Genomic DNA, 56,595 nt, shown 5'->3' with positions numbered 1-56,595 from the left:
GGCCGCAGCCTGGGCGGCACGCTGTACGCGCCGCTGCGCGACTCGGGCCTGGCGCCGGTCAATGCCTCGCTGCTGTACGCCCTCGCCTTCGTGCTCGTCATGTACGCGGTGGCCTGGGTCATGCACCGCCAACACTGGTTCGTGAAAGTCTGATGCCATGAAACGCCGCGATCTGCTCAGTCTCGCCAGCGCGCCGCTGCTCGCTGCCTGCGCCACGCCGCCCGCGCCTGCGCCCGTGCCGGCCCCCGTCCCGCCCTCCGAGGCGGCGCTGGCTCCCACGCCGGCGGCCAGCGCGCCGGCTCCATCGACGGCGCTGCCCGCACCGCCGCCACGCGAATGGCGGGCCGCGTGGATCGCCACCGTCGCCAACATCGACTGGCCCAGCAAGCCCGGCCTCAGCGCCGAAACCCAGCAAGCCGAGATCCGCACACTGTGCGACACCGCCGTTCGCACGGGCCTGAACGCGCTGATCCTGCAGGTGCGCACGGCCACCGACGCGCTGTACGAGTCCAAGCTGGAGCCCTGGAGCGAATACCTCACCGGCACGCAGGGCAAGCATCCCGGCTACGACCCGCTGGCCGTCTGGCTGGCCGAGTGCCGCGCGCGCAAGCTGGAGCTGCACGCCTGGTTCAACCCCTACCGCTCGCGGCACAGCTCGGCCAAGTCGCCGGTGGCCGACAGCCATGTCAGCCGCAGCCACCCCGACTGGGTCAGGCGCTATGGCGACCAGCTGTGGATGGACCCCGGCGAAGCTGGCGCCGCCGAGCACACGCTGGCCGTCGTGCGCGACGTGCTGACGCGCTACGCCATCGACGGCGTGCACATCGACGACTACTTCTACCCCTACCCCGTCACGGACCCGGCCACCAAGCAAGAGGTCGACTTTCCCGACGAGCCCAGCTGGCAGCGCTACGTGGCCAAGGGCGGCAGCCTCGCCCGCGCCGACTGGCGCCGCTACAACGTCAACACGCTGGTGCAGCGCCTGTACACGCTGGCCCACGAGGTGCGCCCCGGCACCCGCGTGGGTGTAAGCCCCTTCGGCATGCCCAAGCCCGGCATGCGCCCGGCTGGCATCAGCGGCTTCAGCCAGTACGACAAGCTGTATGCCGATGTGGAGCTGTGGCTGCGCGAGGGCTGGATGGACTACCTCGCGCCGCAGCTCTACTGGCCGCGTGCGCAGACCGCCCAGGCCTTCGAGCCGCTGCTGCAGGCCTGGCGCGCGCTGAACCCGCTGGGCCGGCCCATCCACCCGGGCCTGTTCACCAGCCGCATCAACGACACGCCGCAGAGCTGGCAGCCCGACGAGGTGCTGGCGCAGATCGACATCATCCGGCGCCAGTCTCCGGGCAGCGGCCACATCCACTTCAGCATGGCCGCGCTGTCGCAGAACCGCAAGGGCATTGCCGACGCGCTGCGCGCCGGGCCCTACGCGGCGCCCTGATTCACAGCGACGTGGACGTGCGGTAGAGCTTGAGCTCGTAGGGGCGGTCGCCCGTGGCAAACATCTGCGACGTCTTGCCCTTGACGCGCACATACAAGGCCATGGTCTTGCCGGAGCTGTTGTTGTAGTTGATCTCAGGCTTGCCATTGACCATGCTGGACGTGCGTAGCACCTTGCCGGTCGCGTCCAGCAGTTCCAGCGACGCGCTGAAGTAGAAGTCCATCGTCAGCACGGCGATGCTGCTCGACAGGTGGGTGGCGTTGGGCAGGTTCAGCGAGAAGACGTCGACCTTCTCCGGGTAGGCAGCCTGCAACGTGCCGATCACGCGACCGGGGAACACGTTCAGGTATTGCGCCGTCGCCACCGTGTCGTTGGGTTCGACCTCGGCGCGAAAGCCCTTGGCCGCGATGACGGCCGCCTCGGCGTCGACAATGCCCTTGCCGCAGCCGCTGCAGCTGCCTGGGAAGGCGCGGGCGGTGGCCTTCATCAGATAGGCCGTGTCGGCGCCCATCATGAACGCGTTGCTCGCCATCATCAGCGCGGCCACGCCCGCCACGTGCGGCGCGGCCATCGACGTGCCCTGCAGCCCGGCCACCGTGTCGGCCACCGGCCCCATCGTGCCAGTGTTGGACAGCGACTGCACGAAGCCGTTGGCCACGTCGCCACCCGGCGCCGCGATGTCCACCTTGCTGCCGTAGTTGGAGTAGCCGGCGCGTGCGCCCAGCTTGTTGGTGGCCGCCACGACCATCACGCCGCTGCAGTTCGCGGGCGCCTGCTCGCTGGCGTCCTGGTTGTCGTTGCCGGCCGCGACGACGACGAGAGCGCCCTGCTTGCGGGCGTAGTCGATCGCGTCCTGGTAGGTGCTGCCGCAGCTGTGCTCGCCGCCCAACGACAGGTTCAGGATGGACGCCGGGTTGGCGTTCTTCGGCACGCTGCCCACCGTGCCTCCCACGGCCCAGACGATGCCGTCGGCGATGTCCGATTCAGCGCCACCGCACTTGCCCAGCACTCGCACCGGCACGATCTTGGCCTTGGGCGCCACGCCGCTGATGCCGGCCGCGTTATTGCCGACGGCGGCGATGGTGCCGGCCACATGCGTGCCGTGCCAGTTGCTGTTCTTGCCCGGCTCGAACCAGCCGCAGTCGCCCGCAGCCACGCCGTTGCCCGGGTCCCGCGCGTCGCTGTCGCGGCCGCCACCGTCGCCGGCGCGGTCCGTGTCGGTGATGAAGTCATAGCCCGGCAGCAGGTTGGCCACCAGGTCGGCATGCGGACGCACGCCGGTGTCCAGCACCGCCACGCGCACGCCGAAGCCGCTGCTCAGGTCCCAGGCCTTGGGTGCGTTGACGCCGCCGGTCGGGTCCGACATGTCCCACTGGCTGCTCCAGTTCGTGTCGTTGGGCGTCAGCGTGGGTTGCACGACGTGGTCGATCTCCACCGACTCGATGCTGGCGTCGGACGCCTGGATGTCGCGCGCCAACTGTGCCAGCGCGCGTGCCGGCACGCGCTGCGACAGGCGGATCACGCGGCGACCGAAGGCCCCTTCGCGGTCGAAGGCGACGCGCTGGCCGCGCGCCTCGCTCATCGCCCGGAAGCCCTGCAGCGCCGCCTTGGCGGCCACCGGCGTGCGGCTGCCCTCCTTGAACTTGATGATGAGGCCGGCCGCCTGCGGCTCCGGGCGGGCCTGGGTCTGGGTCTGGCTTGAGGCCGGGTTCATCGTGCTGAACAGTGCGGCAGCGATGAAACCGAGGGCGAAGGGCTTGCGGGTCGAGTGCATGGAATGTCTCCGTGTCAAAGAACCCTCATGCTCTGCAGCGCTCGTTGCAGTCCCGCTTCAGGGGCACGTGCGCCTGGTTTCGTTTGTTGCGCGAGCCCCCTAGCTTGCGCACCCGAAGGCCGTTGTCATGCCGGCTTCACGGCGCTTGCCTAGCCTGCCGTGGTTGAACACAAGGAGACCTGATGCGCAGCACCCTCACCCGCCTCGCGCTGCTCGCCCTGGCCGCCGCCAGCCTGCCCGCCGTCGCCCACGACAACGACGGCGACCGCCACGGCCGCGACGGCATTGCCAGCGTGCAGCTGGGCCCACGCCCCTTCTTCCTGGCCAACGAGATGGCCGACAGCCCGCTGAAGAAGCGCCTGCAGCATTGCGCGGCGACGCGCGAGCAGTACCGGCCGACGCTGTTCTCCATTGGCCACCGCGGCGCGCCGCTGCAATTCCCCGAGCACACCAAGGAAAGCTACGAGGCCGCCGCGCGCATGGGCGCCGGCATCGTCGAGTGCGACGTGACCTTCACGAAGGACAAGGAGCTGGTCTGCCGCCACGCGCAGAACGACCTGCACACGACCACCAACATCCTCGCCACGCCGCTGGCGAGCAAGTGCGTCAAGCCCTTCACGCCGGCCGCCTTCGACGCCGCCGGCACGCTGATTGCGCCGGCCGCCGCCGAGTGCCGCACCAGCGAGCTGACGCTGGCCGAGTTCAAGACGCTGCGCGGCAAGATGGACGCCTTCAACCCGCGCGGCCGCACGGTGGCCGAGTACATGGCCGGCACGCCCAACTGGCGCACCGACCTCTACGCCGGCCCCACCAGCGGTTCGCTGCTGACGCTGAAGGAAGCCATCGCGTTGTTCAAGAAGCTGGGCGTGAAGATGACGCCCGAGCTGAAGTCGCCCAGCGTGCCCATGCCCTTCGACGGCTTCACGCAGGCCGCCTACGCGCAAAAGATGATCGACGAGCACAAGGCCGCCGGCGTGCCGGCGCGCGACGTCTGGGCGCAGAGCTTCGACATCAACGACGTGCTGTACTGGGTCAGGAACGAGCCCGCCTTCGGCCGCCAGGCGGTCTACCTGGACGACGCCAACGTGCCGGCCGACGTGCCGACCTTCGAGCAGCTCAAGGCCTACCGTACCGCCGGCATCCGCATCGTCGCGCCGCCGCTGTGGGTGCTGCTGACGGCCGACACCAGCGGCAACCTCCTGCCCTCGCCGTACGCCCGCAACGCCCGCGCCGCGGGGCTGGACATCATCACCTGGTCGCTGGAGCGCAGCGGCATCCTCGCCGACGGCAGCAACGGCTCGTACTACCAGAGCTACGACAGTGCCATCACCCGCGAGGGCGACATGTTCCGCATGCTGGACGTGCTGGCCGAGCAGATTGGCGTCATCGGCGTGTTCTCGGACTGGCCGGCCACCGTCAGCTTCTACGCCAACTGCACCGGGCAGAAGTAAGCCGCTTCAGCGCGGCCGCGGTGCCACCATCAGGTGGTAGCTGCCGCGCAGCCCGGCTTCCTGGAAGCCGCAGGCCGCGTACAGGCGCCTTGCCGGGTTCTCGGGGTGGACGGTCAGCGCCACCTGCCTGTGGCCGGCCGTCCAGGCCGCGACCAACGCCGCCAGCATCAAGGCCTTGCCGATGCCCTGGCGCTGGAAGGCGGGCCACAGCGCGATGCCCAGCTGCGGCGTGAGGGCGTCCACGGACGCGAGGCCCACGCCTTCGGGCAGCTGGCGCATCCAGCAGGCGCCGGCGTCCGCGCCGTCGTGGACGGCCACCAGGCCGATGTCGGTGGGCCGCCCCCAGCCCTCGGCGTAGATGCGAACGCCGGCGTTGTCCAGCACCTCGCGCGGGCGCGGCGGCGCGGGCGGCGGGTCCCACAGCGCGATGTGCAGCCAGTCCCACAGCGTGGGCTGGTCCTGCGGGAACAGCGGTCGGAAATTCAGCATGGCGCCAGCCTACGGGCGGCCGGGGCCAACGCCGTTGGTCACGGCGTCGGTCCGCCACGAGGCGGGCTGCATCACGCAGCCCCTTGTTGCGGGAGGCGCGTCCGGCGGCCGGTGGAATGCCGGCCCCTGCATCCGGGGGGAAGCCCCCAAACCCTTGGGGTGGGCGCCGGTCGGGCCCGGGTAGCCAATGGCGGCACAACATCAGGAGACCCCATGCGCCCCATCCTCACCGCCCTGGCCTTGTCTGCCGCCGCCATGGCCGCCCAGGCCGCCACCGTGTCCGTCTACGGCAACCTCGCCAGCTGGGAGGCAGCGATCAGCGGCTCCGCGCAAGTGCAGGACTTCGGCAGCTTCAACAATGGCGACCCGCTGGCCGGCGTGGCCGTGCTGCCTGGCCTCACCCTCAGCAGCAACATGAGCAACCTCAGGGTCTTCAGCGCGGACAACGTGGCCTTCGCCAGCGGCGGCACCGCGAGGCAGGACGGCAACGCCTACTACGAAGGCAGCTACGCCCTCCCCTTCCTGGCCGCGGCGATGGACGTCACGGCCTTCGAGTCCGACCCGGCCAATCCGAGCACGGCGGTCGACCAGGGCCTGATGCGGTTCTGGTTCAGCGACGGCACGACGCAGGACATCCTGCTGTCCGGCACCCTGGACGGCTCGCCGGTGTTCGTGGGCGTGGTCTCGGACCGCGCCATCACATCCTTCCGCTGGAGCGAGGCCCACGAGGCCGGCCAGGTCAACGAGGAGACCTCGCTGGACAACTTGCGCGTGGCCATGCGCGCGCCCAACGAGCTGCCGCTGCCTGGCTCGCTGCCGCTGGCGCTGCTGGCGCTGGGCGTGCTGCCGCTGGTGCGCCGCCGTGGCGCACCGGTCAGCCCAAGGGCGTGATCGGCGCCAGCAGCGGGACCTCCGCGTCCGTCCATAGGCGGAACTGCGCGACGAAGTGCTGGCCGGAGCCGTCCTCCAGCCCGAAGCTGCCGCTGTTGCCGGGCGCCACGTCCAGCGTCATCTGCAGGCCGGCGAGGTAGTCGCACTGCGCCTGGCTGGCGTAGACCGGCACCTCACCGACGACGCCCAGCCGGCGGTCGTCGGCGTTCAGCTTCAACTCGTGCACGGCAAAACACATCGGCGCGCTGCCGGCGCAGCAGCCGTGCGACTGGTAGAACAGCAGCGCGCCGTGGTCGCGCTGCAGCTGATGGATCAGCGCCTGAGCGGCCGGCGTGGCCTGCACGCGGGGAAGGGATTGGTCCATGGCGTTGGAGCGGCCGAGGCCGCCCCGACTCCGATCAGAAGAATCCCAGCGCGTTCGGCGAGTAGCTGACCAGCAGGTTCTTGGTCTGCTGGTAATGGTCCAGCATGGCCTTGTGCGTCTCGCGGCCGATGCCCGACTCCTTGTAGCCGCCAAACGCCGCGTGCGCCGGGTAGGCGTGGTAGCAGTTGGTCCACACACGGCCGGCCTGGATGGCGCGGCCCATGCGGTAGGCGCGGCTGCCGTCGCGGCTCCACACGCCGGCACCCAGGCCGTAGACGGTGTCGTTGGCGATCTGCAGCGCCTCGGCCTCGGTCTTGAAGGTGGTCACCGCCAGCACCGGGCCGAAGATCTCCTCGCGGAAGATGCGCATGTTGTTGTGGCCCTCGAACAGCGTCGGCTGGATGTAGTAGCCGCCGGCCAGGTCGCCGCCCATCTGCGCGCGGTCGCCGCCGATCAGCACCTTGGCGCCCTCCTCCTTGCCCAGCGCGAGGTAGGTCTGGATCTTGTCCATCTGCATGGCCGAGGCCTGCGCGCCCATCATGGTGTCGGTGTCCAGCGGGTTGCCCTGCTTGATGGCGGCCACGCGCTTGAGCGCGCGTTCGATGAACTTGTCGTAGATGGACTCCTGGATCAGCGCGCGGCTGGGGCAGGTGCAGACCTCGCCCTGGTTGAACGCGAACAGCACCAGGCCCTCGATGGCCTTGTCCAGGAAGGCATCGTCCTCGGCCATCACATCCTCGAAGAAGACGTTGGGGCTCTTGCCGCCCAGCTCCAGCGTGGCCGGGATCAGGTTGCTGGCCGCCGCCTGGGCGATGACCTTGCCGGTGGCCGTGGAGCCGGTGAAGGCGATCTTGGCGATGCGCTTGCTGTTGGCCAGCGGCATGCCGGCCTCGCGGCCGAAGCCGTTGACGATGTTCAGCACGCCGGGCGGCAGCAGGTCGGCGATCAGCTCCACCAGCACCAGCAGGCTGATGGGCGTGCTCTCGGCCGGCTTGAGCACGACGCAGTTGCCGGCACCCAGCGCCGGCGCCAGCTTCCAGGCCGCCATCAGGATGGGGAAGTTCCAAGGAATGATCTGGCCCACGACGCCCAGCGGTTCCTGGAAGTGGTACGCGATGGTGTGGCCGTCGATCTCGGAGAGCGCCCCTTCCTGCGCCCGCACGCAGCCGGCGAAGTAGCGGAAGTGGTCCACGCACAGCGGGATGTCGGCGTTCAGCGTCTCGCGGATGGGCTTGCCGTTGTCCACGGTCTCGGCATAGGCCAGCAGCTCCAGGTTCTGCTCGATGCGGTCGGCGATGCGCAGCAACACGTTGGCGCGCTCGGCCGGCGGCGTGGCACCCCACTTGGCGGCAGCGGCATGCGCGGCGTCCAGCGCCAGCTCGATGTCGGCGGCGCCCGAGCGCGCGGCCTGCGTGAAGACCTTGCCGTTGATCGGCGAGATCACGTCGAAGTACTGGCCCTCCACGGGCGGCACGAACTTGCCGCCGATGAAGTTGTCGTAGCGGGGCTTGAAGGCAAGCTTGGCGCCGGGGGTACCGGGGGCAGCGTAGATCATGGTTTGTCTCCTGCGAGTGGGGGTGATGGCCCACCGAACAACGCAGAACCCGTGCCAGGCGGCAAGTGCGGGCCGCGAGGGCCTCGCTTGCGGGAAAGCACTCGCCGGCTGTTGCAGGCTGGAGCAGTGGGCCGCTGCGCGCTGCGCGCCGGCGGGCGGCGCGCAGCGGCCGAGTGCTCCATCTCGCCGCGATTTCTTCTGGCATGGATGTTGCGCCGTTGCTGGCCATCCGCACCGCACTTGAACGGCCGCGGACAGCCATCAACACAGGAGACATCCCATGCAACTCAAACCTCTCGCCGCCCTGCTGTCCTCGGCCTTCGGTCTGCTGGCCGTCGGCAGCGCGCCAGCCGCCGTGACCCAGCAGATGATCGATGAATCGCCCAAGGCGGGTCAGGAGGTCTTGTCGTGGGGCCTGGGCACGCAGGGCCAGCGCCACTCGACGCTCAAGCAGGTCAACGTCGGCAACGCAGCCAAGCTGGTGCCGGCCTGGGCCTTCTCCTTCGGCGGCGAGAAGCAGCGCGGCCAGGAGTCGCAGCCGCTGATCCACAACGGCAAGATGTTCGTGACGGCCTCGTACTCGCGCCTGTTCGCGCTGGACGCCGCCACCGGCGCCAAGCTCTGGAAGTACGAGCACCGCCTGCCCGAGGGCATCATGCCCTGCTGCGACGTCGTCAACCGCGGCGCGGCGCTGTTCGACAACCTCGTCATCTTCGCGACGCTGGACGCGCAGATAGTGGCGCTGGACCAGAACACCGGCGACGTGGTCTGGAAGGAAAAGATCGACGACTACGCCGCCGGCTACTCGGCCACGGCTGCGCCCATCGTCGTCAACGGCATGATCCTGACCGGCGTGTCGGGCGGCGAGTTCGGTGTGGTCGGCCGCGTCGAGGCGCGCGATGCCAAGACCGGCAAGATGGTCTGGGTGCGCCCCACCGTCGAAGGCCACATGGGCTACACCTGGGACAAGGACGGCAACAAGCGCGAGAACGGCGTGTCGGGCACGACGGGCAAGAGCTGGCCCGGCGACCTGTGGAAGACCGGCGGCGCGGCCACCTGGCTGGGCGGCACCTACGACGCCAAGACGGGCCTCGCCTACTTCGGCACCGGCAACCCGGCGCCGTGGAACAGTCACCTGCGCCAGGGTGACAACCTGTTCTCCTGCGCCACCGTGGCCATCGACGTGAAGACCGGCCAGATCAAGTGGCACTACCAGGGCACGCCCAACGACGGCTGGGACTTCGACGGCGTCAACGAGTTCATCACCTTCGACATGGACGGCAAGCGCATGGGCGCCAAGGCCGACCGCAACGGCTACTTCTACGTGCTGGACGCCGCCAACGGCCAGCTCAACAACGCCTTCCCATTCGTCAAGAAGATCACCTGGGCCACCGGTATCGACCTGAAGACCGGCCGGCCCAACTTCGTGCCCGAGAACCGCCCCGGCGACCCGACCGCCGGGGCCGACGGCAAGAAGGGCAACTCGGTGTTCTCGGCGCCCTCGTTCCTGGGCGGCAAGAACCAGATGCCCATGGCCTACAGCCCCGACACCAAGCTCTTCTACGTGCCCGCCAATGAATGGGGCATGGAGATCTGGAACGAGCCCATCGCCTACAAGAAGGGTGCGGCCTACCTGGGCGCGGGCTTCACGATCAGGACGCTGAACGACGACTACATCGGCGCGCTGCGCGCGATGGACCCCAAGACGGGCAAGATCGTCTGGGAGGTGAAGAACAACGCGCCGCTGTGGGGCGGCGTGCTGACCACCGCGGGCAACCTCGTGTTCTGGGGCACGCCGGAAGGCTGGCTCAAGGCGGCGGACGCCAAGACCGGCAAGGTCGTCTGGCAGTTCCAGACCGGCTCGGGCGTCGTCGCGCCACCGGTGACCTGGCAGCACAACGGCGAGCAGTACGTCGGCGTCGTGTCCGGCTGGGGCGGTGCCGTGCCGCTGTGGGGTGGCGACGTGGCCAAGAAGGTCAGCTACCTCGAGCAAGGCGGCATGGTCTGGGCCTTCAAGATCGCCAAGTAAGTCGCCTCATCTCCCGTCGCGATGGCGCCGGCCTGCGCAGGCCGGCGCCTGACCCAAGCCCTGAACACCATGCCATCCATCCACCCCACCCGCCGCATCTTCATGCTCCAGGCCACCACGGCCTGCCTGGCCTGCCCGGCCGTCGCGCAGACGAGCACGCCCGTCGACGAGGCCAGCGAGACCGCCGTGGCCCTGGGCTACAAGCACGACACGAGCAAGGTCGACGCCGCCAAATACCCCAAGCACCAGGCCAGCCAGCACTGCGCCAACTGCCAGTTCTGGCAGGCCAAGCCCACGGACCCGTGGAGCAACTGCGCGATGTTCGGCCGCAAGGCCCAGGTGGCCAAGGCCGGCTGGTGCGCGGCCTGGGTCAAGGCGCCAGGCTGAACCCCATGCCAATCGGCGCGCGCCCGCCAGGGCCACGCCGCGCTACTGCCAGGCCTCCAGCTCCAGCGTGCGCGAGCCGCCGACCAGCATGGGTGAATTGGACGGCTCGCTGCGCTCCAGCTTCACCAGGCCCACGCCGCGGCAATACCACTCCAGCGTCGTCAACGGCTGGTCGCGCCAGCCGCTGATCGGGTCGACGAAGACCCGCACCACGGCACTGCCGCGCACGCGCAGGCAGGGTGAGAAGCGACCTGCCGGCGTCTGCACCGCGTCGGCCACCGCCTCGATCTGATAGTTCATCGGGATGCTCGGGTGGCTGTTCTTGATCTCGCGCGGGTACTCGGCGGTGCGCATCAGCAAATAGGCCGTCGTCGGCGCCTGCCATTGCGTGCCCACCACGTAGGGCGCCTTCAGCACGAAGCGGCCCGGCGCGTCGGCCACCGGGTCCACCTGCATGTCGCTCTTGCTGGCCACGCGGTAGACGCCACCGGCGTCGGCGCGCAGCCAGTAGTTCACGCCGCTGTCGCTGCGGCGCTGCCAGGCAGGCTGGTCGTCCAGCGCCAGCGTGGCCGCGCCCAGCGTGCGCAGCGTCAGGCTCTCACGCTCGGAGGTGTCGGCGCCGCTGCGCGTCGTGACGGCATAGGTCCATTGGTGGCCGGCCTCCAGCGGGAACCAGGCCTGGCCGTCGGCGTCGGGCGGGCGGCTGCAACTGCTCAGGGCTAATGCCATCGCAGCGAACAAAGCGGTGCGGGCCATGGTCACTTCTCCGGCAGCTGGGGCAGCGGCATGTCGCGCAGCTTGACCTTCTGCTCATCGCTGCCCGGCCGCAACCAGGCCAGGCCCTTGCGGCCGACCTTGGGCTCGGCCGTGCCCAGCTGGCTGATGCCGTTGCGCACCTTCTTCAAGCCGTCGTTCAGCAGCGCATGCAAGTCCTTGCTGTAAGGCAGCTGGTAGGCGCGCGGCTGCGCGGCGGGCTTGCCGTCCTCCACCGCGTTGACCCACACGTACAGCGCGCCGTCGCGCTTGGCGGCGGGCTCCTCGATGACGGCGGCCAGCAGCACGAAGCGCTCGGGCAGCGGGTCGCCGCTGGGCCAGCCCCACAGCGTGTGGATGGCCGCCTCGCCGTAGAAGTAGAAGCAGGTCACGCCGACCACCAGCAGCCCGCGCAGCCACGCGGGCCAGCGTGACTGCAGCAGGGCCAAGGCGCACAGCAGCAGCAGCGCGGCAAAACTGAGGATGATGGGCAGGGTCATGACGGTCTTTGCATCAGACTTTTGGGGAGCGTGTTGACGTTGACCACACTGCCGTCGGCCAGCAGCGTGAAGCGCACGGCGGTGGCCTCGTCGCCCTGGCGGGCGAGCTTGACGGTGCCGTAGAACACGACGTCCGCGCGCGGGTTGACCTTGATGACCGTGACGGTCACCGGCACCGGCTGGCCGTCGTGCGACTGGTAGTACTGGGCGTTGACGACGAACTCGCCCGGCACCAGGCCTCGGATCGTCACCACCTCCTGGCGGAACGGGCTCTGGATCTTCTGGCCGTTGATGATGGTCGACGCATTGCCCTCGCCGCGGTCGTCGCGGTCCAGGTACATCAGCCCGGCCTCGCGCTGACGGAACCAGACCAGGTTGCCGCCCGGGTCCTGCACCCAGGTGTCGATGTCGTCGGGGCTGTTGTCGGGCCAGGCCACGTTGATCAGGTACTCGGCCTTGGACGGCACGTCACCGGCCTTGGTGGCGCGCGGGTTCATGGCCAGCAGCGCGACGATGAAGCAGAAGACGAAGCCGATCAGCAGGTTGAACAGCATGTCGTAGAAGGGGTCGACCTCCGCGTCCCGCAAGCCTCGACGGCGGGTGCGAGCCATGTCAGTCAGCCCTCGGGCCGAGCGCCGGGCCGCCCCAAGCATCGCCGTCCCCTCGGGGGACCGGCCAAGGCTGGCCTTGGACGAGGGGCTCCAAGCCTTTTTGCTGGATGTCGGCGACAAGTACATCGGCGAAGCGGTCCAGCCGGGTCAGCTGCAGGCCCAGCAGGATGTTGCCCACCAGGCCCACCATGGTCGTCAGCAGCGCCACGCCCAGGCCTGCGGTGAGGCTGCGCAGCAGCTCCTGCGACTGCGACGGGTCGAAGCTCTGCACCTTGCCGATGGTCAGCGCCAGCATGGAGAAGCCGATGACCTTGCCCAGCAGCCCCAGCTTGAGCTGGATGCCGTTGACCCACCAGGCCGTGCCATGCGGGCCGTGGCTGTGTTCCAGCAGCACGTCGGCGGCGGTGGCCGCATCGTGGCGCAGCGCCGCCTGGTAGTCGGCGGCCCAGCAGCGTTCATCGGCGCGGGCCTGTTGCGGCTGGGCCAGCAGCGCTCGCTGGCGCTGCAGCTCGCGCGAGCGCTGGCCGCACCACAGCGTCGAGCACAGGAAGACCGCGATGATGACCAGCGTCAGGCCGGTGGGGTCGGCGCTGAGCAGCAGGCCCCAGACGCCCCGCACACCCAGCAGCCAGGTGCAGAAGGCCAGGCCGCCGCACAGGGTGAGCCACTCCAGCCAGAGCGGTTCGGGCGTGCGCACGGCAGCGGTGACGGACGCGGCCTTCACAGCTCGATCACCATGCCGTCATGCGCCACCTCGATGCCCTGCTCGGTCAGCGCGCGGCGCTGTTCGCCGCCGCGGTCGAGGATGGGGTTGCTGTGGTGGACGTGGGTGAGGATCTTGCGCGGCACGCCGCTGTCGCGCAGCACGTCGATCATGCCCGGCCGCTCGCCATGGCGGCTCTGCGGCAGGTGGCCCTTGTCGCTGGCGCTCATCGAACCCACGCCGGCCTCCTGCATGCCGTGTTCATGCCAGAAGCTGCCGTCGACGACGGCGCAGTCGGCCTGGCGCAGCCAGGCCAGCTCGGGCTCGCCCACGCCGGCCAGCGCGGGCGACAGGAACAGCCGCCGGCCGCTGCGCAGGTCGCACACCTCCAGCGCGATGCATTCGCCCGCGGCCTCGCTGCGCAGCCTCGCGTGGCGCGGCGCCTGCGCCGGCACCGCGACGGCGGTGAAGCTCAGCGCCGGGAAGCCGGGGATCTCGAAGACCGCGGTGTGCCGGTCGCCGGCAATGGGCAGCATGCGCCAGCGCACGCGGCAGTAGCTCTCCAGCACATGCAGCAGCGGCAGCTCCTGCGTCAGGTCCTCGAACACCAGCGGCGTCGCGTAGACCTCCAGCTCGCGGCTCTCGCGCAGGCTCAGCAGGCCCGCCACGTGGTGCAGCCGCGAGTCCAGCAGCACGACCGCGCGGATGGGCGCGTCGCCCGGCAACGCCGGCTGCAACGCCGGGTTAGCGCGGATCTGCTGCGGCAGGTCCGGCGAGGCGTTGATGAGCAGCCAGCCTTCACCGGGCCGGCCGTCCTGCGAGATCGCGAGCGAGCTCTGCGTGCGCGCGCTCGCATCCAGTTCGCCGCGGCGGAAGTCGCGGCACAGGCGGCAATGGCAGTTCCACAGCGGAAAGCCGCCGCCCGCGCCGGAGCCAAGCACCAGGAGCTTCATGCGAAGCCCCGCAAGGGAAGACGGGCCATGTGAGCAGGGAGTCGGGTCGATGCGCCGAGTTCTGCAAGACCCGTGCCTTGCGAAAAGCCCGCCCCGGGCTGCGTCAATGCGGGTTTCTGCTCCAGTTCGGCACAGCGCCGGGCAGCCGCTCCCCCGGGAAAGTCCCGGGCCCTCGCCGCGGCGCCGGAACAACGATCAGTCGACGGTTTCGCCCGTGTTCCAGCGCAGCCGGCGGTAGATGGTGTTGCGGCTGATGCCCAGCTGCTTGGAGGCCAGCGAGATGTTGCCGCCCACCGCGTCCAGCGTGGCGCGGATCATGTCGATCTCGGCCTGCTCCAGCGTGCGCGCGGCGGCCGGCTCGGCGACGGCCGCCACCGCCGGCAGGCGCGCCGGAGCCGCGTCGAAGGGCGGCCAGGCCGGCGACGCCACGGCCTCCTGTGCCGGCCGCGGCAGCGCCGGCGCCGCCAGCATGCCGCCGACCGCGCGCATGTCCTCCAGGAAGTCGTCCGACAGGTGGGCCGTCGTGACCAGGCGCTCGCCCGCCGACATGACCGCCGCCGTGCGCAGCACATTGGCCAGCTGGCGGATGTTGCCGGGCCACTGGTAGCGGCGGAACATGCCCAGCACCTGTGGGCTCAGCTCGGGCGTGTCCTGCGGCCGCTCGGCCTGCAGGATGCGGCGCACGATGGCTTCGAGGTCGGTGCGCTCGCGCAGCGCCGGCAGCCGCAGCGCCAGGCCGTTCAGCCGGTAGTAGAGGTCTTCGCGGAAGGTCTGCGCGGCGATCATCTCGCGCAGGTTGCGATGGGTGGCGCCGATGACGGCGATGTCCACCGCGATGGACTTGGTGCTGCCCAGCGGCGTCACGCTGCGCTCCTGCAGCGCGCGCAGCAGGCGCGCCTGCAGCGGCAGCGGCATGTCGCCGATCTCGTCCAGGAACAGCGTGCCGCCGTTGGCCTGCACCAGCCGCCCGGGCGCGCCCTTGCGCCGCGCGCCGGTGAAGGCACCTTCCTCGTAGCCGAACAGCTCGGCCTCGATCAGGCTCTCGGGGATGGACGCGCAGTTGACGGCCACGAAGGGCTGGCGCGCGCGGGCCGAGTCGTGGTGCACGGCCCGGGCCAGCAGCTCCTTGCCGGTGCCGGTCTCGCCGAGGATGAGCAGCGGAATGCCGCGGTCCAGCACGCGGCGCACCTTCTGGATCACGGTGTCCAGCTGGGGGTCGCCGGTGCGCAGGTACTGCAGGCCGGAGAAGCGCTGCGCGCCGCTGCCGACGATGGTGTTGGCGGCGGCGCCGTTCCATTCGCCGTCGCGCACTAGCGGGGCGGCCGGCGCGGCCTCGTGGGCGTCGGGCACATCCGTCGCGTCGCTGCCGCGCAGGCCCGACACGACGGGCCGCGACGGCCAGTCGAAACGCGCCCTGACGTAGAAGCTCTGCCCGGTGGGCAGGCACAGCTGCATGGGCGGCGACATCGGCATGCGGAAGTGGTCGTAGACGGCGGCCGGCGTCGTGCCGAACAGGCTGCTCAAGCTGCGCGACCGCAGCTCGGCACCGCTGACGCCGAGTTGGTCCAGCGCGGCGCGGTTGCCGCCCAGCACGCGACCCTCCGGCGACACGACCAGGATGCCCTCCAGCAGCGTGCCGATGAACTCGGGCCGGCTGTGGAAGTGCAGGCGCAGCCGGTTGTTGTAGTCGTCCGAGAGCCAGTGGTTCTCGATCATGCGCGCCGACATGCGCACCAGGCCCATGGTGTGCTGGTGGTAGCCGCGGTGGTCGCCGGTCACGTCCAGCACGCCCAGCATGTTGCCGCGCGGGTCGAAGATGGGCGACGCCGAGCAGGTGAGGAAGCTGTTGGCATGCATGAAGTGCTCGCCGCCGTGGACCAGCGTGGGCACCTCCTCAAACAGCGCCGTGCCGATGGCATTGGTGCCCTTGGCATGCTCGGCCCAGTTCTCGCCGGGGGCCAGCGCCACGCGCTGCGCGCGGGCCAGGAAGGCGTCGTCGCCCACCGCGTGCAGGATGGTGCCCTGCGCGTCGGTCAGCAGGATCATGCTTTCCGTGTTGACGATCTGCTCGTAGAGCAGCTGCATGACCGGCGCGGCATGCGTGTACAGGCGCTGGTTGCGTTCCCGCGCCAGGTTCAGGTCGCTGCGCACCAGCGGGTCCAGGCCGCATTTCTCGTGGCGCTTCAGGCCCAGGGCTTCGCTGCGCTGGTGGCTGCGCTCGATGAAGGCCTGTCGCGGCGGCGCCAACGGTGCGGCGCCGCCCGGCTCTTCGGTCTCAATGGCCATGAGGCTTTCCTTTTGGCCTGCCTCCACAGGCTTGTCTCCGGGTGCGGCGTGGTCTGCGCCACGCTCGTCTTGGTCTGTTGTGGATCATCCTGTCCCAAACCGGTGGGGCTGTCCATGACAGCGATCAAGCCCGGGTCACGCCACTGTTCCAAGTTGGAGCAATCCCGTCCTGGCATGTCGATTGCAGAACGAAGGCCAAGGCCCAGCGGGCCCACAAGACCTCGACAACGACGGAGACAGCTCATGAAATCCAACCCACTCGTCATCGGCGGCATCCTTTGCCTGGCCGCCGTTGCCGCGGCCATGCAGGCCTGGGCGCACGGCGACGTCACGCCGCAAGCCGTGGACACGTCCACGCTGCCGCCGCTGGGCGAGGCCTGGCGGGCCGAGAATCCCTACCGCGGCAACGAGGCCGCGCTCAAGGTCGGCACCTCGGCCTTCAACCAGAACTGCGCCCGCTGCCACGGCCTGGAGGCCATCTCGGGCGGCATCGCGCCCGACCTGCGCCGCCTGGACAACGACTGCGCCACGCTGAAGGACGAAGCCAAGAAGGCCGCCTGCGTGAAGGAGAACGACGACTACTTCCTGAACACCGTGCGCCACGGCCGCAGCCGCAACGGCGCCGTCTACATGCCGCCCTTCGAAGGCGTGTTCAACCAGGAAGCCATGTGGGCCGTGAAGACCTACCTGGAAACGCGCCGGGAGAAGCCGCTGTGAGGCGGCGTCAGCTGCTGGCCTGGGGTGCCGCCGCGGCGGCCTGGGGGACCGGCGCCGGCGCCGCCACGCTGGCCCAGGTGCGCGAGCGCGGTCGCCTCGTCGTGGGCTTGTACGAGGACATGCCGCCCTTTCACGTCAAGGGCCGCGGCATCGACGTCGAGCTGGGCCAGGCGCTGGCCGAGGCGCTGGGCGTCAAGTTCGCGCCGCTGCCCTTCGCCGCCGACGAGAACATGGCCGACGACCTGCGCAACATGGTCTGGAAGGGCCACTACCTGGGCCACGGCCCGGCCGACGTGCTGATGCATGTGCCGGTGGACCGGCCGCTGATCGAGGCCACGCCTCAGGCCAGCATCTTCGGTCCCTACTACCGGGAGCGCGTGATGCTGGCGCGCCGGCTCGACGAGTTGCCCACGCTGGACACGCTGGCCCAGCTCGGCCGGCGCCGCGTCGCGGTGGCCGGGCAGACGCTGGCTGGCTGGCTGATGATCGGTGCCGACGGCGGCGCCTACCGCGAGCAGCTGCTGACGCAGTGGAAGGACGGCTGCGACGCCGCGCGTGCGCTGCAGCGTGGCGAGGTGGCCGCGGCGGCCGGCCTGGCCTCGGAGCTGGAGGCCGTGCTGGCCGGCGACACTGCCTACCGCATCGAACCCCTGCCGTCGCCGCGCGCACCGCGCGATGGCTGGGCGGCCGGCATGGCCGTCAAGCGCGATGCCGCCGACCTCGCCCAGGCGCTACAGCAGGCGCTGAACCAACTCGTGCAGGACGGCCGTGTGGCCGAGATCTTCACCAAACACAAGGTCGCCTGGCGCCCCGCCTGAGCGACCGACAGGAGCCCCCCATGAACCAGCAGTTCGCGCCCGCGGCGCGAAGGACGGCCCTTGCGCTGGCGGCGGCCAGCGCGGCCGCCCATGCCGCCCCCGCCCCGACCGTCCTCGAACCCGTGGTCGTCACGGCCACGCGCACGGAAGCCGCGCCCTTCGACGTGCCCGCCTCCATCAGCCTCATCGGTGGCGATGCGCTGCGCGCCGGTCGCGCCCAGGTCAACCTCTCCGAGGGCCTGGGCGGCGTGCCGGGCCTGCTGGCGCGCGACCGCCAGAACTATGCCCAGGACGTGCAGATCTCCGTGCGCGGCTTCGGCGCGCGGGCCAGCTTCGGCATCCGCGGCGTGCGCGTCTACGTGGACGACATCCCCGCCACGCTGCCTGACGGCCAGGGCCAGATCACCAACGTCGAGATCGGCACCGTGGGCCGCGTGGAGGTGCTGCGCGGACCGTTCTCGGCGCTGTACGGCAACTCGTCGGGCGGCGTCATCAGCATCTACTCCCAAGCCCCCAGCGGCCCGCCGCGCGTGGACGCCGGCGTCAGCTTCGGCAGCGACGGCCTGCGGCGCATGGCCGCATCGGCCAGCGGCAAGACGGGCGCCATGGCCTACACGCTGGGCGCCAGCCGCTTCGAGACCGACGGCTACCGCCAGCACAGCCAGACCGAGCGCCGGCTGGGCAATGCGCGGCTGAGCTGGAAGCTGGGCACCGACACGCAGCTGACACTGGTCGCCAACCGCGTGGAGCTGCCCGAGGCGCAGGACCCGCTGGGCCTGACGCGCGCGCAATGGCAGGCCGACCCGCGCGGCGTCGACCCCGGTGCGCTCAGCTTCGACACCCGCAAGACCATGGAACAAACCCAGGGCGGCCTGGTGCTGGAGCACGGCATCGACGCCGCCAACACGCTGCGCGTGATGGTCTACCGCGGCCAGCGCACGACGATGCAGTTCCAGTCCATCCCGGTCGCCACGCAGGCCAATGCGCTGCACCCCGGCGGCGTCATCGACCTGTCGCGCGACTACCAGGGCGCCGACATCCGCTGGCGCTGGAAGGGCGCGACGGCCAGCATCGTCGGCGGCGTGGCCGTGGACGAGCTGCGCGAGCACCGCGTCGGCACGCAGAACTTCATCGGCACGCAGCTGGGCGTGCAAGGCGCGCTGCGCCGCGACGAGACCAACCGCGTCAGCAACGCCGACCCCTATGTGCAGGCCGAATGGCGCCCCACGCCGGCCTGGCTGCTCAGCGCCGGCGTGCGCCGCAGCAGCGTGGACTTCCGCTCGACGGACGCCTACGTCACCAAGACCAACCCCGACGACAGCGGCGCCGCCAGCTATTCGGCCAACCTGCCGGTGCTGGGCGTCAGCTACGCCGTGGACGACAAGCTGCGCGTCTACGCCACGGCCGGCCGCGGCTTCGAGACGCCCACGCTCAACGAGCTGGCCTACCGCGCCAGCGGCGCCACGGGCCTGAACTTCGGCCTGCAGCCGTCCGTCAGCCGCAGCGTCGAGGCGGGCGTGAAAGCCCGGCCCTGGGACGGCGCCGAGTTCACACTGGCGCTGTTCCAGACCGGCACCAGCCACGAAATCGTCACGCAGACCAATGTGGGCGGCCGCGCCACCTTCCAGAACGCCGGTGCCACGCGACGCCGCGGGCTGGAGGCTTCGGGTGCCTTCCAGCTCGCCACCACGCTGCAGGCCCAGCTCGCGGCGACCTGGCTGGACGCGCGCTACCGCGACGGCTTCCTGACCTGCACGGCCACGCCCTGCGCCGCGGCCAGCCAACAGGTCGCCGCCGACAACCGCATCCCCGGCATCGCCCGCACGTCCGTCTACGGCGCGCTGACCTGGCAGCCCACCGGCGGCTGGCGCTTTGGCGCCGAGGCGCGCGCGCTGAGCAAGGTCTACGTCAACGACCTGAACAACGACGCCGCGCCCGGCTACGCGACGCTGGCCGCCCACGCCGGCTACCAGCTCAGCGTCGGCGCCTGGGAGCTGGGCGCCCTGCTGCGCGTGGACAACCTGGGCGGCCGCCGCTACGCCGGCTCCGTCATCGTCAACGACGGCAACGGCCGCTTCTTCGAGCCCGCGCCGGGCCGCACGTGGCTGGCCAGCGCCAACGCGAGCTATCGCTTCTGAACGGGGCCTGCCATGCAAAAACTCCTGCCCGCCCTGACGCTGCTCGTCACGGCCATCGCCACGGCCCATGCCGGCCCGCTGGCCTACGTGTCCAACGAGGGCTCGGGCACGCTCAGCGTCATCGACACCGCCACCGACGCCGTGCTCTACGAGCTGCCCGCCGGCGCCAAGCCGCGCGGCGCCGTCATCAGCCCCGACGGCCGGCGCGCCTACGTCAGCGACCAGCCCGGCAACCGGCTGGTCGTCATCGACCTGGCCGCGCGCCGCCAGGCGGGCGAGATCCCGCTGGGCGAATCGCCCGAAGGCCTGGGCCAGTCGCCCGACGGCCGCTGGGTGACGGCCGCCGTCGAGGAGGCCAACGAGATCGTCTTCGTCGACACCCGCACGATGACGCGCAGCTTCGCCGTCAAGGTGCGCGGCAAGAACCCCGAGCACGCCGTCTTCAGCCCCGACGGGCGCTGGGTGCTGGTCAGTGCCGAGGAGGGCAGTGCGGTGGATGTCATCGACGTCGAGAAGCGCACCCAGGTCGCGCAGATCCCCGTCGGCACGCGGCCGCGCGGCATCGGCTTCTCGCCGGACGGCCGGCACGCCTTCGTCGCCGCCGAGATGTCCAGCGAGATCTATGTCATCGACACGCGGACCTTCACCGTGCAGGACAAGCTCATGGCCGGGCCCAAGAGCAACGGCATCAGCGTGCACCCCGACGGCAAGCGCGTGTTCATCTCCAACGGCGGCGACGCGACCGTCTCGGTGCTGGACGTGCAACGCATGGCCCTGGTCGCCACCATCCCGGTCGGCCAGCGGCCCTGGAACATGGCGCTGACGCCCGACGGCCGCAAGCTCTACGTGGCCTGCGGCCGCTCGGGCGCCGTGTCGGTCATCGACACCGAAACGCTGCAGCGCGTGGCCGAGGTGGTGGTGGGCAAGCTGCCCTGGGGCGTGGTGATCCGCTGACGCCCACCGATGCGCCACGCCACGCTCTGCTGGGCCGCCCTGGCCCTGCTCGCCCCGCCCATGGCCGGCGCGCAGATCCAGCTGGCGCGGGTGGAGGTGGTGGGCGTGTCGCCGGTGCCCGGCGTGGACGTGCCGCGCGAGCAGATCGCCGCCCACCTGCAGACCGCACGCGCGGCCGACCTCGAGCGCAGCCAGGCGCCGGACCTGGGCAGCTTCATGAACCGGCGCCTGGGCAGCGTCCACCTCAACGAGATGCAGGGCAACCCCTTCCAGCCGGATGTGAACTTCCGCGGCTACACGGCCTCGCCGCTGCTGGGCACGCAGCAAGGCCTGTCGCTGTACATGGACGGCGTGCGGCTGAACCAGCCCTTCGGCGATGTCGTCAGCTGGGACGTGATCCCCAAGTCCGCCATCGCGTCGATGGCGCTGCACCCGGGCTCCAACCCGCTGTTCGGCCTGAACACGCTGGGCGGCGCGCTGACGCTGCAGACCAAGGACGGCCTCAAGCACCCCGGCACGTCGGTGCAGCTGCTGGCCGGCTCGCACGGCCGGCGCGCCGCGGAGTTCGAGCACGGCGGCGCTGACGCCGGCGGCACGCACTGGTTCGTCACCGGCAACAAGTTCCGCGAGCGCGGCTGGCGGGCCGAGTCGCCGTCCGATGTGGCCCAGCTGTTCGGCAAGCTGGGCGGGCAGGTGGGCGATGCCGACGTCACCGGGACCGCCTCGCTCGCCGACACGCGCCTGAACGGCAACGGCCTGCAGGAGCAGCGCCTGCTGGCGCGCGACCGCGCCAGCGTCTACACGCGGCCCGACATCACGCGCAACCGCTCGCTGTTCCTGAACCTCGCGCTGCAGCAGACGCTGGGCGCGCACTGGACGCTGGCCGGCAACGCCTACTTCCGCGGCATGCGCACGCGCACGCACAACGGCGACCTCAACGACGACGCGCTGGACCAGTCGCTCCACCAACCCAACGCCGCCGAGCGCGCCGCGCTGGCGGCCGGCGGCTACAGCGGCTTCCCGACCGCGGGCGAGAGCGCGGCCAACACGCCCTTCCCGAGCTGGCGCTGCATCGCCCAGGCCTTGCTGCGCGACGAGCCGGCCGAGAAATGCAATGGCGTCATCCACCGGACGCGCACCCGCCAGCGCAACCATGGCATCACCGCCCAGCTCAGCCACGACGGCCCGCTGCTGGGCCTGCCCAGCCAGTCGTTGATCGGCGCGGCGGCGGATTTCAGCCGCAGCCATTTCGTGCAAGGCTCGGAGCTGGGCTACCTGAACGCCGACCGCAGCGTCACCGGCGTCGGTGCCTTCGGCGATGGCGTGAGCGGCGGCGACGTGGACGGCGCGCCCTACGACACGCGCGTGGACCTGGTCGGCCGCACGCGCACGCTGAGCCTGTTCGCCAGCACCGTGCTGACGGTGGCCCACGGCACGCAGCTGACGCTGTCCGGCCGCTACAACCAGACCACGGTGCGCAACCGCGATGCCATCACGCCCGGCGGCCGGGCTGGCTCGCTGGACGGCGATCACCGCTTCAGCCGCGTCAACCCGGCCATCGGCCTGACCTTCACGCCCAGCGCCGGCCTCCACCTCTGGGCCGGCCTCAACCAGGGCAGCCGCGACCCGTCGTCCATCGAGCTGGGCTGCGCCGACCCGGCCAACCCCTGCAAGCTGCCCAATGCCTTTGCCGGCGACCCGCCGCTGCGGCAGGTCGTCACGACGACGATGGAGACGGGCATCCGCGGCGGCACGGCCGGCGGGCTGGCGTGGAGCCTGGGCCTGTTCCGCGCCGACAACCGCGACGACCTGCTGTTCGTCGCCGACGACGCGGCCGGCTTCGGCTACTTCAGGAACTTCGGCAGGACGCGCCGCCAGGGCGTGGAGCTGAGCGTCAGCGGCCAGCCGGCCCACGGCGTGACGGCGGGCGCCAACCTGACGCTGCTGGACGCCACCTACCGCAGCGCCGAGCTCGTCAACGGCCCGTCCAACAGCAGCAACGATGCGGCGCAGGCCGGCTTGCCCGGCGTGGACGGCCACATCGGCATCAGGCCCGGCGACCGCATCCCGCTGGTGCCGCGCCACATGCTCAAGCTCTACGCCGACGTCGACTTGGGCGACGCCTGGTCCTTCGGCGCCGACGCCATCGCGATGGGCCGGGCCCTGGCGCGTGGCAACGAGAACGGCCAGCACGCGCCCGACGGCAACCACTACCTCGGGCCCGGCCACAGCGCCGGCTATGCCGTCGTCAACGTCAACGCCGCCTGGCGGCCGGCCAAGGGGGTCAAGCTGTTCGCACAGGTCAGCAACCTGCTGGCCCGCGACTACGCCGGCGCCGCGCAGCTCGGGCCCACGGGCTTCGACGAGGCGGGCCGCTTCCAGAGCCGGCCCTTCCCGGCCAACGCCAACGGCGACCGGCCGCTGCGCCATGCGACCTTCTACGCACCGGGGGCGCCGCGCAGCCTGTCGGTCGGCGTGAAGGTCGACTTCTAGGCGCAAGCCCTCGCCCGCTGCTGCGCGCTGTCACACGTGCGCTGCGGCGCGGCACAGCGGCGCGGGCAGGCCAAGCAACACCGTGCGTCCGGGCCGACCCGCGACGGCGTGCCAGCGCGGCACGCGCCGCTGTCCCCACTGCGCCGCGCGGCAACGCCCGCGCACCCCATCCGCTCCATCCCGGCACTGGCACAGCGCTTGCGCAAAGCGCTGCGGCCATTCACACCACTGGAGACAACATGAACAGCAACACCCGCACCCTCATCGCCGCCGCACTCGCCATCGCCGGCTGCTCAGCCCACGCCGTCGAACTCAAGGCCGGCGAATGGGACCTCAACATCGGCGGCATCGTCAACGCCTACTACACGCACACCAGCTGCTCCGGCTCGCAGGCGGTGGGCGGCCTCGCGCTCGCCACCCAGGGCCTGGGCTGCGGCGGCACCACCGGCCGCACGGTCATCGGCAACGGCCTGCTGCCCAACGCGCTGACCACCACGGCCAAGACGCGCCAGGAAGGCCTGGACATCAGCGCCACGCTGATGATCGGCGCGGCCGTCGCGTCGGGCGACGCCATCTCCAACAACAGCAACGTCGACGTGCGCCAGGGCTTTGTCACCTTCGGCAACGCCGACATGGGCACCGTCAAGCTGGGCCGCGACTACGGCCTGTTCGGCCATACCGCCATCCTCGGCGACATGACGCTGCTGGGCGCCGGCGCACCGGTCAGCGCCACGCAGCGCAACCGCGTCACGCTGGGCCACATCGGCTCCGGCTACACCTACCTGGGCACCTACGGCCAGGTTGCCTACAGCCTGCCCGCCAGCGGCGGCTTCTCGGCCACCGTCGCGCTGGTGAGCCCCGTGGACGCCGCCGGCACCGCCTTCACCGGCCGCAACTCGCCGCAGCTGCAGGCGCTGGCCACGGTCGCGTTCAGCGGCGGCAAGGCCTGGCTGGGCGCCAAGAGCCAGAAGTTCGACGGCCCCGCCAACACCGGCTTCACGATGAACGGCGTGGAGGTGGGCGCCAGCGTGACGGCCGGCGCGCTGGGCTTTGCGGCCAACCTGCAGTCTGGCAAAGGCCTGGGCGTGCTGTCCGACAGCGACAGCGGCAACCGCAAGCAGACCAATGTGCTGCTGCAAGCCACCTGGCAGGCCACGCCCAAGACCAAGCTGGGCCTCAACTGGGGCGAGAGCAAGCTCAAGGACGGCGCGGCCAGCGACCTGCGCGGCAACACCAATGTGACGGCGGGGCTGTACTACGGGCTGACAAAGAGCGTGACGCTGGTGGGGGAACTGAGCCGCACGACGTCCAAGCCGGTGGTGGGGAACTCGGCGCGGATGAATGGGGTGGCGTTGGGGGGGATCGTGTTTTTCTGACGCCTTGGCGCCATCGTGGCAATGCTGCGGTGGCGCTGGGAAAGTCATTGCCTAGGTTGAGCGCCGGCGGCTGCGGGAGCAGTCCACTTGTCGCATTAGGTTGTGACGTGAGACTGACGCCAGATGCCGCGGAATGTGTGCGCGAAGTTCACGAGTGGAGGCTGTTTCTGCGTGCGGCGCCCGCGGGACTAACGGGAACACTCCGCACGGACGCTCACGTCAGCCGACCTGCGGGACAACATGCTCAAAAGTGAGGATGCGGTGCGCGTGTACTGCGCCTTAGGGTCAACCTTCGATTTGAGCCCCAAAACAGCGGGTGACTCGGCCTGAGCACTGCCAGCGTGAGGGCTGCGGCTCAGAGCTGGAATTCCAAATGCAAACACCAGGGAGGGATCACGTGCAAACCGTACTGCCGACGACACACGATATCGAGTCTCACATTCCCACTTTGCGAAAACTGGATGCCGTGCGGAGACGAAGCGCACAACTCAGGGATCTTGGGATGGTTGCCCTCGACAAACTGCTGACAGAGGAAAAATCAGCCAAAAAAGATCTAATTCATAAATTGACGGCGATCCGGGTCCTCGAGGCCCATGCGCCGGGAACCACTCAAAAGCGGGCAGAGGATCTAGTCAAGAACATCAGCATCGCCCAGCTGCTGGCTGACGATTTCCAGACTCTCACGGCGGCTCAACTTGTGGCATTGGCATGCGAATCCGGGTCGCTGACCTTGACCCGCCCCACATTTCTGGCCATATATATTTTGATCGTAGAAATATACAGAATCTATCCGGGGGATTGGACGCTAGGCTCGGCGCGCGTTTCTCCAATTGGATGGCCATCCGCTTACACCACGGCTCAGTGTGTCAAGTCAATACTATCCGTTGAACGCGTGCTGCGCCGCACTGCGGAATTGCTGAGTGCAGTCCACGCCATGTCATTGGAAGAGCACGCTATTGCCGCTTCAAAAGTGCCTCCGGAATGGAAGGAGGTCCATTGCGAACACACGCGGCTAGCGGCAAGTATCACGCTCGCGAAACTCTCGAAAGGCGCGGCTATACAGATCGACTGGCCGAAAGATCCATCGCAACTGGGCACATTTCTAGAAAAAATATTCCCTGAAAAAATTGAAGCCGACTTAAAAAATATCCTCACTCAGTCGGAATCCGCCACGATCGACATCACCGTACACCGGGAAAATGACATTCTCCCAGCCGCCATGCGGAGGCGAGGAGGCGATCGCGATTTGGATCAGCTTCCAGACGAAAAAGCTTTGGCTCAAGAGCGCGCTCGCAAGGAGTTGCTCACCAGCATAGGCCATGACCGCGGACTCGCGACGATTCGCAGCGTCGTAGACTATACAAATGAAGCAATCCGCCTTTCTCAGTTAAAGGACTGGCAATCGATGTCGGACCTGTTCAACAGAGCAGCAGAAGCCATCCATCGTATCGCCGCTCCTTGCAGGGGGTATCTCTCCAACGTCATCGACCATCAACTGACCCGGCATGGAGATGGATTGGGAAGAATATGTGAGCCCGTTGAACTAGCATTTGCAGCAACGGGCTATTGCGAGTTCGGGATACCCAACAATGACGCGGACGCTGCCCGCATCGCAAAAGCTACTAATATTGTTTTCAGCTGCATTGAGCCTGATGGGGGCGGCCGCAACAAGCGACCGTTCCACCGGCTAGAACGCGGTTCAGACTTGGTGGCAAGCAATACGTTCTTGCTCAAAGCCGCGAGCGAGCTCATCCGTTTCGCCGGCTTCGACATGCCAGAGGAAATTGCATCGCGCTTTCTGCCGTTCTTTGAAGATCGCCTAGTCAAAAACCCGTCCAATGGCCAGGTGGACGGCTGGCGCAGCGAGCATGATCGATCTGTAGAAGGCGCGCGCTTGTGGTCGACGGCATGCGCGGTGGATACCCTCAGCATGATTAATGCCGTCCTTGACGAGCACATCAACCAAATCGTACTAGAGCATTTCAGCGTCAAACGTTCGGTCGCTGGACCGAAACTGGAAAACCTTTTCTTTTCAGACTACGGCTTGGCGAGCGCCAAAAGCGTGAGTGATTCACGAGTCAATAAATACTCTCGGTCATCCGTTGCGCTGACTTTGCAAAGGATGCGAGCCCACGTGCTCCGAACGGGCCCAGTGGATAGATTGCATTCCATTGTTCTGCACGGACCCGCCGGGACCGGCAAAACGACGCTTCTTGAAGCGCTCGCCGTTTCATGTGAATGTCCACTGGTTGAAGTCACTCCAAGCGACCTCTCGAAACTCGGTGCCGACGCCATCGAACAGCGTGCCCGAGCCGTTTTCGAAGCTCTCTCTCTGTTGACGCGCGCAGTTATTATTCTCGATGAATTCGACCCAGTACTTAAGCGGCGCAATCACTCCAACACCGGAGAATCAAACGCCTTCTCATTCTTAACTCCTGGCATGCTGCCGAAATTGAAGGCTTTGAGCGAAAGCGCCAAATACCGATCAGTGGCCTATGCGCTGGTTACGAATTTAATTGGAACCTTGGACGAAGCCGCAACCCGGCAGGGTCGATTCGATGAGAAGGTTGGGGTGTATCCGCCAGACCCACTTTCTCGCCTCGGATACCTGCGATTGGCTGCCGAAAAATTCATAGTCGGCAGGAAACTCAAGATCAATGAAAGTCGATTGTTTGAGGTAAGCGCCAAAACCGCGGGGCTGGGCATGACCGCTCTCATGATGGACGGGTGGTTCAGAGGCTCGAACGAAAAGCTGGTGGCAAGTCGCCCGCTCGGCTATGTTTTGGAGCAATGCAATCAGCTCACCACCCCGTTTCCAGATCCAGAGGATCGTCATCCAAGTAAACCTATGGGCTCAGGACTGGCGGCCGAGCGAGAATGGGCGCAATGGGGATGGATCGTTTCATGGGACAGCAAATTCGAAGAGTTGGCGAAACATGCCACAGCCAGCACGATCAAACGCAAAACTACGGAAGTCAGAGAATGGGTTGGGAAATCCTCCGATAAATCCATTGAGAGTCTAGAAAACATACTTACGGATATTCGACGGCGTGCTTGAATACTTGAAGTGCTGTTTCGCGCGATGATCAGTTCACATTGCAGGCCTCGACGCGCAGGCCGTTGCGGACCAAGCACGCCAGCAAATAGCGGCGCAGTTCGAGGGCATAGGTCGGACGCAGGCCTCAAACCTAAAGTTGGCATGGCAATTGACCTGATCATCACGTTGCAACGCGCAGCGATCGATCTCCCGCTGCTGACCACCTCCCTTCGCCAGCACGCCGCTCAGTCGGAAGGCACGCAGGTCTACACCTCCCCCGCCGCCTTCGAAGCCTTCATCCGCGGCGGCGGCAATGTGCCCCTGTATGAGCGCGTCAGCGCGGAGCTGGCGAGCCACTACACGCCCCACGTCCGCTCGCTGCTGGACATCGGCTGCGGCGACGGCCATGCCCTCTTTCCGGCACTGGCCGCGGCATCCCACTCGCACGCGCTGGCGCGCCTGACACTGGTGGAGCCGGCCAGCGCGCTGCTAGCCAGCGCCATGGCGCGCGCCCAATCGGAGCAGCCTGCGCTGCCCGTGCAGGCGCTGAACGAGGGCCTGGGCGTCTTCGCTGCCAAGCTCGGGCCTGACGACAGCAACCACCGCTGGGACCTCGCCCAGGCCACCTTCGCGCTGCAGGCCATCCCCGAGCCGGAACGCTGGGCCGGCCTCGCGCGGCTGCGCGCCCACGTGAGGCGGCTGGTGATCGTGGAGTTCGACATTCCCGACCTGCAGCGCGGCACTGACGCCTACGTGGCCTCGCTCGCGCAGCGCTACGAGCGCGCGCTGGGCGAGTACGAGGGCAACACGCGCGACCTCGTCGCCCAGGGCTTTCTCGTGCCGATGTTTCTCGGCCAGCTCGACGCGCAGACGGCCGCGACGAATTGGGAGCACCCGATGCCCGTGTGGCGCGACAAGCTCGAAGCCCTGGGCTGGCGGGTGCAGCGCCTGGCGCACATCAGCGACTACTTCTGGGCCCCGGCCTTCGTGCTGGTGGCCGAGGCTTGAACTGACGGCGCACGCGGGCCGCAGGCCCGGGCGCCCGCCCCTGCTGCCCCATGGCCATCCTGAAGATGAAGGACGCTTCGCCGCGCTGGCGCCACCCACCTCACCGCAAACGGGGCCGCAGGCGCACAGTGCCTCGGCGCACCACCGCGCGAACGCATTCACCGGCGTCGACAGGTGAGGAGGTCTTCAACATGAACTTCACGAAGCACATCCGGACGGGGCTGTTGGCGGCAACTTGGGTGATGGTTGGCGCTGCGGCATTCGCGCAGGAGTCCAGCTACAAGCCGAGCACGGTGTGGAACTTCTCCAGCGTCAAGGTCGAGCCCGGGCAGTTCGAGACCTACATGGACTTCCTGGCCAAGACCTGGAAGAAGAACAACGAGTTCGGCAAGAAGGAGGGCAACATCGTGTCGTACCACGTGTTCCAGGTGAACAACCCGCGCGAGGGCGAGCCCGACCTGATCCTGGCCATCGAGTCCAAGGACTATCTGACGACGGCGCAGCAGTTGGAGTTGCAGAAGAAGTACGAGGCCTTCATGGCCATGGACCCGCACAAGATGGAAGCGGCGTCTGGCGAGCGCAAGGTGATGCGCAAGCTGGCGGGCAGCATGGAGTTGCAGGAGCTGGTGCTGAAGTAAGCGGGCCAGGGGGAAAAAAGCCGACAGGCAGCGATGCATGTCGGCTTGTTAATTCACCGCTTCCAGCCGGCCTACTGGGCGTTCACCTTCAGCCAGTTCAGGTTCCATTCCTTGCCGATGGATTTCAGCCGCAGCGTGTGGTTGCCGGCCGTCATGGCGAAGGGGGCGCTGGTCTGCGTGACCCAGGCCTGCCAGCCGCCGGTGTTGGGCACGGCCATCACGTTCACCGCCTTCACGCCGTCCACCCAGACCTCGAAGCCGGTGCTGCCGTTGGCGGTCGCCAGGCGGTAGTCGAGGGTGAACTGGCCGGCGGTGGCGACATTGATCTTGAACTCGATGTAGTCGTCCGGGTCGAAGTGGCCCACGTCCTGCCCGCCGCCGGCATCGCTGCAGTTCTCCAGCTCGATGCCGCTCATCGCGGTGAAAGCCTCGGCCTGGATCGTCGCCGGCACGGGCACGTACTGCAGCGTGGTGCTGACGGCGTCGCTGTAGAAGCTCTCGTTGGCGGCCGTGAGTGCCGTCACCACGTAGTAGTAGGTCGTGCCGGGGACGGCGGTGCTGTCGGCGTGCGTGGCGGTCGCGACCTTGTCGGCCAGCTTGGCGTAGTTGCCCGCCGCGCTGCTGGCGCGGTAGACGTTGTAGCCGGTGACCTTGGCGTCCGTGCTGGCGGTCCAGCTGAGCGCGTTGCCGCCCGCGCCCTCGGTCAGCTTCAGTCCGGCAGGCCGCGCCGGCAGCTGGAAGACCTCCGGCGCCGTGGCGCTCACCAGCCACTGGGCCAGGCCCGAGTGCGGCTCGTTGGCCTGCGTGGCGTAGCTCTTGAACAAGGCCTCGATCTCGGCCACGGTGGCGGTGGTGAAGTCCACCTTGCCGTTCATGTCGATGACGTCCTTGCCCTGCACCGGCGGCTTGTCGAGCAGGTACATCTCGGCCCAGGTGTTGGCGCTGCCGTTGTCCTTGAACACGCCGCTGAGCGTGTAGGTCTTGCCGCCTTGCAGCGTGACGGCCTGGTAGACGCCGCCGTTGATCTCACCCGTCACGCCTGCCGGCCGCGTCACGCGCAGCACGGCGCCGTCGCTGCCTGTCGGGGCCTTGCCGGCGGTCGCGTCGTTGAAGTCCAGGTTCAGGCTGCCGCTGATGGTCAGGGGCGTCCAGCCCGTGCTTGAGCCGAAACCGCCGTTGGTGATGACTTCGGCGTTGCTGGCGGCGTCGACGATGCTGATCTTGTCGAAGGTCACGTCCGGGTTGCTGCCGCCCACCGCGCCGCTCTTGATGACGAAGTAGTAGGTCTTGGCGCCCGTGCCGCCCACCTTGATGGCGGGCGCCTTCACCGCGCAGGCGTTGGCGAAGCTGGCGTCCCAGCCGGCGCAGTCCCAGGTGCTGGCCTTGGCGACCATGCCCACACCAGTGTCGAAGTTGGTGTTGACCGCGTTGGTCACCATGCCCCACGTGCCCTTGCCCGAACCGCCGGCCGGGCTGACCAGCTTGTAGGCCCACGACGTGGACGCCCAGCCATAGCTGGCGTAGGTGTCGTAGGTGGCGCGACCGATCTGGCCGCCCAGGTCCAGGCCCGCGCCCTGCCAGGGCTGGAACTCGCCGACCAGCAGCGGGATCTTCAGGTCGCTGACCTGCTTGTTGTAGGCGCACACGCCCGTGGTGCCGGTGGGGCCGCAGCGCAGCCAGTCGCGGTGGACCATGTAGGCCGTGTCACCCGGCCGGTCGCCGAACAGGCCCGGGTAGGGGTGGATCTCGAAGGCCACGTTGGTGAAGCCCTTGGCCGTCGGGTTGCCATAGCCATCGATGCTGCCGTAGTGGCTGGGCAGCAGCACGATGTGCTTGGCATCGACGGCGCGGATGGTCTGGTACAGGTCCTCCACGCGCGTCACCATGGCTTCGGCGGTGGAGCCCCAGGGCTCGTTGAGCGGGTCATAGGCCGCGACGACGGGCTCGTCCTTGTACTTGGTCGCGATCTGCTGCCACAGCCAGCGCGTGCGCTCCTGCGCATCGGCATCCGTCCAGTACTTGTTCTGGCCGGCGCAGCCGGTGTGGTCGTTGGGCGTCTGGCCGCCGGGCGCGCCGTGCAGGTCCAGGATCACGTAGATGCCACGCTTCTTGGCTTCGGCAATGCTCCAGTCCAGGTACTTCCAGGCATCGGCGCGCAGCGTCTTGGGCTTCTTCTCGTCTTCGATGACGCTCCACAGGATGGGCAGGCGCACGACGTTGAAGCCGAAGGCCTTCAGCTGGTCCCAGTCGCGCTCGGTGATCCAGCTGTCGCGGAACAGCTTGATCAGGCGCTCCTTCTCGTCATGGCCGAAGCGCTCGGTCAGCTTGGCCTCCAGCGTGCACTGGTCGGTCACGCCGTTGCCGCCCTGGCCCATCATCCAGAACTCCTGCACCAGCCAGTTGCCGAGGTTGGTGCCCTTGAGCAGCACCTGCTTGCCGCTGGCGTCCACCCACTTCGTGCCGTCGGTCTTCAGCAGGGCCAGTGGCTCCGGCGTGGGCGTCGGGGTGGGGGTGGTGGGCGTTGGTGTCGCCGCGCCGGCGCCCGAGCCGCCGCCACAGCCCGCCAGCAAAGCGGCAGCCAGCAGGCTGCCCAACCATGCGCCGCGCAGGGCGCCGCCGAGGCGACCCACAGCGGCGCCTCGTCCGATCCATCGTTGATCCACGTCTTGTCTCCGTTTGTCTGTTTGTTTGGAACCGGTTCCAATTCAGTATCGGAGAGGCAGCGATGGCGTGTCAACTTCCGCAACCCGCGCGTCGATGACGCGGCACCCGCCTACGCCATGACGGCCCGGCGCTGCCTAGCATCAGCGCAGCCGGCAACCGTTGAGGCAGGGCCGGCCCGCGGCCCGCGCGGGGCAGGACTCGGCGTAGAACCACATGACAAAGGCGGCAATGACTTCCACTTGGGTAGCCATCCTGGCGACGGCAATCGTCACGCTGCTGGGCGTGCTGCTGTTCCAGAACCTGGGCAGCCATGAGAAGAAGATCGACCAGAAGCTGCCCAAGCTGTACGAGACCGACGACGCGGAGTTCCGCCGCGCGTTGAGCGCCCTGCTGGGCCCGCCGCTGGTGGAGGGCAACCAGGTGGAGACGCTGCTGAACGGCGACGAGATCTTCCCGGCCATGCTCGCCGCGATCCGCTCGGCGCGCACCACGGTGAACTTCGAGACCTACATCTACTGGTCGGGCAGCATCGGGCGGGAATTCGTCGACGCGCTGACCGAGCGCGCGCGGGCGGGCATCAAGGTGAACGTGCTGCTGGACTGGGTGGGCAGCATGAAGATGGACCAGGCGATGCTGGACGAGATGAAAGCCGCCGGCGTGGTGTGCGAGCGCTTCCACGAGCCGCGCTGGGCCAACTGGGGCCGCATGAACAACCGCACGCACCGCAAGCTGCTGGTGGTGGACGGCCGCATCGGCTTCACCGGCGGCGTGGGCATCGCCGACCAGTGGCGCGGCCACGCCCGCAACGAGACGGAGTGGCGCGACACGCATTACCGCGTGACGGGGCCGGTGGTGGCGCAGATGCAGTCGGTGTTCCTGGACAACTGGATGCGCGCGACCGGCGAGGTGCTGCACGGCGAGGCCTACTTCCCGGCGCTGGCACCGACGGGCGACTATGTCGCGCAGATGTTCAGCAGCTCGCCCAGCGGCGGCAGCGAGAGCATGCACCTGATGTACCTGCTGTCCATCACGGCGGCGCGCAAGACCATCGACCTGGCCAACTCCTATTTCGTGCCCGACGACCTGACCGTCCAGACGCTGGTGGACGCCGCGCACCGCGGCGTGAAGATCCGCGTGCTGACGCCCAGCGGCCACATCGACTCGGAGACCGTGCGCAAGGCGTCGCGCAGCACCTGGGGGCCGATGCTGGAGGCCGGCATCGAGTTCGCCGAGTACCAGCCGACGATGTTCCATGTGAAGGGCCTGGTGGTGGATGGCGTGTTCGCGTCGGTGGGCTCCACCAACTTCGACAACCGCTCGTTCCGGCTCAACGACGAGGCCAACCTGAACGTGCTGAACGCCGAGTTCGGCCGCCAGCAGCAGCGTGTGTTCGACGCGGACTGGGCCAAGGCGCGCCGCATCACGCTGGCGCAGTGGCAGCACCGCCCCTTGTCGGAACGGCTGTGGGAGCGGCTCGCCCGCATCTTGCGCACGCAGCTCTGAGCTGCGGCCTTGCAGTGCTTGCCCCTGATGCCGGCGGCGTGGCGCTGGCATCTCTCGTCTCGCATGCCCCCGCACGCCAGCAACCGTCACGCCAGGCTGGCATGCTTCGCCCATCCACGCCGCCGTACGCCGCACCATGACCGCGCTCCCCTCGCCCCGCCCCAACCCATCCGCCGACCGCGACCAGGCGCTGGGCGAGGAAATCGCCAACGCCATCAGCCACGGCCTGGGCGTCGTGCTGGCCATCGCGGCGCTGCCCATCCTGGTCATCCGCGCGATGAACCACGGCGGCGCGGCCGATGTGGTGGCCGCGGCCATCTTTGCCGCGACGATGATCCTGCTGTACAGCGTCTCCACGCTGTACCACGCGCTGCCCAGCAGCCTGTGGCAGGGCCGCGCGAAGGCCGTGCTGCTGCGGCTGGACCACGCGGCCATCTACGTCTTCATCGCCGGCAGCTACACGCCGTTCACGCTGGGCGTGCTGCACACCGGCCCGGGCGTCACGCTGCTGATCGCCGTCTGGGCCGCGGCCGCGTTCGGCGTGGCCATCAAGCTGCTGAACCGGCTCAGGCACCGCTTCGTGTCCACCGGCCTGTACCTGGCCATGGGCTGGGTGGTGGTGTTCGCGGCCGGGCCGCTGGTGACGCGCCTGCCCGCGGCGGGCCTGACGCTGCTGGTGGCCGGCGGCCTGAGCTACACGCTGGGGGCCTTCGTCTTCCTTCTGGACAACCGGGTGCGCTACTCGCACTTCGTCTGGCACTTGTTCGTGCTGGGCGGCAGCGTCTGCCACTTCTTCGCGGCGCTCTGGTACGCCTACGGCTGAACGCCGATGGTTGCGCGCGTTCGCACGGCTGCATCGGGCGGCCACAGCCTGGGCAAGCGCGTCGCTGCCGCGCTGCTGGCCGGCGGCCTGCAGCTCGCGGCCCACGCGCAGGCCGCCGCCGACGTGCCGCAGCGCGGCTGGCTGCGTTTCGCGGACGGCAACGTGCTGACCGGCGTGCTGCTGGCCCGCACGCCCACCGGCGGCGTGGTGAGGACGGATCGCTTTGGCGAGCTGGCTTTCCGCGACGGCGAGGCGCGCTTCGAACCGGAGCCCGCCACGGCAGCGGCGCCCCCGCCGCCGCCCGCCACGCCCGAGTCCGACGGCCTGGGCTGGCGGCCGGCGAACTGGTCCATCGGCGTGTCGGGCTACTGGCAGCAGAAGGCCGGCTCGACGACCAGCGACCTGTCGCTGGACCTGGACGCCACCTGGCGCTCGCGGCGCGACGAGCTGAAGCTGGCGCTGTCGGCCGACTACAAGGTGGTGGACAAGGGCGTGGACAACAACGAACAGACCGGCAGCCTGCGCTGGGTGCGCGAGCTGCACGGGCCGTGGGTGGGGCCTGCTGAGCACGCGCCTGCAGCGCAGCACTTTCTCGTCGGACGACCTGCCCACCATCGACTACGTGCTGGTGCAGGCCACGGCCGGCGTGGGCTGGCGCCAGGCCTGGTCGGCCGACAGCCACACGCTGGTGGCGCTGAACCTGGAGCGCATCGCGCTGGACCTGCTGAACTACGACCGCCGCCTGTACGAGAGCGCCACCTCGCTGCTGCTGGAGAACCACCTGCGCCTGAGCCCCAAGGTGCGCTTCGACAACACGCTGCTGGTGTACCGCTGGCCGGGCGGCGGCACCGGTGTCGACAGCACGGCGGAGCTGAGCTACGACCTGACCGAGAGCATCCGCGTGGGCCTGCGCCATGAGTCGCGCCGCAACGCGGTCGACCTGGACCTGGGCCGCTACAACCGGCTGAGCCTGACGACGCACGTGGCCTTCTGAGCCAGGCCCGGCAGGCCTGTTCCTCAGTTGTGAGGACGCCGGCCCCCTGCGTTGAATGGAATCCCGGCGGCGCGCGGGAAATCCCTCTGCAGGGGCGCAGGCACAGGCGTCTGATCCCACCCCAGCTCCGAACGTCGCTGCAAGGCCCCCGCCAGGGTCTGCGCGCCTGAACGGGGTGGGGCATCAAGGCGGCGCCCTTCCAAAGCCGCACGGCACTCTCGACTGGGAGAACCTCATGGTGATCGAAATCGCGGGACGACGCCTGCGCCGGTTGGCGGCGCGCGGGCTGGCTTTGGCAGGGTTGATGTGCGCGGCCCTGGCGGCACACGCCGACGGCGGCGACAACGGCTGGCCCTCGGCGGGGCAGAACCTGAGCAACACGCGCCACCAGGAGCACGACGGCGGCATCAGCGTGCACAGCGTCGGCGGGCTGGCACAGAAATGGGTGTTCACGACCGGCGGCGACGTCTCGGCGACGCCGGCCGTTGACGAGCACACCGTCTATTTCCCGGACTGGGCGGGCAACCTCTACGCGGTGAACCGCAAGACCGGCGCGCTGGTCTGGAAGGTCGTCGTCGCGACGGCCTCCGGCACGCCGGGCGACAAGGCCCGCGCCACGCCGGTGATCACCGGCAACAAGATCATCGTCGGCACGCAGGGCAATGTGTTTGCGCCGCCACCCTACGGCGGGCCGGGCGGCAAGATGCTGGCCTTCAACAAGCACACCGGCGCGCTGCTGTGGGCCACGCAGCTGGACAGCCATTTCGGCGCCATCGTCACGCAGTCGGCCACGGTGCATGGGGACCGGGTCTTCGTCGGCGTGGCCTCGCTGGAGGAGGCGCTGGCCGGCTCGCTGGGCTTTTGCTGCAGCTTCCGCGGCAGCATGCTGGCGCTGGACGTGAACACGGGCGCCATCCTCTGGAAGACCTACATGGTGCCGCCCGGCTACTCCGGCGGCGCGATCTGGGGCAGTTCGCCGGCGGTGGACGTGAAGCGCGGCCAGGTCTACATCGCCACCGGCAACAACTACTCGGTGCCGGAACCGGTCAGGCAGTGCGTCATCGCGGCGGGCAGCGACACCAACGCGGTCAAGGCCTGCCTCGCGGCCGACAACCACTTCGACGCCGTGCTGGCGCTGGACATGAAGACGGGCGCGGTGCGCTGGGTCACCAAGGCCTTGCCGGCCGACACCTGGATCGCGGCCTGCATCGGCTTCGGCGACCCGGCCCTGTGCCCGAGCCCGACGGGTCCTGACTACGACTTCGGCCAGGCGCCGGCGTTGTTCACCATCAAGGCCGATGGCAAGGGCAACGGCAAGGGCAAGCCCAGCGACGTCGTCGGAGCCGGCCAGAAGAGCGGCAAGTACTGGGCGCTGGACCCGGACACCGGCGCGGTCAAGTGGGTGACCCAGGCCGGCCCCGGCGGCACCGGCGGCGGACTGCAGTGGGGCTCGGCGGTGGACGGCAAGCGCGTCTACACCGCCAACGCCAACAGCGACATGGTGCCCTGGCCCGCGGCCGGCGGCCTGACCAGCGGCGTGTGGAGCGGCATCGACGCGGCCACCGGCCAGGTGCTGTGGCAGACGCGACCGTCGGGCGGCGGCAGCACCTCGGGCCCGGTGACGACGACCAACGGCGTCGTCTTCGGCTGCTCCCTGGACCGCACCAACGGCTACATGTACGCGCTGGACGCCGCCACCGGCGTGGAGCTGTGGAAGTTCTCCAGCGGCGGCTCCTGCCTGTCGGGCGCGGCCATCTCCAAGGGCCAGGTCTTCTGGGGCTCGGGCTACAGCAACCTGTTCGGCGCCTTCGGTGGGCCGAACAACAAGTTGTACGCGTTCGAGATCCGGTAGCGCGCTGACGCCCCCTGGCCGGCGTCGCGGTCGCGGCGCCGGCGCTGCTGGCGGCGCCCACGTTGGGCGCCCCGAGCGTGATCTAACGCCGCCGCGCCGAGCAAGTCGCCACGCACCGCCCAACACAGGGCTTGACGGGCGTGGTACATTCGGCGGATAGATTCGCACAAGACCGTTTCCTCAAGGTCTTATCTGCAGCCCCGCTGGCCACCCCCTGGCCCTTCTTGCGAGCGGCTCGCTACAGCTTCAACTCCCGGTGAGTGTTCTTGAGTGTTTCTGTCTCCGCGCGGCATGACGCCAGCGGAGGGTTTTTATCCATCTACACATTTCCCAAGGAAACACCATGACTACAGAAACCGGCACCGTGAAGTGGTTCGACGACGGCAAGGGCTTCGGCTTCATCACGCCTGACAACGGCGGCAAGGACCTCTTCGCCCACCACAGCGAAATCAAGAACGGCGGCGGCTTCCGCTCGCTGGCCGAAGGCGCCAAGGTGCAGTTCGAATCCACGCAAGGCCTGAAGGGCCCGCAGGCTTCGAACATCCGCACGCTCTGACGTTGCCCGGGCGCATGTGCGCCCGCCAACTGCCGCAGCCGGCATGTGCCGGCGTGCGGCAATACAAAAAGAAGAAGAAAATGCATAACAACAAAAACAACATCGAGGTGGGACGCTTTCTGGTCTCGCCCATGACGCAGGCCCGCGAGGGCGGCGGTTTCGACGCGCTGGTGTCGATCCGCTCCGGACGTGGCATGGCCAGCGTGGACCGTGTCATGCGGTTCACGCCGCAGTTCGGCAGCCCGCAGGCGGCGCTGCGCTACGCCAAGGCCCAAGGCCTGGCCTGGGCGCATTGCCATTGATTGCACGCGCTCCAGCAGCGCCTCCCGCCGGCACGACCACGTGCTCGGCGTTTCGTTCAACCTCTCTGTAGCGGAGCCCCACACTTGGCCAAAGAAGAACTGATTGAAATGCAGGGCGTCGTCCATGAAGTCCTGCCCGACTCGCGCTTTCGCGTCACGCTGACGAACGGCCACCAGGTCATCGCCTACACGGGCGGCAAGATGCGCAAGCATCACATCCGCATCCTGGCCGGCGACAACGTGTCGCTGGAGATGTCGCCCTATGACCTGAGCAAGGGCCGCATCACCTTCCGCCACCTGGAACGCCGCGGCCCTGCGCCGACCGGCGGTGGCTCGGGCCAGCGCCGCTAAGCGCTCCCGTCCCTCGTCCTCGATCGGCCGCCATGGCACGCCTGGCGGCCGATTGCTTTTGGGGCATCCAGCGCTGCAACCGCTGCGTAGACCGGCCATGCCCCCGTTGAAGACCTGCCTGCTGCTGCTCGCGGCCATCGTGCTCGTGGGCGCGCTGGTGGCATGCGCCCCCGTGCGGGTGCTGAACGCGCTGGCGCCCGGCAGCACGCACACGCGCACGACCGGCTTGGCCTACGGGCCTGGCCCGCGCCAGCAGCTGGACGTCTACCGCCCCAGCAGCGCAGCACCGCCCGGTGGCTGGCCGGTGGTGGTGTTCTTCTACGGCGGCTCGTGGAACCGTGGCGAGCGCGGCGACTTCGCCTTCGTCGGCGAGGCGCTGGCCGCGCGCGGCATGCTGGCACTGGTGGCCGACTACCGCCTCTACCCCGAGGTCCGCTACCCCGACTTCCTGCGCGACAGCGCCGCCGCGCTGGCCTGGGGGCTGGGCCATGCCCAGGGCCTGGGCGGCAACCCGCGGCGCGTCCATGTGATGGGCCACAGCGCCGGGGCGTACAACGCCGCCATGCTGGCGCTAGACCCGCGCTGGCTGGCGGCCACGGGCCACACGCCGCGCGAGCTGGCCGGTTTCGTCGGCCTGGCCGGGCCCTACGACTTCCTGCCCATGACCAACCCGGACGCGCAGCCGGTGTTCTTCCATCCCGACTACCCGCCAGGCACGCAGCCGCTGGAGCACGCCGGCGCGGCGGCGCCGCGCACGTTCCTCGGCGCCGCCAAGGACGACACGCTGGTGGACCCGCGGCGCAACACGCTGGGCCTGGCCTCGCGGCTGCAGGCCGCCGGCGTGCCGGTGACGGTGAAGCTCTACGACCGCGTCAACCACGTGACGCTGATCGCCGCCTTGGGTGCGCCGCTGCGCTGGCTGGCGCCGGTGCTGGACGACGTGGCGGGCTTCGTCAACGACGCGCCCGCCGCGGCCTCGCCATGACAACGGCCGCCCGAGGGCGGCCGTCTGCGGGGTGGGCTGACCTCAGCCGCGGCGGCGGCGCGCCGCACCGGCCGCCAGCAGGCCGCCAGCCACCAGCAGCAGCGAGGCCGGCTCGGGCACGCCGTTGGGCGTCGTGACGAGCTGCAGCGAGGTGGTCATCGTGAAGTTGGAGCCGCTGGTGTGGCGCTCGGCCTGGAAGACGTCCAGCGTGTAGTTGCTGCCGTCCACGAGGCCCAGCGCCGCGGCTTGGGCGTTCAGGTCGACGCTGGCACCGGCAGCGCCGTGCACGCCGCCCAGGTCGATGGCCAGGATGCCGTTGATGAAGACCCAGACGTCGTCATCGCCGGTGAAGGCGAAGCTGTCGTTGTTGCCAGCCTGGTAGGTGAAGTTGGTGTGGAACTCGGTCGTGAAGCCGAAGTTGTGACCACCCAGGCCCTGCGCCAGCAGTTGGCCGTCGATGGGGAAGAAGCTGTTGCTGCTGAACTGGTAGGTCGTCGCCGTGATCGGGTCCAGCGTGATCGTGATGCTGCCGGTGCGGTTGACGCTGGGATCGTCGTGGTACCACTGGGCGAAGGACGCGTCGCTGGTCACCGTGGGGTGGTTGGCCGACAGCACGGGCTTGCCGTCCGGGCCCAGTGTGGACTTGACGATGCCGGTGGCACTGCCGAGGTAGGCCTCGAAGTCCGGGTGGCCGCCGACGCCGCCGGACGTGGTGTTGACGAAGTTGAAGTCGCGGATGGTGCCGGTCAGCGTGATCGGGGCCGCCTGCACGGCCAGCGGCAGGGCGGCCGCCAGCGCGGCGACAACAGTGAGCAACTTGGACATGGCGGTCTCGCAGGGCTGATTGATTCCTTCAACCACGCAAAACTGATGCCACGCCCGTCATTTCTTTTGCAATCAAGGCCTTAGCCCCAGCCGACGCGGCCGATGCCGGCAGACTGTCAAGGGCGTCGACAGCGCCGGACGGCTCATGCGGCGCGGGCCGCCGCGACCGCGAGCCGCCATGCGGCCAACGCTTCCTCGTCGCGCCAGCCGTCGGCCGCGTCGCCGATGACGACCTCCACCATCGCGCCGCCGGCGATGACGTGCGACGCCACGGCCCGCGCACCCAGCCAGAAGCCGTCGCGCCGTGCAACCGCCAGCAGGCCCTCGCGCAGCGCGTCGGGCGCGACCGGCAGGTGCAGCTGGAAGGCGTTGACCTGCGGCGGCTCGGGCGCCACGCGCCAGCCGGGCTGCGCGGCCAGCAGCGCGGCCAGGCCGCGGGCGCGCTGCCGGTAGGCGGGCATGCGCGGCAGCTGCGTGCGCAGGCCTTGCAGCGCGCTCAGCACCATGGGGTACAGCGTGAAGACATTGCCGGCCAGGCGCGTCTGCCAGGGCGCGATGGCGGTGATGAAGTCCTCGCTGCCGGCCAGCACGCAGCCGGCCAGGCCGCCCAGGCCCTTGTAGAAGGAGACGTAGACCGAATCGGCCAGCGCGGCGATCTCGGCCAGCGGGCGGCCGTAGTGCGCCGCGGCCTCCCAGAGCCGCGCGCCGTCGAAGTGCAGTTTTGTCCGCGCCGCGCGGCACCAGTCGCTGACGTTGACGAGGTCCTCCCATGAGGGCAACAGGTAGCCCGCGCGACGCAGCGGCAGTTCGACAACCAGAACGGCAGGGTCTTCGGGTTCAGCAGCCAGGTCCTCGTTGTCTAGGGGCTGGTTCAGATGCCCGATGCACAGCCCACGCAGCCCCATCAGCTTCTCGAACGCCTCGGCCTCGTCGATGGCGATATGGCTTTGCGGATGCAGGGCCACGGGGCCGTCACCCTCGCCGCAATGCACGCGCAGCGCCGCGAGCTGGGCCGCCACGCCCTTGTGCATGAAGCGCGCTGCCGGCTTGCCCAGCAGCGCGGCCACCTCGGCCTCCAGCGCCTGGATGGCCCGGCCCTGGCCGTAGACGTCCAGCGCCAGCGCGGCCTCGGGCAGCTCGGCCAGCGCGAGCAGCGAGTCGCGCATGTTCAGCAGCGGCCGGTGGCCGTTCAGCCAGCGCGTGCACTGGTTGCGCAACTCCACGTCGGTGACGGCGGCATTGGCATCGTTGGCGGCAGACGGCATCAGTGGGCTTCGCAGCGGTGGATTTCGATGGTGGCGTGCACGATCTCCTCGTGCACGGCCAGCCACTCGCGCACTTGGCGCGGCGTCAGCTGGGCGTCGTGCGTGACGACGCTGAGCGCGCAGGCATAGGTGGCACGGCCGACGCGCCAGACGTGCAGGTCGGCGATCAGCGTCTCGCCGCCCGCGCCGCGCTCGGCGATGACCTCGCGGATCTCGTCGACGACGGGATGGTCCATCTCGCGGTCCAGCAGCACCTTGCTGGTCTCGCGGATCAGGCCGCGCGCCCAGACCGCGACGATGACGGCGCCGACGATGCCCATGGCCGGGTCCAGCCAGGCCCAGCCCAGCCACCAGCCGCCGGCCAGCGCCGCGATGGCGGCCACCGACGTGGCGGCGTCGGCGATGACGTGCAGGTAGGCCGACTTCAGGTTGAGGTCGTGGTGATGGTGGTGATGCTCGTGATCGTGGTCATGTCCGTGTCCATGCCCATGACCGTGATGGTGGGCATTGCCGAGGATGAGGGCACAGCCGAGGTTGACCAGCAGCCCCAGCGCCGCGACGGCCAGCGCCTCGGGGTAGTGGATGGGCTCGGGCCTGAGCAGCCGCTCGGCCGAACCCCAGACCATCAGCGCGGCAATCAGCAGCAGGAAGACCGCGCTGGCAAAGCCGCCCAGCACCTCGATCTTCCAGGTGCCGAAGGCGAAGCGCGGGTCAGCCGCATGCTTGCGCGCGGCCGCGTAGGCGAAGGCGCTCAGGCCGATGGCCACGACGTGGCTGCTCATGTGCCAGCCGTCGGCCAGCAGCGCCATCGAGTTGTAGTGCCAGCCCGCGGCGATCTCGACGAGCATCATCGCGGCGGTGATCCACATCACCCGCCGGGTGCCGCGCTCGCCGGCGATGTTGCCGCTGTCGAAGACGTGGTCGTGGCGCCATTCGGCGAGGTCGTGCGCATGCATGTCGGCATTCTGCGCCGCCCGCATGACGCCCAAGGCGGGGGCCGCCGACGGCCCGCCAAGGCCTTGCCCATCGGGGTTCACTAAACTCTCGCCCTTTTTCCTCGCGCACCCGCGTGAGCGCCAGACCTCACCCCATGCAAGCCCTCAGCAGTCCCCCGACCCCGGCGCCCGAGCCGCTGGCGCGCCTGCTGCTGCAATGGGGCGTCGCACCCCTGCCCACCGCGCCGGTGGCCGAACGCCTGGGCGGCCTGCTGGGCTGGGCGGACGCCATCGGCCTGTCGCAGGTGCTGGCCACGCCCGCCGCGGCCACGGCAGACGCCGGCGCCCGCCGCGCGGCCATCGCCTGGGCCGACGCTGCGCTGGAGCGCGTGCAGACCGAGCTGCCGGCCGCCTTCGACGACGCGCTGCTGGCACTGGAGTCCGCCGAGCCGGCCGCCGAGGGCCTGCCGCTGGCCGACCTGCTGGCGCCCTACCGCCTGCACCACGCCCAGCAGCAGCGCAGCATGGCCGCCCGCGTGGGCAGCCTGCGCGAGCGTCTGCGCCCGCACCTGGCCGAGGCCTCCGGCGCGCTCGCGCGCCTGGCGCAGCTGGACGCCGTGTTCGAGCGCGCGCTGGCGGCGCAGGAGCGCCAGGCGCTGGCCGGCCTGCCCGCGCTGCTGACGCGGCGCGCCGAAACCCACCACGCCGCCGACCCGCGCCGCTGGCGCGCCCGCTTCTGGGCCGACCTGCAGCGCGCGCTGCAGGCCGAGCTGGACCTGAGACTTCAACCGGTGCTGGGCCTCATCGAAGCCCTGCGCCAAGACGCCCCCTGATGAACCGCTTCCTGCACGCCCTCTACCCCCTCGCCCTGGCCGCCGGCCTCGCGGGCATTGCCGGCGCCGCGCTGGCCGCCGCCCGCCACCACCCGGTGGCGCTGGCGATGACGCTGCTGATCGCGGCCTTCTACGTGCTGGGCGTGCTGGAGCTGAACACCTACCGCCGCGCCCACCGCGAGCTGGACGGCGCGCTGGACGCCGAGCCGACCGCCAACTGGGTCGACACGCTGCCCGTCACGCTGCGCGCCAGCGTGCAGCAGCGGCTGGAAGGCCTGCGCGTGGCCTTGCCGGGGCTGTCGCTGGCGCCCGCGCTGGCCGGCCTGCTGGTGCTGCTGGGCATGCTGGGCACCTTCATCGGCCTGGTGCTGACGCTGTCGGGCACGGCCAATGCGCTCAGCGCGACGGCCGACCTGAACGCGCTGCGGGCCGCCCTGGGCGCACCGGTGCAAGGCCTGGGGCTGGCGTTCAGCGCGTCGGTGGCCGGCGTGACGGCCTCGGCCATGCTGGGCCTGATGGTGGCGCTGGCGCGGCGCGAGCGCGCCGCCGTGGCCGGCCGGCTGGATGTGGCCTTGCTGGGCCGGCTGCAGCCGCTGACGGCGGCGCACCGCCGCGCGCTGGACCAGAAGGCCGCCGACGCGGCCGCCGCCGAAGCCGCACAGAAGCACCAGCTCGAGCTGGTCGCCCAGCTGCAGCGGTTCGCGCAGCAGATGGCCGAGCAGCTGGCCGCGCAGAACGACCGCTTCCATGGCGAGACCCGCCAGGCCTACACGGCGCTGGCCGGCAGCGTGGACGCGACGCTGCGCACCAGCCTGGCCGAGAGCGCCCGCCTGGCCGGCGCGGCCATCCAGCCCGCCGCCGAGGCCGCGATGGCCGGCATCGCCCGCGAGGCCGGGGCGCTGCATGAGCGCGTGGGCACGCAGGTGGGCGAGCAGCTGGGACGCTTGAGCGCGCAGTTCGAAGCCGGCGTGGCCAGGATCGCGCAGCAGGGCGAAGCCGCCGCCCAGGCCCAGACCGACGGCCTGGCCCGGCAGCGCGAGGCGGCGCTGCAGCTGCTGGCCGACACCGGCAGCGCGACGCAGCAGGCCGTGCAACAGCTGGGTGACCGCTGGGCCGGCGAGGCGCAGGCGCTGCTCGCCGCGCTGAACGACGCCGCCACGCGCCAGCAGGCGGCGCAGGCCGAGGCCGATGCCGCCCGCGCCGCGGCATTGCAGGGCCAGATCGCCGCGCTGGCCGAACAGCGCGCCGCCGCCAGCCAGGCCCTGGCCGACACGGCCGAGCGCTTCGCCGCGCAGACGCAAGCGCTGCTGGACCGGCTGGCCGAGGCCCAGGCCCGCCAGCAGGCCGCGCAGGCCGAACAGGACGCCCAACGCCGCGCCGAAGCCCAGGCCGACGCCCAGGCGCTGGCGCAGCAACGCGAGGCCAACGAACGGCTGCTGGCCGCCCAGCGCGAGGCCGCGCAGCAGTTGCTGGCCGACAGCGGCGCCCGCGCCCAGAACGCGCTGACCGAGCTGACCAGCGGCTTCGCGACCCAGACCCAGGACTTGCTGGACCGCATCGCCGCCACGCAGACCCGCCACGCGGCCCTGCAGGCCGAGCTGGACGCTGAAGCGCGTGCCGGCGCCCGCGCCGACGCCGAGGCCCTGGCCCGGCAGCGCGACGCCAACGAACAACTGCTGGCCGCGCAGCGCGAAGCCGCGCAGCAGCTGCTGGCCACCAGCGGCCAGCGCGCCCAGGACGCGCTGACCGAGCTGACCGCCGGCTTCACGGCGCAGACGCAGGCCGCCATCGCCGCCATTGCCGCGGCCCACACGCAGCTGCAGGCGACCCACGCCAGCCACGATGCCGAGCGCCTGGCCGCCTGGCGCAGCGAGCTGCAGGCCGCGGGCGCCGGCCAGCTCGCACATCAGCAGCAACTGGCCGACGGCCTGCTGCAGCACACGCGCGACCTGGTCGCGCAGACCGAAGCCCAGGCGAAGACGACGCTGAGCGAAGCGGGCGCGCTGCTGAAGGCCGCCGGCGAGGCGCCGCGCGCGGCCGTCGAGGTGGTGGCCGCGCTGAGAGAGCAGCTGGCGCAGAGCCAGGCCCAGGACCGCGCCGCGCTGGCCGAGCGCGCCGAGCTGATGCAGACCGTGGCGACGCTGCTGGCCGCGCTGCAGCAGGCCGCCGGCGAGCAGCGCGCGGCCATCGATGCGTTGGTCGGCAGCTCGGCAACGCAGCTCGAAGCGCTGGGCCAGCGCTTCTCCGCGCAGGCCGATGCGACCGGCCAGACGCTGGCCGACGCCGCGACGCACCTGGCCGCCAGCGCCGCCGAGATGGGCAGCCTGGGCGAAGGCTTCGGCGCCGCGGTGGCGCAGTTCCAGGGTGCCAACGCGCAGCTGGTGCAGCACCTGGCCGCGCTGGAGGAGCGCCTGGCCGGTGCGATGACACGCAGCGACGAACAACTGGGCTACTACGTGGCCCAGGCGCGCGAGGTCATCGACCTGTGCCTGGGGTCGCAGAAGCAGGTGCTGGACGCGCTGCAGGCGAGCTCGCATGGATGAGCCGCTGGAGATGGAGCAGGAAGGCGTCGGCGCGCCGGCCTGGGCCGCGTTCGGCGACCTGATGGCCGGCGTGCTGGGTGCCTTCGTGCTGGTGCTGGGCGCGGCGCTGGTGGGCCAGCTGGACCTGGCGACAAGGCTGGAGGCCGAGGTGCAGCAGCGCCAAGCCGAGCAGCAGCGCCGCGAGGCGCTGGAGCGCGCGCTGGCCGGCCCGCTGGCGGATGGCCGCATCACGCTGATCGAAGGCCGCATCGGCATCAGTGGCGCGGTGCTGTTCGCCATCGGTTCGGATCAGCTGCACGCCGACGGCCGGGCGCTGATCAAGAGCCTGGCCGTGCCGCTGCGCACCTACCTCGCGCAGCGCGACGAGATCCTGATGGTCAGCGGCTTCACCGATGACCGCGGCCTGATCAGCGGCAAGGGCGCGCCGAAGTTCGCCGACAACTGGGAGCTGTCGGCCCAGCGCGCGCTGAACGTGGCGCGCGCGCTGATGGCCGAGGGCCTGCCGCCGGACGCCGTGTTCGCCGCGGCCTTCGGGCCGCAGCAGCCAGTCGCGTCCAACGACGACGCGGCGGGCCGGGCGCTGAACCGGCGTGTCGAGATCGCGCCGACGCCACGGCCCAAGCGCGCGGCGGCCTCGGCACCGGCCTGACGATGGACGCGCTGGACGACCCGCAGGGCTGGGCCGACGCGCAGGCGTCGACCGACCCGGTGCAGCGCCGCGTGCTGCAGGCCCTGGCACGCCGCGCCGCGCAGCAGCCGCCTGGCGCGCTGCGCGAGCGGCTGGTGGCGCGGCTGGTCCAGCGCGCCCAGGCCGACATCGCCGTGACGGCCGCACCGCGCGCCCCGCGCCCGGCCAGCCCGCTGGCCGAGTTGCTCGCGCAACTGCAGACCGATGCCGGCCCCGAGCTGCGCAATGTGCAGGCCCACCGCCGCACCTGGAGCGCGCTGCGCCTGACGCGCCGCATGGCCGAGGTCAGCGCGCCGGTGCCCGAGCACCTGGGCCCGCTGAACAGCCAGGTGCTGGTCAGCCGCGCGCTGCAGCAGCTCAAGGACTTGTCGCCCGACTACCTGCAGCGCCTGCTGACCCAGCTGGACACACTCGCCGCGCTGGCGCCACTTCAGGCCGCCGAAGGCCCCGCCGACAAGCCGGCGCGGCCGGCGACGAAGAAGGCGCCTGCGCGGCGGCGCTGAACCCATTCGCCAGCCGCGCGGCTTGTCGCGGAGCGCCCATTTGCAGACACTCACGGCCGCACTGACAACGCTGCCACCGCAATGCCTCCGCCCATGAACCCCATCCTCTACTTCTCGCGCAACCCCAACCCGCGCCTGGCGGTGGCTGCCGCCCGGCATCTGAACGCGCCGGTCACCTACGAGTTCGCCGCGCCACTGGCGCCGGGCCAGGCCGACAACTTCCGCCACCTCAACCCGTCGCTGCGGCTGCCCATCCTGGCCGAGGCGGGCAGCTCGCTGTTCGAGGCGGACGCCATCGCCTGCCGGCTGTCACAGCTGGTGGGCTCGGAGTTCTGGCGCACGGGTGCGGAGCTGCCGGACATGATCCGCTGGGTGTCCTGGGCGCGCGACAACTTCATGCACGCCTGCGACATGGTGCATTTCGAGCGCGGCACCAAGCAGCGCTACAGCCTGGGCGCGCTGGACGAGGCGCTGGTCGCGCGCGGCCTGGCGCGCTTCCACGACGGCGCCGCCATCCTGGAGGCACAGTTGAGCCGGCGCGACTGGCTGCTGGCCAGCGGCCTGAGCTATGCCGACTTCCGCATGGCCGTCTTCCTGCCCTTCAACGACGTGGCCCGGCTGCCGCTGGACGACTATCCGGCCGTGGCGGCCTGGCATGCGCGGCTGATGGCCCTGCCTGCGTGGGCGGCGCCGTTCGAGGGGCTGGACGCGCCGGAGCTGCCGCCGGTGCCGCCGGGCTGACCTCGGGGATGATGCGGCCCATGGCTGAGGACACCGCATCCCCACTCGACAAGGTCACGCTGCAGGATTGGGCGCTGGCCGCGATCAGCCTGCTCTTCACGCTGGGCGGCCTGCTCATCATCCGCCGTGACTTCAACACCGGCATCGTCACGCTGGTGTTCTTCGGGCTGGGCCTGGTCCACGCCACCCGCGTCATCCTGCGCAAGCGCCGGGCGCAGCGGCAGCAGGCGCTGACGGCCTCGGTGGCCGGTGGCGTGCCCATCCGCCAGTCGCGCGGGCGCATGGCGCTGCTGGGCGCCGCGCTGCTGGCCATCGGCGTCACGCATGTGGCCTTCACGACGCATGCGACGCAGGTGGCCATCGGCTGGCTGCTCGTCGGCGTGGGCGGCGCGCTGCTGCTGGGCCTGGCGCTGGGCCTGCTGTCCACGGCCTACATCCAGTTCGACCCCGCCGGCATCACCTTCGCCGACCGGCATGGCAAGGCCATCGTGCCCTGGGACGCGGTCGTCCGCCTGGCGCGCGGCGACATGAACAACAACCCGCTGGTCCTCGTGTCCGTCGACATGGCTGCCATCGACGTGCAGCCGGCCGCCTACCGGCCCAGGTTGAACCGGCAGATGGGCCGTTCGCGCGGCCTGATGGGGGCGGACTTCGTCATCATGAGCGCGTCCTATGGCCTGGACGCGCCCGTGCTGCTGGCGGCGCTGCAGCGCTATGTCATGGAGCCGGCATCGCGCCAGGAACTGCAGCGCCTGCCGCGGCTCGCGGGCTGAGGCCTCACCGGCACCACGGCGCGGCAGCCGTCAGCGGACGTCGACCTGCGCGTAGTTGTTCAGGCCGAAGGGGCTGACCTTCATGCCGACAACGCGCGGGTGGGTCGCGATGGCCATCGTCGGGTAGACCAGCGGCACCCACGGCGCGTCGTCGCGGTACAGCGCCTGGGCGCGGCGGTAGAGGGCTTCGCGCCTGGCCGGGTCGGCCGTCTGGCGCGCCTCGCCCAGCAGCGCGTCGAAGTCCGGCCGGCACCAGCGCGCGACGTTGCTGCCGCCGGCCACGGCCGCACAGGCGAAGTTGGGCGTCAGGAAGTTGTCGGGGTCGCCGTTGTCCGAGGCCCAGGCCAGCAGCGTCGCGTCGTGCTCGCCGGCGCGGGTGCGCTTGAGCAGCTCGCCGAACTCCAGCGTGACGATTTCGACCTTGACGCCGATGCGCGCCCAGTCGGCCTGCAGCAGCTCGGCCGTCGCGCGGGGGTTGGGGTTGGTGGCGCCGGCGCCGGCGCGTATCCACAGCTTCAGCGCAAAGCCGTTGGCCAGCCCCGCGGCCTTCAACAGCTCGCGGGCGCCGGCCAGGTCTTGCGGCACAGGGCCGGCCTGGTCGTCGTAGCTCCACTGCGACGGCGGGTAGGGGTTGCCGGCCGGAGTGGCCGCGCCGCCGTAGACCGCGCGCGCCACGGCCGGGCGGTCGGTGGCCAGCAGCAGCGCGCGGCGCACGCGGCGGTCGTCCAGCGGCTTGTGCGCCACGTTCAGCGCGACGAAGCTCGTCACCAGGCCGGGGCCGGTCAGCAGCTTGAGCCTGGCATCGCGGCGGATCTCGTCCCAGGTCTGCGGCATGGGGTACAGGGCGATGTCGCATTCACCGGCCTTCAGCCGCTGCAGCCGCGTGGCGGGGTCGGGCGAGATGGAGAAGATCAGCTTGTCCAGCGCGACCCTGCCGCGGAAGTAGCCCGGGTGCGCGTCGTAGCGGACCACCGCGTCCTTCGCATGGCTGCGGAACATGAAGGGGCCCGTGCCGACGGGCTTGGTGTTCATCTCCTCCATGCGGCCGCCGGCCTGCAGCTGCTGCGCATACTCGGCCGACAGCACGCTCAGGAAGCCCATGGCCAGGTCGGCCAGGAAGGGCGCCTCGGGCCGCGTCAGCTCGATGCGCACGGTGCGCGCGTCCACCGCCGTGACGTGCTTGACGAGCTGGCCCAGCTGCATCGCGCTGGCGTAGTACCAGCCCTGGCGCGGCTGGCCATGCCAGGGGTGCTTTGGGTCGAGCTGGCGCATGAAGCTGTAGACGACGTCGTCCGCCGTCAGCGGCCGCGTGGGCTTGAACCAGGGCGTGGTGTGAAAGGCCACGCCGGCGCGCAGGTGCAAGGTGTAGGTCTTGCCGTCGGCGCTGATGTCCCAGCGCTCGGCCAGCGCCGGCACCAGCCGCGTCGTGCCGGGCTCGAACTCGATCAGCCGGTTGTACAGCGCCTCGGAGGACGCGTCGGCGGTCGAGTTGGCGTGGAACAGCGAGTAGTCGAAGCCGTCGGGGCTGGCCTCGGTGCAGACGGTCAGCGTCTTGGCGCCCGCCAGTGCGGACACGACGGCCAGCGCGAGCGCGGCGAACCAGGCCTTCATGCCGACCGCGCCCAGGCCATGCCGACCGTGCGCGGCGCGGTGGGCGCAAAGTCGAACTGGGCGTAGAGCGCATCGGCCGGCACGTCGGCCAGCAGGCTCACGTAACCGCTCTCGGGCACGTGGGCCTGCAGCCAGGCGGCGATCTCGGCCATGACCCGCTTGCCCAGGCCGCGGCCCTGGTGCGCGGGCAGCACGGCGATGTCCACGACCTGGAAGGCCGTACCGCCGTCGCCGACGACGCGCCCCATGCCGACGGCCTCGCCCTCGTGCAGCACCTGCACCGCGAACAAGGTGTTGGGCAGCCCGCGCGCCGCGGCCTCGGCCGACTTGGCGCTGAGGCCCGAGGCGACGCGCAGGCGCTGATAGGTTTCGACGGAGGGCGTGGCATGCAGCAGGGCGTAACTCATGCCGCGCATTCTGGCCGCGGGCCCGTTGCCCCCGGGTTGGCAGGCCCTATCACCTGCACTCATACCCGCAGCGCCGTCCGACATGGCCGCTGCGGGCACGCCCCGGGGCCGCGGGCGCGAGTGCGCTGCAACAATCCGGGCATGACTTCGTCCGTCCGCGTCCTCGCCGCCACCCTGGTGCTGCTGCTCAGCGCCTGCGCCAGCGTGCCCACGCCGCCCGCCGCCACGCCCGCCACATCGCCCGCCACCAGCCCGGTGGCCCCCACGGTGCCCGGCACCGTCGTGCGCGCCCCCCGCATCGACCGCAGCTACACGTCGCAGAACCAGGACAGTCGCAGCCTCTTCATCGTGCTGCACTACACGGTGCTGGACTGGGAGAAGTCGCTGAAGGTGCTGACCACCGGCGGCCAGGTCTCGGCCCACTACCTGGTGCGCGACAACCCGGTCGCCAGCTACGCGCTGGTCGACGAGAACCGCCGCTCCTGGCATGCCGGCGCCAGTTTCTGGGCCGGGCACCAGAACCTGAACTCCTCGTCCATCGGCATCGAGATCGTCAACGCCGGGTATGTGGACGGCCCCGGTGGCCGCGTCTACGCGCCCTTCCCGCAGGCGCAGGTGGACGAGGTCATCGCGCTGGTGCGCGACATCCAGCAGCGCCACAACGTGCGGCCCGAACGCATCATCGGCCACGCTGACATCGCCCCGGGGCGCAAGCAGGACCCCGGCCCCACCTTCCCCTGGAAGCAGCTGCACGACGCGGGCCTGATCCCCTGGCCCGACGCCAACCTGGTACTGGTCAAGCGCCTGGAGCACGAGGTGGCGCCGCGCGACGCGGGCTGGCTGCAGGAGCGCCTGGCGCGCATCGGCTACAACGTGTCGCGCTCGGGCCAGCTGGACACGCTGACCCGGGAGGTCATCGCGACCTTCCAGATGAAATACCGGCCCAGCGACATCGCCGGCCTGCCGGACCCCGAGACGGCCGCGCTGATCGAGGTCGCGTCCACGCCCAGTGGCATGCGCATGGCCGTGCCGGGCGAGCCCGAGACGCGGCCTTACACGTCACGCTGGTAACGCCGCCGGATGCTCGCCTTCCTGCTCAAACGCCTGGCCACGCTGGTGCCGACGCTGATCGGCATCACCATCGTCGCCTTCGGCCTGATCCGCCTGGTGCCCGGCGACCCCATCGAGGTCATGATGGGCGAGCGCCGCCTGGACCCGGACGCGCATGCCGCCCTGGTCAAGCGCATGGGGCTGGACCAGCCGCTGCCGGTGCAGTACGCGGACTATGTGGCGAAGCTGCTGCACGGCGACCTGGGCCAGAGCCTGGTCAGCCGCGAGCCGGTCAGCAAGGAATTTGCCGCGCTGTTCCCGGCGACGGTGGAGCTGGCCACGGCGGCCCTCATCTTCGCGGTGGGCCTGGGCCTGCTGCTGGGCGTCACCGCGGGCCTGAAGCGCGGCTCGCTGTTCGACCAGGGCGTCATGGGCGTGGCGACGGTGGGCTATTCGATGCCGGTGTTCTGGTGGGGGCTGATCCTCATCATGTTCTTCTCGGTCAACCTGGGCTGGACGCCGGTGTCGGGCCGCATCGGCATCGAGTTCGACCCCGAGCGCGTGACCGGCTTCATGCTGGTCGATGCGTGGCTGAGCGGCGAAGAAGGCGCATTCAAGTCGGCGCTGATGCACCTCATCCTGCCGGCGCTGGTGCTGGGCACCAGCACGCTGGCGGTCGTCGCGCGCATGACGCGCTCCAGCATGCTGGAAGTGCTGCGCGAGGACTATGTGCGCACGGCGCGCGCCAAGGGCTTGTCGCCCACGCGCGTGGTGGTCGTGCATGCGCTGCGCAACGCGCTCATCCCGGTGCTGACGGTGGTGGGCCTGCAGACCGGCAGCCTGCTCGCCGGCGCGGTGCTGACCGAGACCATCTTCTCGTGGCCCGGCATCGGCAAGTGGCTGATCGACTCCATCGCGCGGCGTGACTATCCCGTCGTGCAGGCCGGCATCCTGATCTCGGCGCTGACCTTCATCGGCGTCAACCTGATCGTGGACGTGCTGTATGGCGTGGTGAATCCGCGCATCCGTGGAGGTGGCCATTGAGCGCCGTGTTGATCGAGCGGCAGCCCCCCGGCCCGCTGCGCGAGTTCTGGCTGGGCTTCTCGGCCAACCGCGGCGCGCTGGTGGCGCTGATCGTGTTCGCGCTGATCGCGGTGTCGGGCCTGCTCGCGCCGCTGATCGCGCCGCACGACCCCATCGAGCAGTACCGCGACCACATGCTGACCCCGCCGGTCTGGGCCGAGGGCGGCAGCGCGCGCTTCCTGCTGGGCACCGACGAGCTGGGCCGCGACATGCTCTCGCGGCTGCTGTACGGCGCCCGCGTGTCGCTGGGCATCGGCCTGGCGGCCGTGCTGATGTCGCTGGCGCCCGGCGTGCTGCTGGGGCTGCTGGCGGCGTTCTTCCAGCGCTGGCTGTCACCGGCCATCATGCGCGTGATGGACATCGTGCTGGCGCTGCCGGCGCTGCTGCTGGCCATCTGCGTCATCACCATCCTGGGCCCGGGCCTGGTCAACACGGTCATCGCCATCGCCATCGGCGCGCTGCCTGGCTATGTGCGGCTGACGCGCGCGGCGGCGCTGTCCGAGATCGGCCGCGACTACGTGACCGCCAGCCGCGTCGCCGGCGCGAACGTGTGGCGGCTGATGTTCATCACCGTGCTGCCCAACTGCATGGCACCGCTGATCGTCAACGCGACGTTGAGCTTTTCCTCGGCGATTCTCGAAACCGCCGGCCTGGGCTTCCTGGGCCTGGGCGTGCAGGCGCCCACGCCCGAGTGGGGCACCATGCTGTCGGCCGCGCGGGACTACATCACGCGCGCGCCCTGGGTCGTCACGCTGCCCGGCCTGACCATTCTCGTGTCGGTGCTGGCCATCAACCTGATGGGCGACGGGCTGCGTGATGCGCTGGACCCCAAACTGAAGAAAGTTGCCTGATGAGCCTGCTGAACATCAGGAATCTGAAGGTCCAGTTCGGCGACTTCCCTGCCGTGGACGGCGTGGACCTGACGCTGGACAAGGGCGAGCTGCTGGGCATCGTCGGCGAGTCGGGCTCCGGCAAGTCGGTGACCATGCTGGCGCTGATGGGCCTCATCGACGCACCGGGCAAGGTCACGGCCGACGCGCTCGAGTTCGAAGGCCGCGACCTGCTGAAGCTCAATGCGTCAGAGCGCCGCGCGCTGATCGGCCGCGACGTGGCCATGGTGTTCCAGGACGCGCTGAGCAGCCTGAACCCGAGCTACACGGTGGGCGCGCAGATCGCCGAGGTGCTGAAGGCGCATCTGGGCCTGCGCGGCGCCGCGGCCAGGCAGCGCGTCGTCGAGCTGCTGGACCTCGTCGAGATCCCCGACGCGGCCAACCGCGCCAGTGCCTACCCGCACCAGCTGTCCGGCGGCATGAATCAGCGCGTGATGATCGCGATGGCCATTGCCTGCGGCCCCAAGCTGCTGATCGCCGACGAGCCGACCACCGCGCTGGACGTGACCATCCAGGCCCAGATCATGGCGTTGCTGCTGAAGCTGCAGCGCGAGCAGGGCATGGGGCTGATCATGATCACGCACGACCTGGCCATCGTGGCCGAGATGGCGCAGCGCATCGCCGTCATGTACGCCGGCCAGATCGTCGAGACCGGCCCCGTGCCGGGCCTGTTCGATGCGCCGCGCCACCCGTACACGAACGCGTTGCTGGCGGCCATCCCCGAGCACAACAAGGGCGCGAGGCGCCTGTCCGCGCTGCCCGGCATCGTGCCCGGTGCGCTGGACCGCCCCGCGGGCTGCCTGCTGAGCCCGCGCTGCCCGCGCGTGCAGCCGCGCTGCGTGGCCGAGCGGCCGGCGCTTGAGCAAGGCGTGCGCTGCTTCTACCCGGTGCAGGAGGCAGCGCATGTCTGAACTCCTGCTCGAAGCGACCGACCTGGCCCGGCACTACAGCGTCAGCCGCGGCCTGTTCAAACCCAAGGCGACCGTGAAGGCGCTGGCCGGCGTCAGCTTCACGCTAAGCCCCAAGAAGACGCTGGCCGTCGTCGGCGAATCCGGCTGCGGCAAGAGCACGCTGGCGCGCCAGCTGACGCTGATCGAGCCGCCCACCCGCGGCTCGCTGAAGATCCGCGGCACCGACGCGGCGACGGCCGACGCCGCCACGCTGAAAGCCCTGCGCCGCGACGTGCAGATGGTGTTCCAGAACCCGTTCGCGTCGCTGAACCCGCGCAAGACGGTGGCCACCACGCTGGCCGAGCCGCTGCTGATCAACACGCCGCTGAGCCTGGCCGAGCGCCAGGAGCGCGTCGAGGCGCTGGCGACCAAGGTGGGCCTGCGGCCCGAGCACCTGCGCCGCTACCCGCACATGTTCTCGGGCGGCCAGCGCCAGCGCATCGCCATCGCGCGGGCCATGATCCTGAACCCCGGTATCGTCGTCGCCGACGAACCGGTGTCAGCACTCGACGTGTCGATCCAGGCCCAGATCCTGAACCTGTTCATGGACCTGCAGGACGAGTTCGGCACGGGCTATGTGTTCATCTCGCACAACCTCAGCGTCGTCGAGCATGTGGCCGACGAGGTCATGGTCATGTACCTGGGCGCCGCGGTCGAGATCGGCGCGAAGACCCGCCTCTTTGCCGCGCCGCTGCACCCCTACACGCGGGCGCTGATGAGCGCCACGCCGGCGCTGCGCAAGGCCGACCGGCGCGAGCGCATCGTCATCCACGGCGAGCTGCCCAGCCCGCTCAACCCGCCGACGGGTTGCAGCTTCCACAAGCGCTGCCCGCTGGCCATGCTGCGCTGCGTGGACGAGGTACCGCAGCTTCGCGAAGTGGACGGCCGGCGCGTGGCCTGCCACGCCGTCTAGGCGGCGTGCCGGGCGGGCATAACCGCCGTACATGCCCGCCTCTCATTCCGTGATGCGCGGAGTGTTGCTCCGGTGCCGACTTCGCGGGCTTGGCCTCTGGGGGTGCGTGACATGCGCCGCAAGAATCTTTGCATTCGGCAATGCAAGGACATAAACCATGAGATTCCAGCCCACCCCGATCGCCTGCGGCCTGGCCGGCCTGCTGCTGAGCCTGCAGGGCGCGGCCCTTGCCCAGCAGACGGAGACCCAGGCGCAGAAGGACGCCAAGGCCAAGCAGTCGCTGGAAGCCGTCGTCATCACCGGCATCCGCGCCTCCACCGAAGCCTCGCTGAACGCCAAGCGCGACGCGTCCGCCAACGTCGAGGTCATCACCGCCGTGGACGTGGGCAAGATGCCCGACAAGAACCTGGCCGACTCGCTGCAGCGCGTGGCCGGCGTGGCGGTGCGCACCGACTACGACGAGGCCGAGAAGGTGGCCATGCGCGGCACCAACCCGGACATGACGCTGATCCTGTTCAACGGCCACACGGTCAGTGGCGGCGACTGGTACATCTCCGACCAGACCTCCAGCAGCCGCTCCACGTCGCTGAGCCTGATGCCCAGCTCGGTGCTGAACTCGGCCACCGTCTACAAGACCTCGCAGTCCAACATCCTGGACGGCGGCCTGGCCGGCACCGTCAACGTGACGACGCGCAAGCCGCTGGACGAGAAGCAGCGCTTCGGCGGCGTCGTCAGCGTCGGCGGCGTGCATGCCACGCTGCCCAACAAGACCAGCCCGCAGCTCAGCGCCACGCTGAACTGGAAGAGCGACGACGACCGCATCGGCGTCATCGGCCAGGTGTTTGCCGAGAAGCGCTACGTGCGCCGCGACTCGGCCTCGCGCTTTGCCTACGGCGCCAGCAGCGGCTGGGACGTCATCAACACGGCGACGATGAAGGGCATCACCGACGCATCGCTGGCCGGCACGCCCTACAAGGCCGCCGACCTGAACGGCGTGCGCCTGCCGGGCAGCATGTCCACCGAGTTCGTCGAAGGCGTGCGCGACCGCAAGGGCGGCATGCTGTCGGCGCAGTGGCGGCCGACGGACAAGCTGGACGTGGGCATCACGGGCTTCCACTCCAAGATGGACTCGGACAACTACGGCCGCCTGACCGCCGGCGCGATGTACTCCATGCTGGTGGGCAAGGCC

General features: G+C 69.9%; 51 protein-coding genes (2 of these 51 running past the window's edge). 35 read left to right on the top strand and 16 right to left on the bottom strand.

Annotated elements, in window-relative coordinates; translation table 11 throughout:
• Positions 1–153, top strand: partial view of an acyltransferase family protein gene (locus tag AC1D29_RS17200; RefSeq protein ID WP_477899561.1) — the final stretch only. Its footprint begins 981 nt before the window's first position; the window shows 153 of its 1,134 coding nt (coding positions 982–1,134); its start codon lies beyond the left edge, outside the window; it ends in the stop codon at positions 151–153.
• A gap of 4 nt (positions 154–157) precedes the next feature.
• Positions 158–1,441, top strand: coding sequence for a glycoside hydrolase family 10-like protein (locus tag AC1D29_RS17195; protein ID WP_477899559.1), 1,284 nt, complete (start codon positions 158–160; stop codon positions 1,439–1,441).
• A gap of 1 nt (position 1,442) precedes the next feature.
• On the opposite strand, the gene AC1D29_RS17190 is transcribed toward AC1D29_RS17195, so the two are convergent.
• The gene (locus AC1D29_RS17190; RefSeq protein WP_477899557.1) at positions 1,443–3,215 is read right to left on the bottom strand and encodes a S8 family peptidase; all 1,773 of its coding nucleotides are present in this window, start codon (positions 3,213–3,215) and stop codon (positions 1,443–1,445) included.
• Positions 3,216–3,397: 182 nt separating this feature from the next.
• Here AC1D29_RS17190 and AC1D29_RS17185 point away from each other — a divergent pair, with 182 nt between their 5' ends.
• The gene (locus AC1D29_RS17185) at positions 3,398–4,666 is read left to right on the top strand and encodes a glycerophosphodiester phosphodiesterase family protein (RefSeq protein WP_477899555.1); all 1,269 of its coding nucleotides are present in this window, start codon (positions 3,398–3,400) and stop codon (positions 4,664–4,666) included.
• Between the two features lie 6 nt (positions 4,667–4,672).
• Here AC1D29_RS17185 and AC1D29_RS17180 read toward each other — a convergent pair whose 3' ends face one another.
• Positions 4,673–5,155, bottom strand: coding sequence for a GNAT family N-acetyltransferase (locus tag AC1D29_RS17180; protein ID WP_477899553.1), 483 nt, complete (start codon positions 5,153–5,155; stop codon positions 4,673–4,675).
• Positions 5,156–5,368: 213 nt separating this feature from the next.
• On the opposite strand from AC1D29_RS17180, the gene AC1D29_RS17175 reads away from it, so the two are divergent.
• Complete coding sequence (locus AC1D29_RS17175) at positions 5,369–6,046, top strand: hypothetical protein (protein WP_477899551.1); 678 nt, start codon at positions 5,369–5,371, stop codon at positions 6,044–6,046.
• Here AC1D29_RS17175 and AC1D29_RS17170 read toward each other — a convergent pair.
• Positions 6,030–6,410 (bottom strand): DUF779 domain-containing protein, encoded by a 381-nt coding sequence (locus AC1D29_RS17170; protein ID WP_477899549.1) that lies wholly within the window; start codon positions 6,408–6,410, stop codon positions 6,030–6,032. The genes AC1D29_RS17175 and AC1D29_RS17170 overlap by 17 nt on opposite strands.
• A 34-nt stretch (positions 6,411–6,444) precedes the next feature.
• A complete protein-coding gene (gene exaC / locus AC1D29_RS17165) occupies positions 6,445–7,965 on the bottom strand; it encodes an acetaldehyde dehydrogenase ExaC (protein WP_477899547.1) in 1,521 nt (506 codons plus the stop codon).
• Between the two features lie 280 nt (positions 7,966–8,245).
• On the opposite strand from exaC, the gene AC1D29_RS17160 reads away from it, so the two are divergent.
• Positions 8,246–9,994 (top strand): PQQ-dependent methanol/ethanol family dehydrogenase, encoded by a 1,749-nt coding sequence (locus AC1D29_RS17160; RefSeq protein ID WP_477899545.1) that lies wholly within the window; start codon positions 8,246–8,248, stop codon positions 9,992–9,994.
• A 69-nt stretch (positions 9,995–10,063) separates the two neighbouring features.
• Positions 10,064–10,381, top strand: coding sequence for a high-potential iron-sulfur protein (locus tag AC1D29_RS17155; RefSeq protein ID WP_477899543.1), 318 nt, complete (start codon positions 10,064–10,066; stop codon positions 10,379–10,381).
• 42 nt (positions 10,382–10,423) lie between these two features.
• On the opposite strand, the gene AC1D29_RS17150 is transcribed toward AC1D29_RS17155, so the two are convergent.
• The 6 genes from AC1D29_RS17150 to AC1D29_RS17125 form a co-directional block, all read right to left on the bottom strand.
• Positions 10,424–11,110 carry a hypothetical protein gene (locus tag AC1D29_RS17150; RefSeq protein ID WP_477899541.1) on the bottom strand — a complete coding sequence of 229 codons (687 nt, stop codon included), beginning with the start codon at positions 11,108–11,110 and terminating at the stop codon, positions 10,424–10,426.
• A 29-nt stretch (positions 11,111–11,139) separates the two neighbouring features.
• Entirely contained in the window at positions 11,140–11,634 is a 495-nt protein-coding gene (locus tag AC1D29_RS17145; protein ID WP_477899539.1) for a hypothetical protein, read from the bottom strand.
• Positions 11,631–12,245 (bottom strand): hypothetical protein, encoded by a 615-nt coding sequence (locus AC1D29_RS17140; RefSeq protein ID WP_477899537.1) that lies wholly within the window; start codon positions 12,243–12,245, stop codon positions 11,631–11,633. Before AC1D29_RS17140 ends, AC1D29_RS17145 begins: the two co-directional genes overlap by 4 nt.
• Position 12,246: 1 nt before the next feature.
• Positions 12,247–12,969 (bottom strand): hypothetical protein, encoded by a 723-nt coding sequence (locus AC1D29_RS17135; protein ID WP_477899535.1) that lies wholly within the window; start codon positions 12,967–12,969, stop codon positions 12,247–12,249.
• Positions 12,966–13,901 carry a pyrroloquinoline quinone biosynthesis protein PqqB gene (pqqB, locus tag AC1D29_RS17130; RefSeq protein WP_477899533.1) on the bottom strand — a complete coding sequence of 312 codons (936 nt, stop codon included), beginning with the start codon at positions 13,899–13,901 and terminating at the stop codon, positions 12,966–12,968. The genes AC1D29_RS17135 and pqqB overlap by 4 nt, the downstream gene beginning before the upstream one ends.
• A gap of 195 nt (positions 13,902–14,096) precedes the next feature.
• Positions 14,097–16,187 carry a sigma-54-dependent Fis family transcriptional regulator gene (locus tag AC1D29_RS17125; protein WP_477899531.1) on the bottom strand — a complete coding sequence of 697 codons (2,091 nt, stop codon included), beginning with the start codon at positions 16,185–16,187 and terminating at the stop codon, positions 14,097–14,099.
• 303 nt (positions 16,188–16,490) lie between these two features.
• Here AC1D29_RS17125 and pedF point away from each other — a divergent pair, with 303 nt between their 5' ends.
• From pedF to AC1D29_RS17080, 9 genes are all read left to right on the top strand, one after another.
• A complete protein-coding gene (gene pedF, locus AC1D29_RS17120) occupies positions 16,491–16,904 on the top strand; it encodes a cytochrome c-550 PedF (RefSeq protein WP_477899843.1) in 414 nt (137 codons plus the stop codon).
• Positions 16,901–17,722 (top strand): substrate-binding periplasmic protein, encoded by an 822-nt coding sequence (locus tag AC1D29_RS17115; protein ID WP_477899529.1) that lies wholly within the window; start codon positions 16,901–16,903, stop codon positions 17,720–17,722. The genes pedF and AC1D29_RS17115 overlap by 4 nt, the downstream gene beginning before the upstream one ends.
• A 20-nt stretch (positions 17,723–17,742) precedes the next feature.
• Complete coding sequence (locus AC1D29_RS17110) at positions 17,743–19,860, top strand: TonB-dependent receptor family protein (protein ID WP_477899527.1); 2,118 nt, start codon at positions 17,743–17,745, stop codon at positions 19,858–19,860.
• 12 nt (positions 19,861–19,872) lie between these two features.
• Positions 19,873–20,814, top strand: a complete 942-nt coding sequence (locus AC1D29_RS17105; protein ID WP_477899525.1) for a beta-propeller fold lactonase family protein — start codon at positions 19,873–19,875, stop codon at positions 20,812–20,814.
• 9 nt (positions 20,815–20,823) lie between these two features.
• Complete coding sequence (locus tag AC1D29_RS17100) at positions 20,824–23,307, top strand: TonB-dependent receptor (protein ID WP_477899523.1); 2,484 nt, start codon at positions 20,824–20,826, stop codon at positions 23,305–23,307.
• Positions 23,308–23,546: 239 nt separating this feature from the next.
• The gene (locus AC1D29_RS17095; protein WP_477899521.1) at positions 23,547–24,683 is read left to right on the top strand and encodes a porin; all 1,137 of its coding nucleotides are present in this window, start codon (positions 23,547–23,549) and stop codon (positions 24,681–24,683) included.
• Between the two features lie 502 nt (positions 24,684–25,185).
• Complete coding sequence (locus AC1D29_RS17090) at positions 25,186–27,741, top strand: AAA family ATPase (protein WP_477899519.1); 2,556 nt, start codon at positions 25,186–25,188, stop codon at positions 27,739–27,741.
• A 141-nt stretch (positions 27,742–27,882) separates the two neighbouring features.
• Entirely contained in the window at positions 27,883–28,728 is an 846-nt protein-coding gene (locus AC1D29_RS17085) for a hypothetical protein (RefSeq protein ID WP_477899518.1), read from the top strand.
• A gap of 191 nt (positions 28,729–28,919) precedes the next feature.
• A complete protein-coding gene (locus tag AC1D29_RS17080; protein WP_477899516.1) occupies positions 28,920–29,366 on the top strand; it encodes a hypothetical protein in 447 nt (148 codons plus the stop codon).
• Positions 29,367–29,437: 71 nt separating this feature from the next.
• Here AC1D29_RS17080 and AC1D29_RS17075 read toward each other — a convergent pair whose 3' ends face one another.
• Complete coding sequence (locus AC1D29_RS17075) at positions 29,438–32,029, bottom strand: cellulase family glycosylhydrolase (protein ID WP_477899514.1); 2,592 nt, start codon at positions 32,027–32,029, stop codon at positions 29,438–29,440.
• Positions 32,030–32,258: 229 nt separating this feature from the next.
• On the opposite strand from AC1D29_RS17075, the gene AC1D29_RS17070 reads away from it, so the two are divergent.
• The 8 genes from AC1D29_RS17070 to AC1D29_RS17035 all read left to right on the top strand — a co-directional run bounded on the left by AC1D29_RS17070 (position 32,259) and on the right by AC1D29_RS17035 (position 39,396).
• Positions 32,259–33,533 carry a phospholipase D-like domain-containing protein gene (locus AC1D29_RS17070; RefSeq protein ID WP_477899512.1) on the top strand — a complete coding sequence of 425 codons (1,275 nt, stop codon included), beginning with the start codon at positions 32,259–32,261 and terminating at the stop codon, positions 33,531–33,533.
• Positions 33,534–33,669: 136 nt separating this feature from the next.
• Entirely contained in the window at positions 33,670–34,356 is a 687-nt protein-coding gene (gene trhA, locus AC1D29_RS17065; RefSeq protein ID WP_477899510.1) for a PAQR family membrane homeostasis protein TrhA, read from the top strand.
• 622 nt (positions 34,357–34,978) lie between these two features.
• Positions 34,979–35,350, top strand: coding sequence for a hypothetical protein (locus AC1D29_RS17060; RefSeq protein ID WP_477899508.1), 372 nt, complete (start codon positions 34,979–34,981; stop codon positions 35,348–35,350).
• 235 nt (positions 35,351–35,585) lie between these two features.
• Entirely contained in the window at positions 35,586–37,202 is a 1,617-nt protein-coding gene (locus AC1D29_RS17055; protein WP_477899506.1) for an outer membrane protein assembly factor BamB family protein, read from the top strand.
• A 343-nt stretch (positions 37,203–37,545) separates the two neighbouring features.
• A complete protein-coding gene (locus tag AC1D29_RS17050) occupies positions 37,546–37,758 on the top strand; it encodes a cold-shock protein (RefSeq protein ID WP_477899504.1) in 213 nt (70 codons plus the stop codon).
• 80 nt (positions 37,759–37,838) lie between these two features.
• Positions 37,839–38,060 carry a hypothetical protein gene (locus AC1D29_RS17045; RefSeq protein WP_477899502.1) on the top strand — a complete coding sequence of 74 codons (222 nt, stop codon included), beginning with the start codon at positions 37,839–37,841 and terminating at the stop codon, positions 38,058–38,060.
• 84 nt (positions 38,061–38,144) lie between these two features.
• On the top strand, positions 38,145–38,411 hold the full coding sequence (infA, locus tag AC1D29_RS17040; RefSeq protein ID WP_477899500.1) for a translation initiation factor IF-1: 267 nt from the start codon (positions 38,145–38,147) through the stop codon (positions 38,409–38,411).
• A 97-nt stretch (positions 38,412–38,508) separates the two neighbouring features.
• Entirely contained in the window at positions 38,509–39,396 is an 888-nt protein-coding gene (locus tag AC1D29_RS17035) for an alpha/beta hydrolase (RefSeq protein ID WP_477899498.1), read from the top strand.
• A gap of 42 nt (positions 39,397–39,438) precedes the next feature.
• Here the strand turns inward: AC1D29_RS17035 and AC1D29_RS17030 are convergent, their stop codons facing one another.
• The 3 genes from AC1D29_RS17030 to dmeF all read right to left on the bottom strand — a co-directional run bounded on the left by AC1D29_RS17030 (position 39,439) and on the right by dmeF (position 42,442).
• Positions 39,439–40,221: a fibro-slime domain-containing protein gene (locus AC1D29_RS17030; protein ID WP_477899496.1), complete on the bottom strand. Its 783-nt coding sequence runs from the start codon at positions 40,219–40,221 to the stop codon at positions 39,439–39,441.
• 143 nt (positions 40,222–40,364) lie between these two features.
• Entirely contained in the window at positions 40,365–41,486 is a 1,122-nt protein-coding gene (locus tag AC1D29_RS17025) for a threonine aldolase family protein (protein WP_477899494.1), read from the bottom strand.
• Positions 41,486–42,442 (bottom strand): CDF family Co(II)/Ni(II) efflux transporter DmeF, encoded by a 957-nt coding sequence (gene dmeF, locus AC1D29_RS17020; RefSeq protein ID WP_477899492.1) that lies wholly within the window; start codon positions 42,440–42,442, stop codon positions 41,486–41,488. Before dmeF ends, AC1D29_RS17025 begins: the two co-directional genes overlap by 1 nt.
• 134 nt (positions 42,443–42,576) lie before the next feature.
• Between dmeF and AC1D29_RS17015 the strand changes: the two genes are divergently transcribed.
• The 6 genes from AC1D29_RS17015 (at position 42,577) to AC1D29_RS16990 (ending at position 48,502) form a co-directional block, all read left to right on the top strand.
• Positions 42,577–43,254: a DUF3348 family protein gene (locus AC1D29_RS17015; protein ID WP_477899490.1), complete on the top strand. Its 678-nt coding sequence runs from the start codon at positions 42,577–42,579 to the stop codon at positions 43,252–43,254.
• On the top strand, positions 43,254–45,797 hold the full coding sequence (locus AC1D29_RS17010; RefSeq protein WP_477899488.1) for a coiled-coil domain-containing protein: 2,544 nt from the start codon (positions 43,254–43,256) through the stop codon (positions 45,795–45,797). Before AC1D29_RS17015 ends, AC1D29_RS17010 begins: the two co-directional genes overlap by 1 nt.
• Entirely contained in the window at positions 45,790–46,446 is a 657-nt protein-coding gene (locus tag AC1D29_RS17005) for an OmpA family protein (protein ID WP_477899486.1), read from the top strand. Before AC1D29_RS17010 ends, AC1D29_RS17005 begins: the two co-directional genes overlap by 8 nt.
• Before the next feature lie 2 nt (positions 46,447–46,448).
• Positions 46,449–46,988 carry a DUF2894 domain-containing protein gene (locus tag AC1D29_RS17000; RefSeq protein ID WP_477899484.1) on the top strand — a complete coding sequence of 180 codons (540 nt, stop codon included), beginning with the start codon at positions 46,449–46,451 and terminating at the stop codon, positions 46,986–46,988.
• Between the two features lie 93 nt (positions 46,989–47,081).
• Complete coding sequence (locus AC1D29_RS16995) at positions 47,082–47,729, top strand: glutathione S-transferase family protein (RefSeq protein ID WP_477899482.1); 648 nt, start codon at positions 47,082–47,084, stop codon at positions 47,727–47,729.
• A 20-nt stretch (positions 47,730–47,749) separates the two neighbouring features.
• Positions 47,750–48,502, top strand: coding sequence for a hypothetical protein (locus tag AC1D29_RS16990; RefSeq protein WP_477899480.1), 753 nt, complete (start codon positions 47,750–47,752; stop codon positions 48,500–48,502).
• 30 nt (positions 48,503–48,532) lie between these two features.
• On the opposite strand, the gene AC1D29_RS16985 is transcribed toward AC1D29_RS16990, so the two are convergent.
• Positions 48,533–50,113 (bottom strand): ABC transporter substrate-binding protein, encoded by a 1,581-nt coding sequence (locus AC1D29_RS16985; protein WP_477899478.1) that lies wholly within the window; start codon positions 50,111–50,113, stop codon positions 48,533–48,535.
• Positions 50,110–50,520 carry a GNAT family N-acetyltransferase gene (locus AC1D29_RS16980; RefSeq protein WP_477899476.1) on the bottom strand — a complete coding sequence of 137 codons (411 nt, stop codon included), beginning with the start codon at positions 50,518–50,520 and terminating at the stop codon, positions 50,110–50,112. Before AC1D29_RS16980 ends, AC1D29_RS16985 begins: the two co-directional genes overlap by 4 nt.
• Positions 50,521–50,661: 141 nt before the next feature.
• On the opposite strand from AC1D29_RS16980, the gene AC1D29_RS16975 reads away from it, so the two are divergent.
• The 6 genes from AC1D29_RS16975 to AC1D29_RS16950 form a co-directional block, all read left to right on the top strand.
• A complete protein-coding gene (locus tag AC1D29_RS16975) occupies positions 50,662–51,591 on the top strand; it encodes an N-acetylmuramoyl-L-alanine amidase (RefSeq protein WP_477899474.1) in 930 nt (309 codons plus the stop codon).
• 9 nt (positions 51,592–51,600) lie between these two features.
• Positions 51,601–52,614: an ABC transporter permease gene (locus AC1D29_RS16970; protein WP_477899472.1), complete on the top strand. Its 1,014-nt coding sequence runs from the start codon at positions 51,601–51,603 to the stop codon at positions 52,612–52,614.
• On the top strand, positions 52,611–53,504 hold the full coding sequence (locus tag AC1D29_RS16965) for an ABC transporter permease subunit (RefSeq protein ID WP_477899470.1): 894 nt from the start codon (positions 52,611–52,613) through the stop codon (positions 53,502–53,504). Before AC1D29_RS16970 ends, AC1D29_RS16965 begins: the two co-directional genes overlap by 4 nt.
• Positions 53,504–54,454, top strand: a complete 951-nt coding sequence (locus AC1D29_RS16960) for an ABC transporter ATP-binding protein (RefSeq protein ID WP_477899468.1) — start codon at positions 53,504–53,506, stop codon at positions 54,452–54,454. The genes AC1D29_RS16965 and AC1D29_RS16960 overlap by 1 nt, the downstream gene beginning before the upstream one ends.
• On the top strand, positions 54,447–55,406 hold the full coding sequence (locus AC1D29_RS16955) for a dipeptide ABC transporter ATP-binding protein (protein WP_477899466.1): 960 nt from the start codon (positions 54,447–54,449) through the stop codon (positions 55,404–55,406). Before AC1D29_RS16960 ends, AC1D29_RS16955 begins: the two co-directional genes overlap by 8 nt.
• A gap of 157 nt (positions 55,407–55,563) precedes the next feature.
• Positions 55,564–56,595, top strand: the beginning of a protein-coding gene (locus AC1D29_RS16950; RefSeq protein WP_477899464.1) for a TonB-dependent receptor. The gene runs 1,965 nt beyond the window's last position; the window shows 1,032 of its 2,997 coding nt (coding positions 1–1,032); its start codon is at positions 55,564–55,566; the stop codon falls past the right edge of the window.

Source organism: Roseateles sp. P1_C6, assembly GCF_056406315.1.
This window is presented reverse-complemented; position numbering and strand designations above follow the sequence as displayed.

Excerpts from the sequence above, each read along its gene's own strand:
- AC1D29_RS17100 (WP_477899523.1), top strand. The coding sequence starts at position 20,824 with ATGCGCCACGCCACGCTCTGCTGGGCCGCCCTGGCCCTGCTCGCCCCG.
- AC1D29_RS17145 (WP_477899539.1), bottom strand. The coding sequence starts at position 11,634 with ATGACCCTGCCCATCATCCTCAGTTTTGCCGCGCTGCTGCTGCTGTGC.
- AC1D29_RS16980 (WP_477899476.1), bottom strand. The coding sequence starts at position 50,520 with ATGAGTTACGCCCTGCTGCATGCCACGCCCTCCGTCGAAACCTATCAG.
- AC1D29_RS17050 (WP_477899504.1), top strand. The coding sequence starts at position 37,546 with ATGACTACAGAAACCGGCACCGTGAAGTGGTTCGACGACGGCAAGGGC.
- AC1D29_RS16970 (WP_477899472.1), top strand. The coding sequence starts at position 51,601 with ATGCTCGCCTTCCTGCTCAAACGCCTGGCCACGCTGGTGCCGACGCTG.
- trhA (WP_477899510.1), top strand. The coding sequence starts at position 33,670 with ATGACCGCGCTCCCCTCGCCCCGCCCCAACCCATCCGCCGACCGCGAC.
- AC1D29_RS17005 (WP_477899486.1), top strand. The coding sequence starts at position 45,790 with ATGGATGAGCCGCTGGAGATGGAGCAGGAAGGCGTCGGCGCGCCGGCC.
- pqqB (WP_477899533.1), bottom strand. The coding sequence starts at position 13,901 with ATGAAGCTCCTGGTGCTTGGCTCCGGCGCGGGCGGCGGCTTTCCGCTG.
- AC1D29_RS17105 (WP_477899525.1), top strand. The coding sequence starts at position 19,873 with ATGCAAAAACTCCTGCCCGCCCTGACGCTGCTCGTCACGGCCATCGCC.
- AC1D29_RS17025 (WP_477899494.1), bottom strand. The coding sequence starts at position 41,486 with ATGCCGTCTGCCGCCAACGATGCCAATGCCGCCGTCACCGACGTGGAG.
- AC1D29_RS17030 (WP_477899496.1), bottom strand. The coding sequence starts at position 40,221 with ATGTCCAAGTTGCTCACTGTTGTCGCCGCGCTGGCGGCCGCCCTGCCG.
- dmeF (WP_477899492.1), bottom strand. The coding sequence starts at position 42,442 with ATGCATGCGCACGACCTCGCCGAATGGCGCCACGACCACGTCTTCGAC.
- AC1D29_RS17010 (WP_477899488.1), top strand. The coding sequence starts at position 43,254 with ATGAACCGCTTCCTGCACGCCCTCTACCCCCTCGCCCTGGCCGCCGGC.
- AC1D29_RS17150 (WP_477899541.1), bottom strand. The coding sequence starts at position 11,110 with ATGGCATTAGCCCTGAGCAGTTGCAGCCGCCCGCCCGACGCCGACGGC.
- AC1D29_RS17090 (WP_477899519.1), top strand. The coding sequence starts at position 25,186 with ATGGTTGCCCTCGACAAACTGCTGACAGAGGAAAAATCAGCCAAAAAA.
- AC1D29_RS16990 (WP_477899480.1), top strand. The coding sequence starts at position 47,750 with ATGGCTGAGGACACCGCATCCCCACTCGACAAGGTCACGCTGCAGGAT.
- AC1D29_RS17140 (WP_477899537.1), bottom strand. The coding sequence starts at position 12,245 with ATGGCTCGCACCCGCCGTCGAGGCTTGCGGGACGCGGAGGTCGACCCC.
- AC1D29_RS17080 (WP_477899516.1), top strand. The coding sequence starts at position 28,920 with ATGAACTTCACGAAGCACATCCGGACGGGGCTGTTGGCGGCAACTTGG.
- AC1D29_RS16995 (WP_477899482.1), top strand. The coding sequence starts at position 47,082 with ATGAACCCCATCCTCTACTTCTCGCGCAACCCCAACCCGCGCCTGGCG.
- AC1D29_RS17070 (WP_477899512.1), top strand. The coding sequence starts at position 32,259 with ATGACTTCCACTTGGGTAGCCATCCTGGCGACGGCAATCGTCACGCTG.
- AC1D29_RS16975 (WP_477899474.1), top strand. The coding sequence starts at position 50,662 with ATGACTTCGTCCGTCCGCGTCCTCGCCGCCACCCTGGTGCTGCTGCTC.
- AC1D29_RS17155 (WP_477899543.1), top strand. The coding sequence starts at position 10,064 with ATGCCATCCATCCACCCCACCCGCCGCATCTTCATGCTCCAGGCCACC.
- AC1D29_RS17055 (WP_477899506.1), top strand. The coding sequence starts at position 35,586 with ATGGTGATCGAAATCGCGGGACGACGCCTGCGCCGGTTGGCGGCGCGC.
- AC1D29_RS16955 (WP_477899466.1), top strand. The coding sequence starts at position 54,447 with ATGTCTGAACTCCTGCTCGAAGCGACCGACCTGGCCCGGCACTACAGC.
- AC1D29_RS17160 (WP_477899545.1), top strand. The coding sequence starts at position 8,246 with ATGCAACTCAAACCTCTCGCCGCCCTGCTGTCCTCGGCCTTCGGTCTG.
- AC1D29_RS17035 (WP_477899498.1), top strand. The coding sequence starts at position 38,509 with ATGCCCCCGTTGAAGACCTGCCTGCTGCTGCTCGCGGCCATCGTGCTC.
- AC1D29_RS17185 (WP_477899555.1), top strand. The coding sequence starts at position 3,398 with ATGCGCAGCACCCTCACCCGCCTCGCGCTGCTCGCCCTGGCCGCCGCC.
- AC1D29_RS17195 (WP_477899559.1), top strand. The coding sequence starts at position 158 with ATGAAACGCCGCGATCTGCTCAGTCTCGCCAGCGCGCCGCTGCTCGCT.
- exaC (WP_477899547.1), bottom strand. The coding sequence starts at position 7,965 with ATGATCTACGCTGCCCCCGGTACCCCCGGCGCCAAGCTTGCCTTCAAG.
- AC1D29_RS17095 (WP_477899521.1), top strand. The coding sequence starts at position 23,547 with ATGAACAGCAACACCCGCACCCTCATCGCCGCCGCACTCGCCATCGCC.
- AC1D29_RS17000 (WP_477899484.1), top strand. The coding sequence starts at position 46,449 with ATGGACGCGCTGGACGACCCGCAGGGCTGGGCCGACGCGCAGGCGTCG.
- AC1D29_RS17110 (WP_477899527.1), top strand. The coding sequence starts at position 17,743 with ATGAACCAGCAGTTCGCGCCCGCGGCGCGAAGGACGGCCCTTGCGCTG.
- AC1D29_RS17085 (WP_477899518.1), top strand. The coding sequence starts at position 27,883 with ATGGCAATTGACCTGATCATCACGTTGCAACGCGCAGCGATCGATCTC.
- AC1D29_RS17125 (WP_477899531.1), bottom strand. The coding sequence starts at position 16,187 with ATGGCCATTGAGACCGAAGAGCCGGGCGGCGCCGCACCGTTGGCGCCG.
- AC1D29_RS16960 (WP_477899468.1), top strand. The coding sequence starts at position 53,504 with ATGAGCCTGCTGAACATCAGGAATCTGAAGGTCCAGTTCGGCGACTTC.
- AC1D29_RS17175 (WP_477899551.1), top strand. The coding sequence starts at position 5,369 with ATGCGCCCCATCCTCACCGCCCTGGCCTTGTCTGCCGCCGCCATGGCC.
- AC1D29_RS17170 (WP_477899549.1), bottom strand. The coding sequence starts at position 6,410 with ATGGACCAATCCCTTCCCCGCGTGCAGGCCACGCCGGCCGCTCAGGCG.
- pedF (WP_477899843.1), top strand. The coding sequence starts at position 16,491 with ATGCAGGCCTGGGCGCACGGCGACGTCACGCCGCAAGCCGTGGACACG.
- AC1D29_RS16985 (WP_477899478.1), bottom strand. The coding sequence starts at position 50,113 with ATGAAGGCCTGGTTCGCCGCGCTCGCGCTGGCCGTCGTGTCCGCACTG.
- AC1D29_RS17015 (WP_477899490.1), top strand. The coding sequence starts at position 42,577 with ATGCAAGCCCTCAGCAGTCCCCCGACCCCGGCGCCCGAGCCGCTGGCG.
- AC1D29_RS17180 (WP_477899553.1), bottom strand. The coding sequence starts at position 5,155 with ATGCTGAATTTCCGACCGCTGTTCCCGCAGGACCAGCCCACGCTGTGG.
- AC1D29_RS17190 (WP_477899557.1), bottom strand. The coding sequence starts at position 3,215 with ATGCACTCGACCCGCAAGCCCTTCGCCCTCGGTTTCATCGCTGCCGCA.
- AC1D29_RS17045 (WP_477899502.1), top strand. The coding sequence starts at position 37,839 with ATGCATAACAACAAAAACAACATCGAGGTGGGACGCTTTCTGGTCTCG.